The organism is Sivoneniella epilithica UHCC 1019 (genome assembly GCF_040830845.1).
Lineage (GTDB): Bacteria > Cyanobacteriota > Cyanobacteriia > Leptolyngbyales > Leptolyngbyaceae > ULC077BIN1.
Map to the genome: position 1 here is coordinate 1 of NZ_JBFPDP010000038.1, position 53,586 is coordinate 53,586.

50 protein-coding genes and 1 pseudogene are annotated in these 53,586 nt (G+C 47.8%); 28 read left to right on the plus strand and 23 right to left on the minus strand.

Annotation, left to right across the window (positions count from 1 at the left end; all coding sequences use genetic code 11):
• The first annotated feature begins 298 nt into the window (after positions 1–298).
• Together AB3R30_RS19535 and AB3R30_RS19540 are read left to right on the plus strand one after the other, a co-directional pair.
• On the plus strand, positions 299–838 hold the full coding sequence (locus tag AB3R30_RS19535; protein WP_458650894.1) for an FMN-dependent NADH-azoreductase: 540 nt from the start codon (positions 299–301) through the stop codon (positions 836–838).
• Positions 839–872: 34 nt separating this feature from the next.
• Positions 873–1,277 (plus strand): MAPEG family protein, encoded by a 405-nt coding sequence (locus AB3R30_RS19540; RefSeq protein ID WP_458650895.1) that lies wholly within the window; start codon positions 873–875, stop codon positions 1,275–1,277.
• A 30-nt stretch (positions 1,278–1,307) separates the two neighbouring features.
• On the opposite strand, the gene AB3R30_RS19545 is transcribed toward AB3R30_RS19540, so the two are convergent.
• Both AB3R30_RS19545 and AB3R30_RS19550 read right to left on the minus strand, forming a co-directional pair.
• Entirely contained in the window at positions 1,308–1,907 is a 600-nt protein-coding gene (locus tag AB3R30_RS19545; protein WP_458650896.1) for a DUF3611 family protein, read from the minus strand.
• Between the two features lie 101 nt (positions 1,908–2,008).
• Positions 2,009–3,079 carry an AI-2E family transporter gene (locus AB3R30_RS19550; RefSeq protein ID WP_458650897.1) on the minus strand — a complete coding sequence of 357 codons (1,071 nt, stop codon included), beginning with the start codon at positions 3,077–3,079 and terminating at the stop codon, positions 2,009–2,011.
• A gap of 169 nt (positions 3,080–3,248) precedes the next feature.
• On the opposite strand from AB3R30_RS19550, the gene AB3R30_RS19555 reads away from it, so the two are divergent.
• The 5 genes from AB3R30_RS19555 to AB3R30_RS19575 all read left to right on the plus strand — a co-directional run bounded on the left by AB3R30_RS19555 (position 3,249) and on the right by AB3R30_RS19575 (position 7,981).
• Positions 3,249–3,668: a DUF3110 domain-containing protein gene (locus tag AB3R30_RS19555; RefSeq protein WP_458650898.1), complete on the plus strand. Its 420-nt coding sequence runs from the start codon at positions 3,249–3,251 to the stop codon at positions 3,666–3,668.
• Between the two features lie 40 nt (positions 3,669–3,708).
• Complete coding sequence (gene murQ / locus AB3R30_RS19560; RefSeq protein ID WP_458650899.1) at positions 3,709–4,620, plus strand: N-acetylmuramic acid 6-phosphate etherase; 912 nt, start codon at positions 3,709–3,711, stop codon at positions 4,618–4,620.
• Positions 4,621–4,680: 60 nt separating this feature from the next.
• Entirely contained in the window at positions 4,681–5,235 is a 555-nt protein-coding gene (locus AB3R30_RS19565; RefSeq protein ID WP_458650900.1) for a 5-formyltetrahydrofolate cyclo-ligase, read from the plus strand.
• Positions 5,236–5,287: 52 nt separating this feature from the next.
• A complete protein-coding gene (locus AB3R30_RS19570) occupies positions 5,288–6,778 on the plus strand; it encodes a RecQ family ATP-dependent DNA helicase (RefSeq protein WP_458650901.1) in 1,491 nt (496 codons plus the stop codon).
• A gap of 873 nt (positions 6,779–7,651) precedes the next feature.
• Entirely contained in the window at positions 7,652–7,981 is a 330-nt protein-coding gene (locus AB3R30_RS19575; protein WP_458650902.1) for a hypothetical protein, read from the plus strand.
• A gap of 142 nt (positions 7,982–8,123) precedes the next feature.
• Here the strand turns inward: AB3R30_RS19575 and AB3R30_RS19580 are convergent, their stop codons facing one another.
• The 3 genes from AB3R30_RS19580 to AB3R30_RS19590 form a co-directional block, all read right to left on the minus strand.
• On the minus strand, positions 8,124–9,731 hold the full coding sequence (locus AB3R30_RS19580) for a glucose-6-phosphate isomerase (RefSeq protein ID WP_458650903.1): 1,608 nt from the start codon (positions 9,729–9,731) through the stop codon (positions 8,124–8,126).
• Between the two features lie 206 nt (positions 9,732–9,937).
• Positions 9,938–10,999 (minus strand): glucokinase, encoded by a 1,062-nt coding sequence (locus AB3R30_RS19585; RefSeq protein WP_458650904.1) that lies wholly within the window; start codon positions 10,997–10,999, stop codon positions 9,938–9,940.
• Positions 11,000–11,084: 85 nt separating this feature from the next.
• Entirely contained in the window at positions 11,085–12,107 is a 1,023-nt protein-coding gene (locus AB3R30_RS19590) for a 2-hydroxyacid dehydrogenase (RefSeq protein WP_458650905.1), read from the minus strand.
• 238 nt (positions 12,108–12,345) lie between these two features.
• Here AB3R30_RS19590 and ureE point away from each other — a divergent pair, with 238 nt between their 5' ends.
• Both ureE and AB3R30_RS19600 read left to right on the plus strand, forming a co-directional pair.
• Positions 12,346–12,798, plus strand: a complete 453-nt coding sequence (gene ureE / locus AB3R30_RS19595; protein ID WP_458650906.1) for an urease accessory protein UreE — start codon at positions 12,346–12,348, stop codon at positions 12,796–12,798.
• 10 nt (positions 12,799–12,808) lie between these two features.
• A complete protein-coding gene (locus AB3R30_RS19600; RefSeq protein ID WP_458650907.1) occupies positions 12,809–13,513 on the plus strand; it encodes an urease accessory protein UreF in 705 nt (234 codons plus the stop codon).
• 61 nt (positions 13,514–13,574) lie between these two features.
• Here AB3R30_RS19600 and AB3R30_RS19605 read toward each other — a convergent pair whose 3' ends face one another.
• The 4 genes from AB3R30_RS19605 to AB3R30_RS19620 form a co-directional block, all read right to left on the minus strand.
• Positions 13,575–14,567, minus strand: a complete 993-nt coding sequence (locus AB3R30_RS19605; protein WP_458650908.1) for an ABC transporter permease — start codon at positions 14,565–14,567, stop codon at positions 13,575–13,577.
• Positions 14,568–14,577: 10 nt separating this feature from the next.
• Positions 14,578–14,877, minus strand: a complete 300-nt coding sequence (locus tag AB3R30_RS19610) for a hypothetical protein (protein WP_458650909.1) — start codon at positions 14,875–14,877, stop codon at positions 14,578–14,580.
• A 114-nt stretch (positions 14,878–14,991) separates the two neighbouring features.
• On the minus strand, positions 14,992–16,041 hold the full coding sequence (locus AB3R30_RS19615) for an ABC transporter permease (protein ID WP_458650910.1): 1,050 nt from the start codon (positions 16,039–16,041) through the stop codon (positions 14,992–14,994).
• Positions 16,042–16,129: 88 nt separating this feature from the next.
• Positions 16,130–16,642: an adenine phosphoribosyltransferase gene (locus tag AB3R30_RS19620; RefSeq protein WP_458650911.1), complete on the minus strand. Its 513-nt coding sequence runs from the start codon at positions 16,640–16,642 to the stop codon at positions 16,130–16,132.
• Between the two features lie 284 nt (positions 16,643–16,926).
• Between AB3R30_RS19620 and AB3R30_RS19625 the strand changes: the two genes are divergently transcribed.
• Together AB3R30_RS19625 and cobQ are read left to right on the plus strand one after the other, a co-directional pair.
• Complete coding sequence (locus AB3R30_RS19625; protein ID WP_458650912.1) at positions 16,927–17,334, plus strand: Npun_F0494 family protein; 408 nt, start codon at positions 16,927–16,929, stop codon at positions 17,332–17,334.
• A gap of 106 nt (positions 17,335–17,440) precedes the next feature.
• Positions 17,441–18,916 (plus strand): cobyric acid synthase CobQ, encoded by a 1,476-nt coding sequence (cobQ, locus tag AB3R30_RS19630; protein ID WP_458650913.1) that lies wholly within the window; start codon positions 17,441–17,443, stop codon positions 18,914–18,916.
• 32 nt (positions 18,917–18,948) lie between these two features.
• Here cobQ and ndhO read toward each other — a convergent pair whose 3' ends face one another.
• Positions 18,949–19,167: an NAD(P)H-quinone oxidoreductase subunit O gene (ndhO, locus tag AB3R30_RS19635; RefSeq protein ID WP_458650914.1), complete on the minus strand. Its 219-nt coding sequence runs from the start codon at positions 19,165–19,167 to the stop codon at positions 18,949–18,951.
• 181 nt (positions 19,168–19,348) lie between these two features.
• Between ndhO and AB3R30_RS19640 the strand changes: the two genes are divergently transcribed.
• The 3 genes from AB3R30_RS19640 to AB3R30_RS19650 all read left to right on the plus strand — a co-directional run bounded on the left by AB3R30_RS19640 (position 19,349) and on the right by AB3R30_RS19650 (position 20,859).
• Positions 19,349–19,645: a BrnT family toxin gene (locus tag AB3R30_RS19640; protein ID WP_458650915.1), complete on the plus strand. Its 297-nt coding sequence runs from the start codon at positions 19,349–19,351 to the stop codon at positions 19,643–19,645.
• On the plus strand, positions 19,635–19,919 hold the full coding sequence (locus tag AB3R30_RS19645) for a hypothetical protein (RefSeq protein ID WP_458650916.1): 285 nt from the start codon (positions 19,635–19,637) through the stop codon (positions 19,917–19,919). The genes AB3R30_RS19640 and AB3R30_RS19645 overlap by 11 nt, the downstream gene beginning before the upstream one ends.
• Before the next feature lie 166 nt (positions 19,920–20,085).
• A complete protein-coding gene (locus tag AB3R30_RS19650) occupies positions 20,086–20,859 on the plus strand; it encodes a DUF429 domain-containing protein (protein WP_458650917.1) in 774 nt (257 codons plus the stop codon).
• 89 nt (positions 20,860–20,948) lie between these two features.
• Here the strand turns inward: AB3R30_RS19650 and AB3R30_RS19655 are convergent, their stop codons facing one another.
• The 3 genes from AB3R30_RS19655 to AB3R30_RS19665 all read right to left on the minus strand — a co-directional run bounded on the left by AB3R30_RS19655 (position 20,949) and on the right by AB3R30_RS19665 (position 23,480).
• Positions 20,949–22,121, minus strand: a complete 1,173-nt coding sequence (locus AB3R30_RS19655) for an alpha/beta hydrolase-fold protein (protein WP_458650918.1) — start codon at positions 22,119–22,121, stop codon at positions 20,949–20,951.
• Between the two features lie 225 nt (positions 22,122–22,346).
• Positions 22,347–22,832: an allophycocyanin subunit alpha-B gene (apcD, locus tag AB3R30_RS19660; RefSeq protein ID WP_458650919.1), complete on the minus strand. Its 486-nt coding sequence runs from the start codon at positions 22,830–22,832 to the stop codon at positions 22,347–22,349.
• 165 nt (positions 22,833–22,997) lie between these two features.
• Positions 22,998–23,480 carry a DUF2721 domain-containing protein gene (locus tag AB3R30_RS19665; protein WP_458650920.1) on the minus strand — a complete coding sequence of 161 codons (483 nt, stop codon included), beginning with the start codon at positions 23,478–23,480 and terminating at the stop codon, positions 22,998–23,000.
• 267 nt (positions 23,481–23,747) lie between these two features.
• On the opposite strand from AB3R30_RS19665, the gene rlmD reads away from it, so the two are divergent.
• Together rlmD and argJ are read left to right on the plus strand one after the other, a co-directional pair.
• A complete protein-coding gene (gene rlmD / locus AB3R30_RS19670; protein ID WP_458650921.1) occupies positions 23,748–25,154 on the plus strand; it encodes a 23S rRNA (uracil(1939)-C(5))-methyltransferase RlmD in 1,407 nt (468 codons plus the stop codon).
• 107 nt (positions 25,155–25,261) lie between these two features.
• Entirely contained in the window at positions 25,262–26,503 is a 1,242-nt protein-coding gene (gene argJ / locus AB3R30_RS19675) for a bifunctional ornithine acetyltransferase/N-acetylglutamate synthase (RefSeq protein WP_458650922.1), read from the plus strand.
• A 166-nt stretch (positions 26,504–26,669) separates the two neighbouring features.
• On the opposite strand, the gene AB3R30_RS19680 is transcribed toward argJ, so the two are convergent.
• From AB3R30_RS19680 to AB3R30_RS19690, 3 genes are all read right to left on the minus strand, one after another.
• Positions 26,670–28,865 carry a CHASE2 domain-containing protein gene (locus AB3R30_RS19680; protein WP_458650923.1) on the minus strand — a complete coding sequence of 732 codons (2,196 nt, stop codon included), beginning with the start codon at positions 28,863–28,865 and terminating at the stop codon, positions 26,670–26,672.
• Between the two features lie 133 nt (positions 28,866–28,998).
• A complete protein-coding gene (locus tag AB3R30_RS19685; RefSeq protein WP_458650924.1) occupies positions 28,999–29,175 on the minus strand; it encodes a hypothetical protein in 177 nt (58 codons plus the stop codon).
• A 24-nt stretch (positions 29,176–29,199) separates the two neighbouring features.
• On the minus strand, positions 29,200–31,002 hold the full coding sequence (locus tag AB3R30_RS19690; protein ID WP_458650925.1) for a sensor histidine kinase: 1,803 nt from the start codon (positions 31,000–31,002) through the stop codon (positions 29,200–29,202).
• Between the two features lie 278 nt (positions 31,003–31,280).
• On the opposite strand from AB3R30_RS19690, the gene AB3R30_RS19695 reads away from it, so the two are divergent.
• The 3 genes from AB3R30_RS19695 to AB3R30_RS19705 all read left to right on the plus strand — a co-directional run bounded on the left by AB3R30_RS19695 (position 31,281) and on the right by AB3R30_RS19705 (position 35,356).
• On the plus strand, positions 31,281–32,231 hold the full coding sequence (locus AB3R30_RS19695) for an ABC transporter ATP-binding protein (RefSeq protein ID WP_458650926.1): 951 nt from the start codon (positions 31,281–31,283) through the stop codon (positions 32,229–32,231).
• A gap of 190 nt (positions 32,232–32,421) precedes the next feature.
• Positions 32,422–34,026, plus strand: a complete 1,605-nt coding sequence (locus tag AB3R30_RS19700) for a hypothetical protein (protein WP_458650927.1) — start codon at positions 32,422–32,424, stop codon at positions 34,024–34,026.
• 103 nt (positions 34,027–34,129) lie between these two features.
• Positions 34,130–35,356, plus strand: coding sequence for an acetate kinase (locus tag AB3R30_RS19705; protein ID WP_458650928.1), 1,227 nt, complete (start codon positions 34,130–34,132; stop codon positions 35,354–35,356).
• Between the two features lie 196 nt (positions 35,357–35,552).
• Here the strand turns inward: AB3R30_RS19705 and AB3R30_RS19710 are convergent, their stop codons facing one another.
• Complete coding sequence (locus AB3R30_RS19710) at positions 35,553–35,726, minus strand: hypothetical protein (protein WP_458650929.1); 174 nt, start codon at positions 35,724–35,726, stop codon at positions 35,553–35,555.
• Positions 35,727–35,884: 158 nt separating this feature from the next.
• Between AB3R30_RS19710 and AB3R30_RS19715 the strand changes: the two genes are divergently transcribed.
• Positions 35,885–36,799, plus strand: a complete 915-nt coding sequence (locus AB3R30_RS19715; protein WP_458650930.1) for a hypothetical protein — start codon at positions 35,885–35,887, stop codon at positions 36,797–36,799.
• Between the two features lie 62 nt (positions 36,800–36,861).
• On the opposite strand, the gene AB3R30_RS19720 is transcribed toward AB3R30_RS19715, so the two are convergent.
• Positions 36,862–37,266 (minus strand): VOC family protein, encoded by a 405-nt coding sequence (locus AB3R30_RS19720; RefSeq protein ID WP_458650931.1) that lies wholly within the window; start codon positions 37,264–37,266, stop codon positions 36,862–36,864.
• A 93-nt stretch (positions 37,267–37,359) separates the two neighbouring features.
• On the opposite strand from AB3R30_RS19720, the gene AB3R30_RS19725 reads away from it, so the two are divergent.
• The 7 genes and pseudogenes from AB3R30_RS19725 (at position 37,360) to cheB (ending at position 47,029) form a co-directional block, all read left to right on the plus strand.
• Positions 37,360–38,532: a pyridoxal phosphate-dependent aminotransferase gene (locus AB3R30_RS19725; RefSeq protein ID WP_458650932.1), complete on the plus strand. Its 1,173-nt coding sequence runs from the start codon at positions 37,360–37,362 to the stop codon at positions 38,530–38,532.
• 397 nt (positions 38,533–38,929) lie between these two features.
• Positions 38,930–39,172 (plus strand): annotated as a pseudogene (locus AB3R30_RS19730) (transposase); the annotation flags it as partial.
• A 178-nt stretch (positions 39,173–39,350) separates the two neighbouring features.
• Positions 39,351–40,946 carry a CheR family methyltransferase gene (locus AB3R30_RS19735; RefSeq protein WP_458650933.1) on the plus strand — a complete coding sequence of 532 codons (1,596 nt, stop codon included), beginning with the start codon at positions 39,351–39,353 and terminating at the stop codon, positions 40,944–40,946.
• A 27-nt stretch (positions 40,947–40,973) separates the two neighbouring features.
• A complete protein-coding gene (locus AB3R30_RS19740) occupies positions 40,974–42,035 on the plus strand; it encodes a chemotaxis protein CheW (RefSeq protein ID WP_458650934.1) in 1,062 nt (353 codons plus the stop codon).
• Between the two features lie 105 nt (positions 42,036–42,140).
• Positions 42,141–43,547: a HAMP domain-containing methyl-accepting chemotaxis protein gene (locus tag AB3R30_RS19745; RefSeq protein WP_458650935.1), complete on the plus strand. Its 1,407-nt coding sequence runs from the start codon at positions 42,141–42,143 to the stop codon at positions 43,545–43,547.
• Between the two features lie 15 nt (positions 43,548–43,562).
• On the plus strand, positions 43,563–45,917 hold the full coding sequence (locus tag AB3R30_RS19750; protein ID WP_458650936.1) for a hybrid sensor histidine kinase/response regulator: 2,355 nt from the start codon (positions 43,563–43,565) through the stop codon (positions 45,915–45,917).
• The gene (gene cheB, locus AB3R30_RS19755) at positions 45,914–47,029 is read left to right on the plus strand and encodes a chemotaxis-specific protein-glutamate methyltransferase CheB (RefSeq protein WP_458650937.1); all 1,116 of its coding nucleotides are present in this window, start codon (positions 45,914–45,916) and stop codon (positions 47,027–47,029) included. The genes AB3R30_RS19750 and cheB overlap by 4 nt, the downstream gene beginning before the upstream one ends.
• Here cheB and AB3R30_RS19760 read toward each other — a convergent pair.
• Both AB3R30_RS19760 and AB3R30_RS19765 read right to left on the minus strand, forming a co-directional pair.
• A complete protein-coding gene (locus AB3R30_RS19760) occupies positions 47,012–47,422 on the minus strand; it encodes a response regulator (RefSeq protein WP_458650938.1) in 411 nt (136 codons plus the stop codon). The two genes, cheB and AB3R30_RS19760, sit on opposite strands and share 18 nt — an antisense overlap.
• A gap of 138 nt (positions 47,423–47,560) precedes the next feature.
• A complete protein-coding gene (locus AB3R30_RS19765) occupies positions 47,561–49,555 on the minus strand; it encodes a GAF domain-containing protein (protein ID WP_458650939.1) in 1,995 nt (664 codons plus the stop codon).
• A gap of 563 nt (positions 49,556–50,118) precedes the next feature.
• On the opposite strand from AB3R30_RS19765, the gene AB3R30_RS19770 reads away from it, so the two are divergent.
• Positions 50,119–50,277: a hypothetical protein gene (locus tag AB3R30_RS19770; RefSeq protein WP_458650940.1), complete on the plus strand. Its 159-nt coding sequence runs from the start codon at positions 50,119–50,121 to the stop codon at positions 50,275–50,277.
• Between the two features lie 136 nt (positions 50,278–50,413).
• Here AB3R30_RS19770 and AB3R30_RS19775 read toward each other — a convergent pair whose 3' ends face one another.
• From AB3R30_RS19775 to AB3R30_RS19785, 3 genes are all read right to left on the minus strand, one after another.
• On the minus strand, positions 50,414–50,800 hold the full coding sequence (locus tag AB3R30_RS19775; protein WP_458650941.1) for a response regulator: 387 nt from the start codon (positions 50,798–50,800) through the stop codon (positions 50,414–50,416).
• 179 nt (positions 50,801–50,979) lie between these two features.
• Positions 50,980–51,360, minus strand: coding sequence for a response regulator (locus AB3R30_RS19780; protein WP_458650942.1), 381 nt, complete (start codon positions 51,358–51,360; stop codon positions 50,980–50,982).
• Positions 51,361–51,560: 200 nt separating this feature from the next.
• On the minus strand, positions 51,561–53,586 hold a 2,026-nt coding region (locus AB3R30_RS19785), incomplete at its 5' end, for a PAS domain-containing sensor histidine kinase (RefSeq protein ID WP_458650943.1).

The following is a 53,586-nucleotide window of genomic DNA, read 5'->3' on the forward strand; positions in this document are numbered from 1 at the left end:
ACGGATATGGGAGGAGCCACATTCAGGACATTGCATAGCGATTTCCCTTGATTCATATCTTTATTATGCAACGCCCGATCTTTTGTTTGCTGAATTATTTCTTTTGGTAAGTTCATCTGTTTCCAAGATTGATTTTCAGGCATAACGACTGGTATTCATCAAGTTAACCCGCGCCTACCCAAACCATTCCTCGCCTGAATTTGCAGCAAGCGCACTGGGCGGGGAGCAAGCGATAGATAGTGGTGAACGATTGCACTCTCGCAAGCTTACCAAAGAGTTTGTTGAGAGATGACAGCAGGTGCATCCGGCTGATACGGTTATCTATCGAGATATCGGACGCAACCCCGTTCCCCATGTAGATGAGCCGTGGATTGCAGCAGGTTATACCCCACCAGAACAACGAACTTCTGAACTATGGGAAGCGATTCGCATAAGAGATCGCCTCGTAGATGAGTTCTTAGCGGCTGATATCTACATCATTGGTGTTCCAATGTATAATTTCGGCATTCCCAGTATGCTCAAAGCGTATATTGATCAAATTGTGCGAATCGGGCGAACCTTTGTTTTTGAACCAGAGAATGCTGCAAACCCTTATCAGCCGCTCGTATTGGGTAATAAAATGTTCGTCATCTCCGCACGAGATAGTTCTGGATATGGAGCAGGTGGACAGTATGAAACGTTGAATTATCAAACCCCTTACCTAGCAACAATTTTTGGGTTCATTGACATTATAGACATTACATTTATCGATGTTGAGAATGATGAGTCGGACGGACAAAAACTACTAGATGCGATCGCCACGGCTCGTAACCAAATTGCTCAACTAGTAATACGGTAAAATCATCAGGAACATCTAATCACTCAAAACCGCTATGAGTACTACTGAGATGACGTTCTCGCTCTGGGGTTTAGTAATTTTCATTGCATGGACGATCTCGATTGTTGCTCTGCTGCTCATCGTCAGGATTCGACATTTATCTGCAGGTGGCTCTCCTAAAGATTTTGGAATCCAAAACGATGAAAGCTTACTGTGGCGGCTTTATCGAGTGCAGGCTAACTTAGTTGAGAATCTGCCTTTGTATATTGGGGTTGTGTTTCTCCTGACGGTTCGCGGAGTATCTGGAACAGCAGTAGATTGGCTGGTGGTTGTGTATATCGGATTTCGGCTTGTGCATTCACTGATACACATCGCTGGCATCAATCCGATATTTCGGCTCTTTAGCTTAGTGATTCAGTTAGTTTGTCTAGTCGCCTTAACGGTTCTCGCTATCTTTTAGTTGAGAAACCTCTACAAAGAGAGTAGACGCTTAATCGGATGAGTTGCGATGTTGTCCCACTTGATAGAGCAGCAACAACGACACAATTACACCTACTAATCCAGCCGCGATCGCACACACCATAGCTTGAATGGCGATGATATTAGAAGGCGTGATCAAGGCTCCCGGTGCCATGACGGTTCCCGCCGATTGAGGAGCAATCACTGTCGCGCCTTGGGGTAAAGTCATCATTCTGAAAGTCAATTCTCCTACTCGTGATAATGCGATGATGACCGCGATCGCCATAATGCTGAGGTTGGCAACCAATCCTAGCCGAAGATCGTGGATGACCTGAGATTTTGCAGGTCGCAGATCCCGAATCTCTACTTTGTTGGCAAGTTGCGTGTAGCGAAAACACCAATAGATGCTGAAGAGCAAAATGATTAGACAGGCGATCGCCAGCCATAGACCCAAGGAAAACCCCATCTGTCGCTGCTTCGGGCTAAACAACACCGTTGTCACTACTACAAGGATTGGAATAAACCCCAGCAGAGCTTGTAGACAAAAGCCAATCCAGCCTAAAGATCGGAGCGATCGGGCAATCTGTTGAGGAGTTGAGTTAGCCGTTTCAAGATTAAGAAAATCAAACATAGACTGAAACCTTTTAAAGAAGTAGACAATGCCGATAAAGAAATAGCCAGTGCCGAGTAAAGAAAGCTAAGACTGCTGGGCAAGCACAGAAATTGAATTTATCAAAAGTGTTCTGATCGCGGCTCAACCTCTGGTAAATCTGCTTCTGATAGTGGGGTTGGTTCTTCCTGCACTGATCGTATCCAGGCGGCAATCATCCCGGCGATTGGGATGGATAGAAAGACTCCCAATAATCCAGCAACCCGTTCGCCAATAAACAGGGCAAGAAATAAGAGAACTGGGTTTAATTCCAGCGCTTCTCCCATCACTTTAGGATGCACAAAGTTATCTTGAACCTGTTGCAGCACCATACAAGCAATCACGACTTTCAATGCCATTTCACCGCCCTGAGAGGCAAAGACTAATAGGCTAATGACTAGCACTCCGAGGGTCGCTCCAATTCCAGGAATGGCATCTAGCACTCCAATAATCACTGCCAAAATCAGGGAATACTTAACGCCTAAAATTGAAAAGATAATAAAACTAACGCTCGCCAAAAACAACATTAACAAGAGTTGTCCGCGCAAAAAACCAAGAAAACTTTGGCGAAAAGTTTGGGCAAAGCGATCGCGCGAACCAACTGGCACTAGCTTGAGAGACAAGTGCCATAGTTTATCCCCATCAATCAGCATGTACAAACTAATGACTGCCCCAAAAATCCCCGCGAAGACGCTGGAAAACAGACCTTGCACTAAGCCCAAACCGGAAGCCAGACCTGTTTGAAGAGTGCCAATTATTTTGCTGAGGTCGAGTTGATCTAAGAAACTTCGGAATGGCAACAGACTTTTCTGATTCAAACCCTCTCTGAGGTTTGCTAACAATCCCTGCCCTTGGTTCAGCACTTCTAGCCCAACCAGCGTAGTCATCCCTAGCAATAGGGCGACTGCTCCTACAAAAACAAGGGCGATCGCCACTCCTCTCGGTAAATAGCGGGATAGCCAAACTACCGGATAGTTTAACAGTGCAGCAAAGATGCCTGCCACGGTGAATAGCGCGATCGTTCCATAGAAATAATTAATCAATAAAACGGTGACCCAACCACAGCCAAAGAGCAAAAGGTAGCGCAGCAAGGCAGAATTATTTAGGGTTTGCCACAGGCTAGACGACGGTTGAGAAGGGGGCGGCAAACGCATAATGAATTCTCCTGTTTAAATTTAGCCATGCTTAGGGTTCACAGTTAATCATACGGGTTGGAATGCCGCCTAATCGAATCGCGCAACAACCCTAACCCCTGATGGATTTTAGTGTAGGTGTAAATCTCCAGTAAAATTGGAGAGTGCTACTTTGAAAATTGCTGAAACTATGCGTGTATTTATATTGTTATTTAATGCAGGAACCAATAATGAAGGTCTTCATAGCTTACAAATGGGTGAACATAATGTTGTGTTGATGTTTGAAGAGGAAGATGATGCAACTCGCTATGCGCTATTGCTAGAAGCACAGGACTTTCCAGTTCCAACAGTAGAAGCTTTTGACCAGGAGGAAATTGAGGAATTTTGCCAGAGTTCTAGCTACCAATGCCAAATTGTCCCGAAAGGATTTGTGCCCCAATCTGACGCAGAACGGCTGCTACTTGCGCCACCTGAAACGAATGTGGACGATGCTGAGTGGCAAATCAACCGTCCTGTCGTTGAGAATCAAGATCACTTGGATGATTCGGATAGCACCATGCCAAGAGATGCTTTAGAACAGATTCGGCGGCAGTTGGAAGGATTGTTGTAAGCAGTAAAGTGTCAGCAGTAAAAAGTATTAGGACGATCGCATGAAGGATTTGCAACGCGGTTATTTGTTGACGGAGCAGGCAAACCCCAATAGTCACAATTTAGACCTGCGATCGCCATTAGAACTGGTCGATTTATTTGTTCAAGAGGATGCAAAGACCATTGCCGCGATCACCCAAGCCCGTGAAGAGTTGGCAGAAACCATTTCCCAAACGGCGGCGGCACTGCGAAAAGGGGGACGTTTGTTTTATATTGGCGCAGGCACCAGTGGGCGGCTGGGTGTATTAGATGCCGCTGAATGTCCGCCTACTTTTTGCACTCCACCAGAGCAGGTGCAGGGCATTATTGCGGGTGGCGCGGGTGCATTGGTTCGCAGTTCTGAAGATTTGGAAGACCGCCCAGATGATGGAGCAAGCGCGATCGCCCACCATCAGATTACTTCTCAAGATGTGGTCATCGGCATTACCGCAGGCGGCACCACTCCCTATGTCCACGGGGCATTACAAGCTGCTCGACAGCGAGGAGCCACCACCGTTTTTATTGCCTGTGTTCCGAAAGATCAAGTCACCGCCGAGGTTGATATTGATATTCGCCTGTTGGTGGGAGCGGAAATTCTTGCAGGTTCTACCCGCCTCAAAGCAGGCACCGTGACCAAACTTGCGTTGAATATTATTTCCACAGGCACGATGGTGCAACTCGGTAAAGTGTATGGTAATCGCATGGTAGATGTGGCGGTGACGAATACCAAACTCCACGATCGCGCCCTTCGTATCCTTTGCGACCTCACCGATCTCACCCGTGAAGATGCAGGATATTTGCTAGAACGCAGCGATCGCAATGTCAAACTCGCCCTGCTGATGCACTGGACAGGATTGGGGAAAGATGCAGGCGATCGCTTGCTCAGTAAGCATCAGGGAAATTTGAGAATTGCTATGCAGGAAATAAGTAAATAAGTTTTAAGTTTTGAGTTTTGAGTTTTGAGTGAATGACATCTAGCACCTGAAAACTGAAAAGTGAATAAGAAAGAACTCCGGCGATCGCTGCTAAAAACTCGTCAATCGTTGTCACTAGAAATCTATGAGTATCAGAGTTTGCAGATTTGTGAAAAGCTAAAAGAATCTCAATTGTTTGCCGATGCAAAACTGATCTTGGCGTACTTTAGCATTCGTCAAGAACCAGATTTAAGTTCGTTATTTACACTGCCTAAAACTTGGGGATTCCCTCGCTGTATGGATGCTGAATTGGGCTGGCATGAATGGTCATCTAATAATTCCCTGCCCTTACAAAAAGGGGCGTTTGGTATTTTAGAACCTCATGCTGATTCGCCTATGATTCAACCTGCGGCGGTGGATTTAATCTTGGTGCCTGCTGTTGCCTGCGATCGCCAGGGTTATCGTTTAGGGTACGGCGGCGGCTATTACGATCGCTTGCTCAGCACATCTCCCTGGAATCAAAAAACCACCATTGGCATTGTGTTCGATTTTGCCTATCTGTCCACCGTGCCCAACGACCCTTGGGATCAGCGCTTGCAGGCAGTTTGCACCGAGTCTGGATTATTTTCCTGTTGAGTTTTTGTGTCTTGGGGGAACTCTGAAGTTAACCCAGGGTGCCATCATAACTATGACAATTCAACCGATCAAACGCTCTAGCCAGCTAGTTAGCCAGTCAGCTAGCCAGACGACCATTCAAGCAACGCTTCAGCAAATTTGGGGTTATTCCAGCTTTCGTCCGCCCCAAGGGGAAATTGTTGAGTGTTTATTGCAAAAACGCGATGCGCTGATTATTTTGCCTACAGGCGGCGGAAAATCGGTTTGCTTTCAGCTTCCGGCATTGATGCAGCCCGGTCTAACGCTGGTCGTGTCGCCGCTGGTAGCGCTGATGGAAAACCAAGTACAAGAATTGCACCAGCGCGATCGCCGCTTTCAAAACTCCGTGGCGTTACTCCATAGTGAACTGGCGCGATCGCTCTCTAGGCAAACTCTCTGGGCATTGGAACATCAGCGGTTGCGCTTACTTTACCTGTCTCCAGAAACGTTGCTGAGTCCGCCAGTTTGGGAGCGATTGTGCCAGCCAGAGTTGAAAATTAATCGGCTAATTTTAGATGAAGCCCATTGTTTGGTGCAGTGGGGAGACACGTTTCGTCCAGCGTATTATCGCTTGGGAGCAGTCCGTTCAGCCTTGTTGCAGGCAAAACCAGCAGGCAGCCAAATTGAGATCGCTGCATTTACTGCCACGGCTGATCCGCAGACCCAGCAAACAATTCAGCGGGTGTTGCAACTCAAGCAACCGAAAGTCTTCCGCCAAAATCCTTATCGCGCCAATCTCAACTTAACGGTTCAAGTCGTGTGGACACTGCGCCAACGGCGATCGCGGCTGCTTCAGTTCATCCAGGCACACTCCAATCAGTCGGGCTTGGTCTATGTGCGATCGCGGCGGGACGGTGAAGAACTAGCGGATTGGCTGACTCAACAAGGATTTTCCACGGCGGCTTATCATGCCGGACTCTATGCAGGCGATCGTCGCCAAATAGAGCAAGATTGGATCGCCAACACGCTGCAATTTGTGATTTGTACGAGCGCGTTTGGCATGGGCATCAACAAGTCGGATGTGCGATGGATTGTGCATTTTCATGTGCCGCTGTTGCTGTCTGAATTTGTGCAGGAGGTGGGACGCGCCGGACGAGATGGCAACCCTGCCGATGCCCTCACTTTGATCAGTGAGAGAACCGGATGGCTCGATCCCCAGGACAAACAGCGCCGACAATTTTTTGAAGCCCAAACCCAAAAACACTATCGCACTGCCCAAGAACTGGTTGGCAAACTGCCGCTGCAAGGGGAAGTTGCCGCCGTCAGCAAACAGTTTCCCGGAAGCGCGATCGCCCTTTCTCTCCTGCATCAAGCGGGTTGTTTAGACTGGACAGATCCATTTCACTATGGGCTTCAACCCGAAGCGCGATCGCCAAAATTTAGCCAATCCAATACCGCCACTCAGCAGATGACGGACTATTTTCACACAAAAAACTGTCGCTGGCAGTTTCTCCTCAATGCCTTTGGCTTCATCCAAGAAGCCCAATCGTTTCGCTGTGGTCATTGCGATCGTTGTCGGCGTTAGGCTGTGATAGCCTTCGCGGGTCTGTCTCAATAGCGTCCAATTGTGTAAGGGATATTCCTATATGTTTGCTCTACTGCCTTTTCTATCAGGTACTTTACTCACTCTAATTTTCTATTCAAAGCAGAAAGATTGGCGAAATCAGACTTCAAGAAAAGATTATTAGGTACTTAGTTGGGTTCAGTATAATTTTCCTAATCATCAATATTGGACATTACTTCCGCAATTTTCTAGTTTTCGGTTTGCCAATCTCGACATATCCTTTTAAGTGGGGCAATGAAATTTATAGCCTCCCAGTATTTATTTCAAGCGTGCTCAGAAATATTAGTTTGCATATAACTCCTCCTTTTTTTGACGGCACAAATATTGATCATTTTCTTATCAAAATACATGAGTTCTTGGGGGTTAATCCAGTTGATCCAAGACTCAATATTCCGGGCGGTTACTATCCGACAGAATTCACCACTCAAAGCCTACAACTTTTCGAGGATATAGCAGGTAACTCTTTTCATTTTTGGCTTGCGCTACTTGCGATCTCACTACTTTTCAAAGATAAGAACCTGCAAAATAACAAAATATTGGTTGCTTATTGTTTAGCAACAATTTTCTCGTTTTTAACGTTTTGCCTGCTGCTTAAATGGCAGATTTGGAACAGTCGGCTTCATCTACCAATCTTTATCTTGATGTGTCCTGTTATTAGCATTGTTTTAGCACAAACTTTAAATCGAAGAATTGCTCAATGTCTTCTGACGATACTACTAATAACTGCCTTACCCTATCTTTTACTCAATGAGACAAGGCAAATTGCTACAGCAAATAACATTTTTAATACGGATCGAACCACACAATACTTTGCAGCTCGATCAAGTCTACAGAATGATTATGTTAAGTGTGGCAAACTTAATTAGCCAGAATTCTTGCCGTGAGGTTGGTTTGATTCAACGTCCCGATGCCTGGGAATATCCGCTGTTAATTGCTATTAATCACAGGAGTTCACAACCCATTCGGGTTGAGCATATTAATGTTACGAATCCTTCAAAAATCATGGCTGAAAATTCTTACTACCGCAGCTTTCAGCCTTGTATGGTGGTGTCAATTGGTTTGCCCCTAGTTCAGCAAATAAGTGTTCATAGCCAGATTTACAATGCGATTGAATGGCGAAATACAAATTCTTCAGACTCAATGCGAGTATTTCTCAAGCGTTGAAGTAGTAAGTGAATTGTCTTTTAAGTTGTAGCTCTTAAAACCTAGAATGCTTTGTAAACAAGAGGCTTAAACCCCTTGTTTATGAAATTTGAATTTTGGTTACTACTCATCACGATTCCAAAACCCAAAGTTACTTTGTACTCTAACTAGCAGAAACAGTCAGGCTAGAGGGTTTGGCGCGATCGCCTTCTAATCGAACACCGCGATCGTTTGCCTCTAGGTGCCGGAGGATTTTATAGATTGTTTCAATCTCGTCGGGTGCGCCTGCTTGAATTGCCAACTCTGTCAAAGAGATTGGCTGACCTGCATCTTTCAGGGCTGCGATCGCTCTTGTTTGCAGATCTAGCACCGAAGCCGCCGCTTTTTTACCCGCCTCTACTCCCGGCTGATGGTAGGCGTTAACGTTCACCAAGGACGCATACAAACCCACAGCGCGTTCATAAAGGGCAATCAACAGTCCCACCGTGTAGGGTGTCACTTCAGGAATCGTAATGACGATCGAGTCGCGACGATTATCGTATAGGGCGCGGCGGGTGCCTTGCAGCAACCCAGAGAGATAATCGCCCGATGTTGCCCCCGGTTCTACTTCAATTGAGTCGCCTTCTCGATCTTGCAGCACTTCAATGAAGGTGGCAAAAAAGTTGGGAACCCCTTCCCGTAGCTGTTGAACGTAAGCATGTTGGTCAGTCGAACCTTTGTTGCCATAAACGGCGATTCCCTGGTTAACAACCTTGCCATCCAGATCCGTTTCCTTGCCTAAAGACTCCATGACTAATTGCTGCAAGTACCGCGAGAACAGGAGCAAGCTGTCTTTATAGGGCAAGATCACCATATCTCTTTCGCCCTTGCCATTTCCGGCATAGTACCAGGCGAGAGCAAGCAGGGCGGCGGGGTTTTGCTTTAGGTCAGGAATCCGGGTAGCGCTATCCGCATCCTTTGCTCCCTGCAAGATGGCGCGGACATCAATGCCTTGCAAGGACGCTGCCAGCAAACCGACTGCGGAGAATTGAGAGGTGCGTCCGCCGACCCAATCAAACATGGGAAACTCGGCAACCCAGCCTTCCATGCCGCCTAATTCGTCGAGCTTGCTACCCTGCATCGTAATGGCAACGGCGTGTTTAGGAAAGTTTAGGTTTTGCAGTTCGTAGGCATGTTTGACTTCTAACATGCCGTTGCGGGTTTCGGGGGTGCCGCCCGATTTGCTGGTGACGATAACGAGGGTGCTTTTGAGGCGATCGCCCAGCTTATTCAACACCCGATCAATCCCAGCGGGATCGGTATTGTCAATGAAGTGAATTGGCATAGGAGAATCAAGCGGCGACAGCGCCTCAGCCACAAACTGAGGTCCCAAGGCAGAACCGCCAATGCCAATAGAAAGAATATCGGTGAACTTGGGGGCTTCGGGCGGAACAATTTCGCCAGAATGGACTTTTTGGACAAAGGTTTCGATCTGCTTGAGAGTGTCAATGATTTCCTGACCCAGTGACAGCGGGGCAAGATCAGGATCGCGCAGCCAATAGTGACCCACCATGCGGTTTTCGTCGGGGTTGGCGATCGCGCCGCCTTCCAACGCCGCCATATCTTGAAAAGCTTTCTCAAATTTGGGTTTGAGCGTCTCTACGAGCGAGTCGGTAAATCGCATCCGGCTAATATCCAGATATAGCCCTAACCCTTCGTGGTAATAGAGCCAGTCTTCGTAACGTTTCCAGAGTGCTTGAGTGTCCATCTCTTTACTTACACTTGCAACCATAATGACGCTACCAAATTGTTTCAACGTGTTTGACAAATCAGCCCACTGTTCTACTTTTCTGACCCGCGATCGCAGGAATATAGTATGACAGGGTTTAATCCACGATCCTTAACAGACTTTACCAGGGTAATCTAAGCGATGCGCTAAGTCCATTTTGCGAACTTCCTGGGATTATTGTTATGTTCTGCGATACATCTTGGATTCAGTCAGTGTCGCAGTTGAGCCGCACAAAGCGCCGAACCCAGTAAACCCACACGGGGATTTAGCACCACATGGATTGGAATTTGGGCGATCGCTTTACTCACCCGCCCTTTGTCATCAAATGCGTCTAAAAAATCGCCCTGCTGCATCAACGGTAAGTTTTTAGCCGCAATGCCACCCGCAATATAGAGTCCTCCATAGGGCAATATTTTCAGAGCAAGATTACCGGCTTCGGCTCCATAGGCGCGCACAAATAAATTCATGGTTTCCTCACACAAATAGTCTCGGTTATTTTGAGCATGATAAGAAATTGCTGAGGGTAGATCGATGGTTTTTTCTGCTTTACCTAACTCCTGTTGCCAAGTTTGAAAGATTGCAGCCATTTCTGGCGAATCTTTGGCAATGCTCCGGCTCTGCATAAACAAATAGATCGATTCAATGCCCATGCCAGAGACCACCCGCTCAACCGACACGCGCCCCAAATCATACCGCTCTTTGAGAAAACGCAAAAGCTGATATTCCAGTTCGGATCGGGGGGCAAAGTCCGTGTGTCCGCCTTCGGTGGCAAATACGCGATCGCCGCCTTGATGCGGGATAACATAGCCTTGCCCCAGACCAGTTCCGGCTCCAATGATGGCGATCGCCCCAGTGGGATCGGGTGACCCCGCTCGCAGCGTACAGATATCGTCTGGCGGCAATGCCAGCACCCCATAACCAATCGCGGCAAAATCGTTGATTAGCGTCACTTGAGGAATGTGCAAACTCCGCTGCAAATCTTCTGCCTGTAATACCCAGCCTAAATTGGTCAGCTTTGATGTGTGCTGCACAACCGGTCCAGCAATGCCAAAACAAGCACATTCCGGCAGCCGCAACTCACCCAGAGCCTCATTTGCATGGCTGATAAACAACCGCACCATGGGGACTAGATCAGGAAAGTCGCGGCTGGGATAAGTTTGTTCGTAGAGTGTTTTTAAGGAATGCAACCTTGCGGAATCTGTTTGATCAGCTTGCACTAAACGCAAAATCGTTTTTGTACCGCCAACATCTCCAGCCAGCAAGATTGTCATAATTACTATCCACGTTGCTCAGTTTACGTTTTCAATTTTGCGTTGCTTTAGGCGGAGCGTCATCTCCTTTTGAAAAATGGCAACCTTATGAGGCGATCGCAGGCGCTTTTTCCAGCGGCTTAATTTCATTCGACAGGGGCTTTCCTTGGGCAAACTCGGTAATGCTTGCCAGGGTCGTTTGAGAAATGGTGCCGATCGCTTCTTGGGTGAAAAACGCTTGGTGCCCGGTCATAATCACATTTGGGAATGATAATAGTCGCTCGATCACGTCATCTTGCATAATCTCCGAGGATAGATCTTCAAAAAATAGCTCGGATTCTTGTTCATACACATCTAAACCCAATGCGCCAATTTGTTTAGATCGCAACCCCGCAATCACCGCTTCCGTATCTACTAATCCGCCCCGGCTCGTGTTGATGACCATCACACCGGGCTTCATTTGGGCGATCGCGGCTTGATTGATCAGATAATGATTGTCGGAGGTGAGGGGACAGTGAAGCGAAATCACATCCGACTGGCTAAACAATTCTGGCAGGGTGACATACTTGCCGCCCAAGTCGCTTTCAAACTGGGGATTGGGATACAAATCATAGCCCAGCAGCTTACAGCCGAAACCATGCGTCATAATTTTGGCGAAAATTTGACCAATTTTTCCGGTGCCAATAATGCCAATCGTGCGATCGTGCAAATCTACGCCCATCAAGCCATCTAGGGCAAAGTTGTTGTCACGGGTGCGGTTGTAAGCGCGATGAATTTTGCGATTCAAGCATTGCAACAGCGCTACAGCATGTTCTGCCACAGAATAGGGCGAGTAGACTGTTACCCGCACGACTTGGATGCCCAGTTCTGCTGCGACATTTAGATCCACATTGTTAAACCCAGTGCAGCGCAAGGCAATCAACCGGGTGCCGCCTGCTGCCAAAATTTTTAAGGTATCGGCACTAGCATCATCATTCACAAAAATACAGACTGCTGCATATCCATTTGCCAGGGCAGCAGACGCGGGGTTCAATGGGGTTTCGTAAAAAACAAGTTCGTGGTCATCGTGGTTGGCATCTGTGAGAAATTGGCGATCGTAAAATTTGGTGCTAAAAACGGCAACTTTCATAGCATGACCCTTTAAGCGAAGAAAGCACTGTTTCAAAATTTACCTTACCAGTGCATTTTTTGCAGTGCTGCCTGACTCATTGACAGGCAAGATTTTGAATTGCACTATAACGCGATGTGCAACTAAGAACCCTCACCCCTAGCCCTCTCCCGCAGGGTGGGGAGTGTTTGCGTTGTTTCAGGAAAGTTGCACATCGCGTACTATAGGGCTAAACGAAGACCTTGACCTTAGATAAACGATGCGATCGCCTGTAACCTCCCCTTTCACGCAACGGTTAACCATTGAGCCAGATGGATCAGTTTTTCTAACATTGCCTCTCACGGCAGAAGACCGCACGCGATCGCGCCATCATTTTGAAACCGCTGATGGGCAATTGGTTTATCTGCAACTCCCCAGAGGCACCGTGCTACAGGATGGCGATTGGTTGCAAGCGGAGGATGGAGTGATCGTTCGGGTGATTGCCAAACCTGAACCCGTGCTAACGGTTACTGCCAAAAAACCGCTTTATCTGTTGCAGGCGGCTTACCATCTGGGCAATCGCCATGTTTCCCTCGAAATCGCTCCTACCTACCTTCGCCTTTCTCCCGATCCCGTTCTGCGCGATCTCTTGCTTCATCGCGGTTTACAGATTACTGAAGAAATCCAACCCTTCCAGCCCGAAAACGGAGCCTATGGACACCATCAGCACTAATGAATGACGAATGGCGAATGATGAATCTCTGACGCTAATGAATAATGAATCCCTTCTCTATCTTTTGCAGCTTGCTAGTCCAGCGCTTCCTGTAGGAGCGTATAGTTACTCTGAAGGGCTGGAGGCGTTGGTCGAGTTGGGCAAGCTGACCAGCCAGGAGACGCTAGCCGAGTGGTTGACTCAAGAGTTGCGCTGGGGGGCAGTACGCTTAGAAGCTGCGGTAATGATCCGGAGCTATGAAGCGATAAATAACCAAGATTTTGAGGCGGTGAATCGGTGGAATAGGTGGTTGACGGCAGCCAGGGAAACGGAGGAGTTGAGACAGCAAAGTTTACAAATGGGGCGATCGCTGCTAAAGCTCCTTTTAGATCTGCATCCTGAATTAGCCAGTATTTACGAACTGTTACAAAAAGAGGACTGTAACTTTGCGATCGCTTATGCGATCGCGGCGGCACACTACCAGCTTGACTCACACGCTGCTCTGCTGGCTTACCTGTATAGCTGGACTGCCAATTTAGTGAGTGCTGGAGTCAAGCTAATTCCCTTAGGGCAAACAGCGGGACAACGCCTATTGTTGACGATGCAGCCTGCCCTAAAATATGCTGTCGAAGAAATTTCAATGCTACAAGCCGATGACCTGTGTAGCTGTAGTTGGGGGCTGTCTTTAGCCAGCATGGGGCATGAACGGCAATATAGTCGCTTGTTTCGGAGTTAAATTTTGTAGTTAAATTAGGGTGATTTTTGAGGCGATAGCGTCATCAGTCTTGCTCAAGTCATCAGTCTTGCTCAAACAGTTGACCCAAGGCAGCGGGAGGAGTACTGTGAATCGCTTGCCCAGCCACACGAGCAATTTGTGGCGGAAACCGCTTGAGCAGGCGCTCTAACCACTCACTGGAAGTCAAAACTAGGAAAAAAATCATCAGCACAAACGGTGCTACTGTCAAAACCTGAGTGGGGACATTGGGAATCGCACTTTGTGCCACACTTGCCAGGGATTGTAAACTGCCAAACAGGTAACAACTGAGGGCGACCCGTAAGGGATTCCAGCCGCCAAAAATCACGATCGCTAGGGCAATCCAGCCATATCCCGCTGTGTGGCGATGGCTCCAGCCTGCCTTAAAGTCCAAGGAAAAAGCGGCTCCAGCAATTCCCATTAGCGCCCCCCCCAAGAGAGTATAAAAATAGCGCATCAGGATCACATTGGTGCCACGAGCAAAGGCGGCGGCAGGTTGTTCACCGATCGCCCGTAGTATCAACCCAGAGCGGGTGCGATAGAAATATATCACCGTTAACCCAATCAATAAGTAGCTGGCATACACGAGCAAATCATGCTGAAAAAACAGCGCGCCAATGACTGGAATATCTTGTAAAATCGGGACTTTAAAGCTGGGAACAGTCGGTCCAGGAATCCGAACAAAGGCGTTGCCCAGAAACGACGATAAATCTGCACCCAAAAGCGCTAAGACAAACCCGATCGCAACTTGCGATTGCTTCAGGGTCAACGCGCCAAATGCGACGATTAGCGCAATCAGCGCCCCGACGATCGCCGCGCCTGTGAATCCAAGCAGTAAGCTGGGCGTATTTCCCAATCCTTCAGCGGTTTTGGCGATCGCAAAGCCCGTCATCGCACCCAATAAAATTGTGCCCTCTGCCGATAGATTAATCACCCCTGCCCGTTCTGCTATCGTTTCACCAATGCAGGCAAACACTAACGGAGTAGAAGTGGCGATCGCCACTGACAGAATCGGAATCACCTGCGCCATATCCATAGAAAACCTTCTACCGGATTAAAAATTCTACCTTAGGCAACAGCGGATCTTGCACCATGCCAACCCCTGTAAAGCCCCAGCGCTTCAACACGCCTTCTAGCTGGGTTCCTGAAGTGGTTTCCACGGCAAAGCGATCAGCTAGCTCCCTCGCGTGGGTATTGAGATAGCTCAGAGCATCCGCATGTTCTTGAAACAGCAGTAAAAAGCCGGGATCTGCCGGAGTGCGATCGCCCTCATTCCGATTGGGACGAGCCACGAGATATTGCCCATCGGCTCTAGAACGAACTAAATAATAAGTTTGGGAAATCATAAAAGAAAATGTTGAGGGGGAGAAAATGTCGAGTGCCGAATGTCGAGTGCCGAATGTCTAAAGGAGAGTTTTGGACTCGTAATTCGTAATTCGTAATTCGTAATTCGTAATTCGTCACTCGTCTGCTCCTAGCTTGATGCGTGGATCAACGACCTTGAGCAGCAAGTCCGCCAGCAGATTACCGGCGATTAGCATGGCGGCACCGATCATTAAACTTGCCATGACTAGGTAAATGTCTTGTGCTAGGAGCGCTTGATAGATCAATCGCCCTAAACCGGGCCAATTGAAGAAGTATTCAGTGATAAAAGATCCGCTGAGGAGGGCGGCAAATTCAAATCCTAGCAGGGTGATCAACGGGTTAATGGCGTTTCGCAGCGCGTGAATATAAATCACTCGGTTTTCTGGTAGCCCTTTTGCACGAGCCGTTTGAATATAATCTTGCCGCAAAACATCTAGGAGTTGCCCTCGCATAATCCGCTGGAGTCCGGCAAAGCTCGTGATGCTGAGTGCCAAGGTTGGCAACACCATATGCCACGCAATATCGCGGATTTTGCCCAATAGGGTCAGGTCATTAAAATCAATGCTGGTCATGTCTCCCACGGGAAACAGGGGGGTGGTATTTTGGGCAAAAATCAGCAGTAATAAGGCGGCAATAAAGCTAGGAAAGCCCTGCCCAATGTAGCTGATGACTCGAAAGATGCGATCGACCAGACGATTTTGGTTGACCGCACCAATGATGCCCATGGGAACCGCGATCGCCCAAGTTACTATCAGGGACGCGATCGCCAATAGCAGCGTTGCCGCCACCCGTTCCCACAGCAGCGATGACACCGAACGGTTATAGACAAAACTGGTGCCAAAGTTTCCCTGCGACACGACCTGCCACAGCCACCGCAGATATTGATCCCACCAGGATTTATCTAAGCCAAACTGCCGTTTCAGTTGTTCAATTCGCTCTGGTGAAATTTTTGGGTTTTCCTTCAGCGTACTGAGGTAATCTCCAGGTGCAAGCTGAATTAACGCAAAGCAGAGCAGGGATGCCAACAGCAGCGTGACCAAACCTTGCAAAACGCGCTTCACAATATAGGCAAACGTGTCGCTGGTGAAAAAAGACAACACTGCATCAAAGCCCGATGTCATTCGTTCTGGAGCCGATGTACTCATGATTCTAATGGTTACCGTGAAGCACTTTCTGCAAGAAATTGGTTTCAGTCTAGCGGTTATTTATCGCTAGTGAATAACTAGCGATTCGCTAATATTGCACCAACGCAATGACGGGCACGTTGGGCAGATGTTGCCGTCCGTTCAAATCTTTCAGTTCAATCACAAAAGCACAACCAACCAAGGTTCCTCCGGCTTGCTGAATCAGTTTTGCCGCCGCTCCTGCTGTACCTCCGGTCGCAATTAAATCATCTACCATCAACACTTTAGACCCCGCCGGATAGGCATCTTGATGGATCTCTAGCTTGTCGGTGCCATATTCCAAATCGTATTCAATGGTATGCACGGCAGCCGGGAGCTTTCCCAGTTTGCGAATGGGAACAAACCCCACGCCCATTTTGCAAGCGAGAGCCGTACCAAAAATGAAGCCCCGCGATTCCATGCCAGCCACATAGTCAGGAGCTAAGTCAGCACAATGGTCTGCTAGGGTTGCGATCGCATATTGCAATCCCTCTGCATTCCCCAGTAGGGTTGTGATGTCTTTGAAGGAAATGCCGGGTTTAGGAAAATCTGGAACTTCCCGAATCAGCGCTTTAATATCCATAGGATGATCTGTAGAAAATGAGCGTGTAGAAAAAGACACTACTTAAGTATCTGTTGGTTTATACCAGATCTTGCACCCTAGTGCTGTGTAATATCACTTTGGTTTAGTGAGGTGACACCCAAGACTGTTGGTTAATGACATACTGCGATCGCCCTGGTACAGTAGCAACCTTCCAATTTTGATCGTTCCCAGATGCCTATCCCAGCGAAATTGCCTAAGATAGGAGAGAACTTTTCAAGATTTTTATTTGAACTTGCTTTTAAGCTCTGAGTGTTTCCTTCATAATGACCGCAACTAAACCCCGACAATCCATTCAATATTCTGATAAAACAGTGCTGAGGGCAGACCGGGCGATGCGATGCGCTCCATTTCGGCTCAGGCTATTTGCAACAATGATCCAGCAGAGTGTGTCATTGGGCGCGATCGCCCATACCACAGGCGTTCAGAATCAATATACAGTCAGCCCTTTATCAGAATTACGAGTAGAATCGGAATTACTCTGGCTGATTCAAGTTGGGTTGCTGCGGCGAGAGGTGGATGGGCAGGGCTTAACCGATAGTTTCAGGGTGACTCCGTTAGGACGATCATTAGTCGATAAATGGCAGCAGCATACTGGAGTAAAGCGGTATTCGCCCAGCATCAGCGATCGCTTATATAATGCAGTGTTGCGCTGGTTTCGGCTGCCCATCTAAGTGATCCGATTCACTTTTTATTAAGAACAACACTGGCGAATTGTGCAGAATATTGACGGTCTGCCTGTCTGCCCAAACCCTTATTCAACTGCGTGGAGGTTTGTGAATGAAAGCCATGATGGTAGTGGGAACAACTTCCCATGCAGGTAAATCCTTAATCACTACTGCAATCTGTCGAATTTTGAGTCGCCGGGGCTGGCGGGTTGCGCCTTTTAAAGGGCAAAACATGGCGCTGAATGCCTATGTTACAAATACAGGGGGCGAAATCGGACATGCTCAAGCCGTCCAAGCCTGGGCAGCCGGAATCTTGCCGACGGTCGAAATGAACCCGATTTTGCTGAAACCCCAGGGAGACATGACTTCCCAAGTGATTATTAAAGGCAAAGCAGCAGGTCGGGTTGGGGCGAGTGAGTACTATGAGCAGTTTTTTGAACCCGGTTGGCAGGCGATCGAAGACTCTTTGAATCGACTAGCCGAAGATTATGACATGCTGGTGTGCGAGGGTGCAGGTAGCCCAGCGGAAATCAACCTGAAGCATCGCGATTTAACCAATATGCGGGTGGCAAAGCGGCTAGATGCCCCCACTATGCTAGTAGTAGACATCGATCGCGGTGGTGCGTTTGCCCATGTGGTTGGTACTTTAGAACTCTTAGATGCCGACGAACGGGCATTGATTCGGGGCGTGGTGATCAATAAATTTCGGGGACAGCGTTCGATTTTGCAACCCGGCATCGATTGGCTGCAAGAGCGCACGGGCATTCCGGTTGTGGGTGTGATTCCCTGGCTCGATCAAGCCTTTCCCGCTGAAGATTCCTTGAGCTTAATGGATACGCGATCGCCCAACCCAACGAGCGAAATCAACATTGCCGTACTGCGCCTACCCCGCATTTCCAACTTCACCGATTTTGATCCCTTAGAAGCAGAACCCAGCGTTTCCATCAAATATATTTCTCCTAAACCGCCCTTGGGACATCCCGATGCTCTGATCATTCCTGGCTCAAAAACCACCATTCCTGACTTGATCGTGCTGCACAAAACAGGCATGGTAGAGGAGATCCAAAACTATGTAGCCGCCGGAGGAACCGTTCTAGGGATCTGTGGCGGCTATCAAATGTTGGGTAAAATTTTGGCAGATCCAGAAGGCATCGAAGGGCAGGAAGGGCGCTATAAGGGCATCGGCTTGTTGCCGCTTAAAACCGTGATTGCCGGACAAAAAATCGCACGTCAGCGCACAGTTACCTCCAACTATCCCCAAGAAGGATTGCCGATCACGGGCTATGAAATTCATCAAGGGCGATCTCGCCTGATGGAAGAAGCCATGGGGGTTGATGCTCTGTTTGATGATGCTAACTTGGGCGTGGTGGATGAAAGTCGCTCCGTTTGGGGCACTTACCTACACGGGATTTTTGATAATGGACCATGGCGACGGGCTTGGTTAAACCGCCTCCGCCAGCAGCGCGGCTTAAAATCGCTACCCACTGGGGTTGCCAACTATCGTGAGCAGCGTGAGGCAATGTTAGACAGCCTCGCCGATGCGGTAGAACCTCACCTCACCCTCACCCCCTTTTTACCTAACAAGTAAGAACCTGAAAAGTAAGATTAGTGGGGCGATCGCTAATCTTTGAATTCCTCCAGTTGCTCCAGCCGCAGCCAAATGTTGGGTGTGGGCGTAATGCCAAATTTCACTAAGGCATAGTCGCCACTGAGATCAACCACTTCGCCTTTGCTCGTAAACAGATAGGACGGCAAGCGCGGATCGCTGGCTTGGGCTTCCAGGCTGTTTTCTAGCTTGTCTTTGATAGCACGAACAAAGTCACCGCGTTTGATAGGCATAGGGTCACAACTACAATCAAGATCTTTCGATATTCTAAAGCGTGAAGTGCGTCAGGAAGCAGAAGTTAGCGGTCAGAATGATAGATGTTTATAAGTAACTGTGTCAATAGGTGAGCCGAATCAATATATGGACGAGAAAACGTATTGACAACGTAAATACACTTTACCTACACTACAGGACATGGATGTGTATTTCGTACTCAATGGCGTTACCTTCGTCTGGAATGATGAGAAGGCTAAGATTAACCCAAACAACCATGATGGTATTACGTTTCAGCAAGCGACAGAAGCTTTTTTCGATCCGCTTCTTGTGGTGGTTGATGCCAGTCGCAATGATGAGGCGCGAGATGCTGTCATTGGCTTAGATAGACGGTGGAATCTCTTGTACGTCGTCTACATTGAGCGTGAAAACGACATCATTCGGATTATCTCGGCTCGTAAAGCGACCCGCAAGGAACGTGAATACTATGAAAGTTGAGACATTAAAAAAACGGCTAGATAAAAATCGTCCCATGATAACAATCACCATTCGGATTCCCGAAGACGTGATTGAAGATTTAAAGCGAGTTGCACCGTTGCTTGGGTTTTCTGGGTATCAATCCTTAGCGCGTGCCTACATTGGACAAGGGCTTCGTGCTGACTTGGAGCGGTTAGAGGGAGATACCGTTTCTGCGTTGATTGCCAGTCTGAAGCGTCTGGGTGTAAGTGATGAAGTGATTCAAGAGGCACTTAGTGAAGTTGCTGAGTGTTAGTCTAAGTTTTTGATTGCAGGCACTAGCTCAATACTCAGTTGGGCTGGGCAGAACGGCGGAGATCGCTGGGGGTTCGAGGTTATTTACTGCCGCACAACTTCACCAATCGGCTGACTCTATTCAGGCATGGACTAATCTGACACAAACTTAATCTGGCTTAATTTTCATGAGATTTATCGGCGTTGATTTGGGCTGGAGTTCGGGTGCAAGTGGGTTGTGTTGTTTAGAGTGGCGATCGGGTAAGTTGGTGTTGCTGGATTTGCAGCGGATGTTGGCGATCGCGGATATTCTTGCCTGGATCGATAGCTGGCTTCCTCCTGATCAACCGGGAATGGTAGCGGTGGATGCGCCAACCCTGATTTCTAACGCGACTGGAATGCGCCTGTGCGATCGCCTCGCCCACAAATATTTTGGCAAGTATCATGCAGGCTGCTATCCGGCAAATCTGGGTTCCACCTTTGCTCAACGCACTTTGACATTTGGCTTAAGCCTAGAAGAACGCGGCTTTCACCATGCCCCCACGATTCAACCCAAAAAACTAGGACGCTGGCAAATTGAAGCTTTTCCCCATCCCGCGATCGTTCATCTGTTCAACTTACCGCGCATCTTGAAGTACAAAAAAGGAACTTTAGCAGAACGCCGTCCCGAACTTGCCCGATTGCGTCACTACATTCACGAGTTTTTACCCTTGCACGATCCTCCGTTGGACGTGAGCCTCGGTACGATTCCAGAAATTCCGCTCAAAGGGGCTGAACTAAAAGCCGTGGAAGACCAGCTAGACAGCCTGATTTGCGCCTACATCGCCGCTCACTGGTGGCATTGGGGCATTGAGCGAAATTTAGTACTGGGCGATTCCCACAGGGATCGTTTCACGAATCGCACCACAGGTTATATCGTCGTACCCATGCCGGATAAGAAAGTTTTGAGTTTTGAATGTTGAGTTTTGAATTGAATCATTAACTCAAAACTAAGAACTCAAAACTCAAAACTACTCCTCACTCCACCATACTCCTCACTCCACCATACTCCTCACTCCACCAACGGTACAGGCGGCATATCAGCGTTCTGATCGACGCCGCCTAAATTTGCGAGATCAACGGTGCCTGTGGTCAAAAAGCGGAAAGTTTCTTGATAGAGGCTTTGCCAGAAGCGGTTACTCATGCCTTGACTGATTTCGGTAGGGTCAACGAGCGGATGGGGCACCAAGTCTTTTGCTGGATAAATGTAAAGGTGGTTGCCGTTGGAACTACCGCCAATTTGGTCAAATAAGGTTTTGTTGGTGTTGATGTCGGCGGCATCTTCGTTTTCGGTTAGCACCATAAAAACGGGAGTTTTTTGTAGAGAATTCACAGAATTTTGGCTAAGAACAACGCTGCTACCAAAGCGATCGGCGGCAGTCAGGCACCCGACTGGAAAGCGTAGATTGGGGTCCCAACCCGATTCACTGATGTCGAGTGGACCCGCTAGGTTAATGTATCGGCGGCGTTCTTCCCCATAGATGTGGATTAAAGGCGCATAGGCAACCACTTGTTTGATGAGATCGGGGCGGGCAGCGGCAAGCCCTAAAGCAACCGATCCGCCAACGGATAGCCCAACGGCGTGAACATCACCAGGCATGGCATCTAAGTCTGCTAGGCGCGCTTTGGCATCGGTGAGGTAGTTGAGATGGGAAGAGAGAAAGTAGCGATCGAAATTGGGATCATTTGGGGTTTCAACGGCTTTCACAATATCCAGCAGGCGGGGTTCGATCGCCACAAGTCGCGCAATTAAAGCAAGGCGCTGCATATAGCTAGGACGAGTGAAACTATCTGGATTCTCTGCAACATTGCCTAAATAGTGACTTAAAACCGGGTCTGCTTGAATCTTGGCTTTTAGCGGCGCGGCAATTTCCGGTTTGAGATCCACCTGTGCCCAATTTTTAGCCGGATTGATCAAGACATGCCCTGCAATAGAGGGCTGATAAACATTAAAGCCATTACGAAATAGGTAGTCTGCCAGTCGCCAGAGTTGGTGTGGTTTGGCACTGAATCCATGAAACATCATCACCGTGCCACGAATGGGCTGACCCGGTTGATGAAACAAACAGTACGGGTAAGCCCCATCCCGTCGTTCAGAATTGCGATCGACGCTAGAAACGTAGGACGCGATCGCGGCTTTAGTTTGATTAATCTGCTCAGCAGTGGGAGAAGTAAAAGTATTCATGCAAATTCTGTTGCGGGGGCTAAGGGTTCAAAAATCACTTGCGTCATTGCAAACAACCATTCACCAGTCCTAGATTCCGCAAGCTGAGACGAAAAACTAGCAAAAAACTTCCCACAGAAGACCTTACTGATAGCCGGATCTATCGAGTGTTGCCTACCGTGGGAAATAAATTTGAAAGTTAAATTCAGCCAGACACGATTCAACTTCGTAAAAACACCGCCAAGCCTAAGACATCGCCTGAACAATATAGTCGAAGTAGGGCGAAGCCTCTGCTGCATCTTCATCGCTTAGCAGTTCTAGAGAAGCTGCCTTCAAACAACGAATCGCTTCCGCCATGCCCGGAACCGGAACTCCCAAAGCGTTATACATCTCGCGTGCGCCAACAATGCCAATCGATTCGATTGGATCTTTGTCACCCGCAAGAACGCCATAGGTAACCAATCGCAGATACCAACCATAGTCTCGAAGACAAAGCGCCCGCTGCTTATCGCCGTAGGCGTTACCACCTGGAGCAATAAAGTCAGGGCGCTTTCTCCAAAGCTGCTTGCTGGCTTCTTGAACAATCTTTTTCTCATTTACAGACAGCGTTTCGACAATGCGAGTACGCTGTTCGCCCGTTTGAAAGTACTCTTTCACGGCTTGGAGTTCGCCAAAAGTTGGGTAGCGAAGCTCATCATCGGCTTGAAGAATGACTTGGCTAACTACGCTCATAATTATCGTGGTTTCTTAGGGGTATGGTTTATAGTTTAACGAGTCTTGGGGTCGCAAATAAAGACAATTATTGTTTCGCAGCAAGGTTCGCCACACTTTCAAGAGAGTACCGCGCTAGACATATGAGAAATGAAAAAGTTTTGTAAAGCTTAAGGTTCTTCCCACTCAGCTTTCTTCCCATATAGAGAGACGGCGGAGTTCGTAGCAAATCGCCTGATGGGAAATGCGAACTTCTAGGGCACAGAAAAATACGCCGGTTACTAAAATGCCAGCCCCAATTAGAAAAAGCGCAAGTACGGCGATCGCTAGCCAGTTAGAATTCAGCAAGACAGTGAGAGCGATCGCAAACATGCATAACAACAGCGTCAAGATTGACCCATAAATACTTAACGAGGCTTTTTGCAGCAGCATGTGACGACGGACAAAAATAGGAACTTGTTGATCCAGTAGGTTTAAGCGTTCTTTCCAATAATTATCCCCACTACTTTTTTGAAGCAAATCTAACCGATCTTGGTCAATTTTTCTCATGCGATCGCCCACCGATGTATACCGGGTCAGGATGCCATTTTGCGCCAGCGTACAGACCGACATCAGCACCGCCGGCGCAATAATCAGTTGAATGGTGCGCGCAACGGATTCGGCATTCATTTCAAGTATCATGACGTTTATAAAGTAGAGAGTAGAGTACGAAAACAGAGTGCGGAGTGCGAAATAAGAATCTGTGCTAGTTGATATTGCTCTAATCAAATGACAGTTTAGTCTCCAGGCTTGAGATAATCTAGTAGGCGATCGCCTAAATCAATCGCCTAAATCAACAGATACAAACTTTTTCTTGCTGTAAATTGTCGGTTGATATTAAGTGGAGGCTGTTAGGATAGTCGTTTGCGATCGCGCACTTACACAGAACACTTCGCCATGACATACTCTCCCGATCTTGTTGATTCCATGCCATTAGAAGACCCACGCTGGCAACAGGGCGAACTGGTTGAGGTGGTCATTTCCGATCTCAGCGACAGTGGCGATGGCGTGGGGCGGGTCAATCAGCGGGTGGTGTTTGTGCCCGATACCGTGACAGGCGATCGCGCGATCGTGCGCTTAGTGCGGGTCAAGCCCCAATATGCTAATGGCAAACTACATGAATTGCTAGAACCTTCGCCCCATCGGATTCGTCCAGGTTGCATCGTGGCAGATAAATGCGGTGGCTGTCTGTGGCAGCACGTTGACTATGCCTATCAAACCGAGGCAAAGCGCAATCAAATATTGCAAGCATTAGAGCGTATCGGCGGATTTAGCCAGCCGCGAATTGATCCGATGATTCAAGTGGCAGGTGCGTTGGGTTATCGCAATAAGGCAACCTATCCCATGCGGCGATCGCCCACAGGTCAGGTACAAGCGGGCTACTACCAAAAAGGCAGCCATTTGCTAATTAACCTCAACCAGTGTCCCATTCAAGATCAGCGGCTCAATCCTTTGCTTGCCGAAGTGAAGCAAGATATTCAAACGCGCGGCTGGAGCATTTACGACGAAGCGAAACATCAAGGCAAGGTGCGCCATTTGAGTTTCCGCATTGGTCGCCACACCGGAGAAATGTTGCTGACGCTGGTGGTGAAAGAGGGCAAACTGGAAGGAATGAAAGAGCAAGCCGCAGAGTGGATGGAGCGGTATCCGAGCTTAGTAGGCGTGGGTTTAAACATTAACCCCAATCGCAGCAACGTGATTTTTGGTAAGGAATCCTATCCGATCGCTGGACAGCACCACATACACGAAATTTTTGCTGGCATGACCTTTCAAATTTTGCCCGATACCTTTTTTCAGGTAAACACCGAAAATGCGGAAGCGCTGATGGAGTCAATTTTGGCTGAACTCAACCTGCAAGGAACCGAGGTTGTGCTGGATGCTTACTGCGGTGTGGGAACGCTCACCTTACCGTTGGCGAAACAGGCAAAGCAAGCGATCGGTCTGGAAGTGCAGCCCGAAGCGATTGAACAAGCGGCGATGAATGCTGCCTTAAATGAACTGCATAATGTCACCTTTCAGCTAGGCACGGTTGAGAAACTGTTGCCCACTTTGAAAGTGCAACCCGATGTGGTGATCCTTGATCCGCCCCGCAAAGGCTGCGATCGCTCGGTGATTGAAGCACTATCGCAAATTCAGCCTCATCGCATTGTCTACGTCAGTTGTAACCCTGCCACCCTTGCCCGCGACTTGAAGTTGCTATGCGAAGCCGGAGCCTATACTCTCACCCGTGTGCAACCCGCCGACTTCTTCCCCCAAACCGCCCATGTGGAATGTGCCGCCTTCCTCACCAGAACGGATTCTTAGCGAAAGTCGCTAGTTTTTAGACTCAACCAAACCGTACTGCGGATGTCAGTTGCCTAACTCCGACCCTGATATAATCGCCCAAAGTATGGTGATTTTGGGAGAGTGACATGGCAGAGTGGCAAGTGATTTCAGGCGGCGTGACGGCACCAAAAGGGTATCGGGCAGCAGGAATTACCGCAGGATTGAAACCGTCTGGATTGCCAGATTTGGCGCTAATCGTGTCGGATGTGGAAGCGATCGCGGCGGGAGTATTTACCCTCAGCGTCGTTCGAGCCGCTTGTATAGACTACTGCCGGGACAAACTGCGCGCCAGACCCAACGCCCGTGCCATTCTTTGTAACGCAGGACAGGCGAATGCTGCTACTGGATCACTAGGGATTGTCGATGCCATAGAGTCTGCTCAATCGCTTAGCCAACAGTTGGGAGTTTCATCCGACACCGTTTTGCTAGCATCCACCGGCGTGATTGGGCAGCGAATCAAGCTAGATATTCTAAAGTCTGCCTTACCCAAGTTAGTAGAGTCTCTTTCTGAAACCGGATCAGATGCCGCTGCGAAGGCAATTTGTACGACTGATTTAGTCCCAAAAACGATCGCCCTAGAAACCACTTTTGGAGACAGACCCGTGCGGATCGGCGGCATCTGCAAAGGTTCCGGCATGATTCACCCCAATATGGCAACCATGCTGGGCTTCATCACTTGCGATGCGGCGGTTTCTCCTCACTTATGGCAGCAAATGTTAAGCCGCGCCGTAGATAAAAGCTTCAATCAGATTACAGTAGATGGCGATACCAGCACCAATGACACCGTGTTGGCACTGGCAAACGGAGAGTCTCGCACCCCCGCGATTACCGAGCCAGGAGTTGAAGCAGATAAGCTAGAAGCGATGCTGACGGAGGTGTGCATTTATTTGGCAAAGGCGATCGCCCGTGACGGTGAAGGCGCAACCTGCCTGATTGAAGTGCAAGTTTCTGGTGCGGTAGACGATGCCTCTGCCCGGACGATCGCTCGGACGATCGCGGGATCATCCCTCACCAAAGCGGCTATTTTTGGGCGCGATCCCAACTGGGGCAGAATTGCCGGAGCCGCCGGACGAGCCGATGTCCCCTTTAATCAAGATGACTTACAAATTAAACTAGGCGATTTCTTGATGATGGATCGAGGACAACCTCAGCTTTTCGATCGCATCGCTGCCAACGCCTATCTTAAACAAGCCGCCGCCGGAGCCTATTTGCAAGAAGATACCGTCTTAATTTCTCTCAGCGTCGGAGATGGATCGGGGGTTGGCACCGCTTGGGGCTGTGACCTTAGCTACGATTACGTCAAAATTAATGCGGAGTACACGACTTGAGCGAGTGGCGAGTGATGAATGGCGAATGACGAATAGCGAATGACGAATGATGAATGGCGAATGGCGGAGGTTGAACTCAAAACTCAAAACTCAAAACTCAAAACTCAAAACTCAAAACTCAAAACTCAAAACTCAAAACTTCGCACTTCGCACTTCGTCTTTTCCTTTAGCCCACTTCCATCGGAAGTAGAGAAAACTCGTAGCGTCCTTTGCCTGCTTGCTTTGCTCGATACATGGCGTTGTCTGCTTCTTTTAATAAGGTTTCCAGATCAGATGCCTGCTGAGGATAGAGGCTGATGCCAACACTGCTGGTAATGGAGATGAGGTGCCCGTCTAGTTCAAACGGTTTAGCGAGAGTAGTGAGTAGTTTGGTTGCGACTCTCGCTGCATCTTGGGCGCTGGGAATTCCAGGCAGAATCACGGTAAATTCATCGCCGCCCAGCCGAGCCACGGTGTCACTACCCCGTAAACAGCCTATGAGACGACGAGCTACAGCTTTGAGCAACAAGTCGCCAATATTGTGCCCTTTGGTGTCGTTAATTTGTTTGAAACCATCTAAATCTAAAAAGAGTAAGGCAACCAGTTGGTCTTGTTCCTTTGCCCACGCGATCGCCTGTTCCAAGCGTTCGTGAAAGAGCTTGCGATTGGGTAAGCCGGTGAGGGAATCGTGATTGGCAACATGATTCAGTTGGGTTGCAGCGCTCTGGAGTTCTGCGTTGGATTGCACCAGTTCAGCGGTCGTGCGTTTCAGATCATCCTCTATACGTTTGCGCTCGGTAATATCTCGAATGATACCGACTAGAAAACGATTCCCGGCTGCATCTTTATGGAGCGATCGCTTCGTTTCAATCTGATGGGTAAAACCATTGCGATCGGTAAAAGCTTCTTCGTTGTGAGCGTCTCGTTCCGTGCGAAAAACCATACCATCTTGCTGCCGAAAAACATCCGCTTCTGCCTGCGGAAAAACATCGTAGTCTGACTGTTCAATTAATTCCGCCAAGGGATAGCCCAAAAACCTTGAAAACGCTTCATTCAGAACCACCCATCGATAATGTCGGTCTTTCACAAAAATTGGATCAGGAATCGTGTTGATGATGGTGTTGAGAAATTCTTTAGAGCGACGCAGTTCCTCTTGCACACGGGCGATATGGGAAATGATGACGATCGCAGAGACAGTCATGGTGACTAAAGGTGGCACCACTGGAATCCACCAGCCTATCAGCAGGGAACCATAGGCAATCAGCACCAACCCGATTCCCGCGATCGCAATCCCTATCATGGACAGTCGCGGCGATCTCAGTTGCCAGCTAATGACGGCTCCCGCTCCTGCCCAAAGGAGAATCCACAGCCATTCCAGCGGGTCAGTCCAGCTATGAATCAACGTCCGTCCGTCTTTTGCTGCGCTCAAAATTTGGCTAATGAAGTGAGCATGAAATTCTACCCCTGCAATCGCTCGCGGTGCCCTAAGCAACTGGCTGCTATAGGATGTGAATACAAAATCGTTGACGCTAACGGCGGTGTAGCCGATTAATACAATGCGATCGCGAAATATTTCTGGCGATACCTTTTCGGCTAACACGTCCGTAATTGAGACTTGCCGAAAACTGTTAACAGGTCCACGAGGATTGAGCAAAATCTGATAGCCCCCATCATCCGACAAAATATAAGCACCCTCATTAGCCGTATATCGCCGAAAAATGGCGTTACCCAGTTGCAGATTGCCCGAACGGTCAGTAGCAGATTCTGGCTTAATCCCTTGCATTCGCAAATATTTAAGTGCTAATGCTAATGCAAAACTTTGTCGCGCTGGATGGTTATCTTCTGGTTTCCAATACAGTAGCCCTCGTCGCACTTTGTCATCTTGGTCATGCACCAAATTGTTAAAGCCAACTTGATTGAGCCGCTCTAAGACAGGCGGGGCAGGCACTTCTGGATTGTCTTGATCGGCAATGTAGGTAATTCCAATTAGATTGGGATTTTGTTGATAGGCTTGCATCAGGGCTTGGTGTCCAGGTTCAACAGGCAAATCGCGATAAATATCTAAGCCGATCGCACGAGAACGAGCCATTCGCAAAATTTCTAGTAGCTTAGCCAACTCAGCATCGGGAATCGGATATTTGCCAATTTGACGTAAATCTGAGTCATCAACGGTCACAATTACAATGCGATCGTCCCTAGGCTCAGAGGGGCGCAGATGAATCATTTGATCGTAGGTTGCAAGTTCCCATCCTTGCAGCAACCCTGCAAAGCGGACTGCAAGCACACAGCTAGTTACGCCTAATGCCGTCAGTATGACTCTGTGTCGTCTTTGGGTAACTTTGTAGAGACGTTGCAAAAAGTCTCGATGCTTATCAAACGCCATGGTGTGTTCCAGTCTACAAAGAACCTTATAGTTTCAGCCTACTCAGCCTACAAAAACTTTGGAGATGCCATATTGATGAGATTGTCAATGTAACAGCTATTAGGATGCCCTATATGGGGATAACCGTAACCTATCAGCCTGAATGATTCATCAACTCATCATGATGCACTCGCGATCGCCCATGACAATTCAATGGTTCTACATTCTGCTTGACTTGCCACATCGGTACTATGTCGCCCACTATTAGCGTTTTAGGCTCCGCGATCGCCTTTCTCAGCACTACGCTCCTGCATTGCAAGCCATCCGACACTATAGTTACTTGTAAGAATAGCCCTTAGTTCAGTTGCCTTCTTATGACGGTTGATTGATTTAATTCAGTTTTTTGAGGAGTGAGGGGAATTTGAATGGTGAACTCAGTTCCTTGATCAGAAGATGAACAGTCCAAGCGACCCCCATGTTTTTCTACAATGATTTGGTAGCTGATGGATAGTCCTAATCCAGTTCCTTTCCCAATCGGCTTGGTTGTGAAAAAGGGATCAAATAACCGCGATCTCACTGACTCTGGCATCCCAATACCATTATCGATGATCCGAATTGCTACATAAGTATCGTCGAGTAGTTCGGTATGAATCGAAATGCAAGGGCTAGACAGTAAAAGTTGAGAGTTAGAATTTATTTTAGATGCCAAATTTCTAGCTCCGATTTCTTCTCCTAACGCATCGATCGCATTGCTTAAAACATTCATAAACACCTGGTTGAGTTGTCCTGCATAACACTCCACTAAGGGTAAAATTCCATAATTTTTAATCACTTTAATTGACGGATAATCGGCTGTTCCTTTGAGGCGATGTTGCAGAATTAGCAATGTACTATCGATGCCTTCGTGAATATTAACTGCCTTCATTTCAGATTGATCATGACGTGAAAAATTTCGCAAAGACAGCACGATCTGTCGAATTCGATCAGCCCCAATCTTCATGGAAGATAAAATCTTGGGCAAGTCTTCTTGAAGAAAATCAAATTCAATTTCCTCAATGCGATCGCGAATCTCTTGAATAGGATTGGGGTAATAGGTTTGATAAAGTTGAACTAATCCAATCAGGTCGCGGTTATAAGTATTAATGTGGTCTAAATTACCAAAAATAAAATTGACAGGATTATTGATTTCATGGGCAACTCCTGCAACAAGCTGACCCAAACTGGACATTTTTTCTGTTTGAATCAGTTGGCTTTGAGTCTGCTGTAGCTCTTGTAGAGTTTCTTCCAACTGTTGCGATCGCTGTCTTAGATCTGCCTCAGACTGTTGCAGTGCCTCTTGCGACAATTTCTGTTCCGTCACATCAAGCACTAGCGATAAAGTCGATTCAATCTGTCCTGCCTGATTAAATTGGGCTGAGTTATACCACGCACAATGGACAATGCTTTCTGTCTTTGTGTAATTACGATTTTGGCAAACATTTCGAGGAGTACTGCCATCAATTAAACGGGCGATCATTTCACCCACGATCGCTACATCTTCCTCATAAATAAACTTTAGGTCATTTGGCAATAATCCAATTATTTCCGGTGCCTCCCAGCCAAATAATTCTTCTGCCCGTTTTGACCATCCCTGAATGCGAAAATCTTGATCCCATTCCACCAGTGCCAACGGTGAATTTTCAACATGAAATTTCAAACGCTGGTGAATTTTTTCTAACTCTTTTTCTGCCTCCTGCCGTTCCAAAATTTCACGTTCTAGTCGTTGATTTGTGTTTATCATTTGTTCTGGACTGGGCAACTGTAAAATTTTAGGAATCAGCGACACTAAAACGATCGCCGTACCCACAGAAATAGCAGCCGTGAGTGATTTAATCACGCTAGAAAGCCAATAGGTGGGATGCCATATTGTCCAAATGCTGAGCAGATGCCCTGTGCCACACGCAACAATAAATCCGCCAAATAAGCAAACTACCCAATCAAAAGGAATGTCTTCCCGCTTGCGAACAATATAGAGCAACACAATTGGAATCGAATAGTATGCTAAAGCAATCAGCCCATCTGAAATTACATTTAGCCAAACGAGTTCAGGTTTCCAAAGGTAGCAGTGCCCGTGGGGTACAAAAGACTCTGACAAAAGATTATGAAATACCGTGAGCATTGCGTTTTTCCTTATTGGGAAATGTCAACTCGTAGTGTGCCCCTTGAGACCAAAGGAGTTGACATACTGTGAAATCTTCTCGTAGACGTTTGCCCCTTTCAGAATGTGTTACGCCGTTTTGAGTTTTGAATACACAATTCACTCACCATTCGCCATTTGTGACTCACTATTTGTGACTCGCTATTTTCCCTTTATTTTCTCTGTTTCAATTTCCGAAATGATAATGGCAAATCTTGTAGGGACAGGCTAGGCTATCGTTAACTTTTCAACCTTTTAATATGGTGAAAGACCTGGCAATTTCTACCCATGGGCTGACCAAGCAGTTCGATCGCTACCGGGCGGTTCACGAACTGGATCTAAACGTCGAAGTGGGCGAGGTGTATGGACTCATTGGTCCCAACGGAGCAGGCAAAACCACCTTAATTCGTCTACTTGCTGCCGCTGAAGATCCCACAACAGGAGAAATTTTTATCAACGGAGAACGCCTGCTGCGCGATCAAAGCAATGCTCAACTTAAACGGCACATTGGCTACTTGCCCGATGACTATCCACTTTATGATGACCTGACCGTTTGGGATTATCTCGATTATTTTGCCCGTCTCTATCAGTTACGAGAGCCGCGCCGCACTCAACGATTGCGAGAGGTATTGGATTTAGTGCAGCTAAGTCATAAGCGCAGTAGCCAAATTTCTACGCTGTCTCGCGGCATGAAGCAGCGGCTGAGTTTGGCACGGACGATTATTCACGAACCGCTGTTGCTGTTGTTGGATGAACCTGTTTCTGGACTTGACCCGATCGCTCGGATGCAATTTCGCGAAATTGTTAAAACCTTGCAAGAAGCAGGCATGACGATTTTAATTTCCTCTCATGTACTCAGCGATTTAGCCGAACTGTGTACATCTGTTGGCATTATGGAACTGGGCTATTTGGTGGAAAGTACCTCTCTGCAAAATCTCTATAGCCGTCTCAGTCGTCAGCAAATTATCTTGGCGACCTTGGGTGATCTGGATGTACTCAGGGCAGAACTTCACCAGCATTCTCATGTGGAAAATATTGAGATATTGCCAGGAAGCCAACGTCTGCGGGTGGAGTTTTCAGGCAATGCTGAGGCGGGAGTCACGTTATTGCGATCGCTGATTGCCGCCGGAATTCCACTCTCCGAATTTCACCCAACCCAAGACGATCTCGAAACCATTTTCCTTAAACTAGGACATCAACAAGCTTCGTAAATATATGGGTGTGTTTCGCTATGCACTCGTGGTTTTCATTCACCATTTGTCATATCAGTTTGAAATTGAAACGCAACAGATACTTTTCTAAAAATGGAAATACTGTTTTGTCTCAAAACTCAAAACTCAAAACTCAAAACTGTATCATTCACTCTCCGCCATTCATCATTTCCCCTTTGGAGCCTCAATTATGCTTCCTAACCTGCTGCTATCTTTCTCAGATTGGAATCCGCAGTTTTTTCGAGAAGTCAAAGGTCGCCTCAAAAATCGCAACCTGACCCTGACCGTTTTGTCCTCTTTTTTGGCTCAGTTTACCCTGCTGTTTTATTTTTGGACAGCCCTCCCTACCCCAAAACTAACTGTCTCCAGCCGCTATTGCGTGGGTAAAGAAACCTACGGTTGGAATGATTGCGTGTTAGATGCTCAGGGCAATGTGTTAATTAACTGGCAGATTTGGTGGACAGATCTATTTCAAGCTGTCACCTGGGTTTTGCCGTTTATTTTGCTGATCGCAGGCGTGTATTTGCTCATCAGCGATTTGGCAAAAGAGGAGCAACGCGGCACACTGAATTTCATCCGTCTCAGTCCTCAAACTAGCCAAACAATTTTATTGGGTAAGCTGCTAGGAGTGCCGCTACTCGCTTATCTAGGTGTATTGCTGGCAGTGCCGCTGCATCTATGGGCAGCAGTTCACAGTGGAGTTGATACCGCAGAGTTGCTGAGTCTATATCTGATTGTTCCAGCAATTAGTTGTGTGTTTTACCTAGGAGCCATTTTCTATGCTTTTTTGGGTGCTGCCCACGGCTGGCTGGGTGCTGCGATCGTGTGTGGACTATACACAATTTTTTATCAAGTTTGGCAAAGTTCGCGATATTCTTCAGAACAATATTTTATTGGTTCTGAATTCTGGTATTACCTTCCGATCGCCAGCAATCTAGGGCTATTAACTCTCTTTGTTTTAGGTATTTGCACAATCACAACGTTTTGGTTTTGGCAAACAATTAATCGGCGATTTTGCAATCCGAACCTCACATTAATTAGCAAACGCCAAAGCTACGCCATGACCGCTTGTGTTGAGTTGTTCATTTTAGGCTTTGTTTTTCGTGATATTGGCGAAAAGGAATACTATCGACCTCTCTACGATCTGGTTGCGTTGATTGTGATCAATTCATTCTGGTTTTTGGTGCTAATTGCGGCACTCACTCCCCACCGCCAAACCTTATTAGATTGGGCACGCTATCAAACACGCACCTCTGGCAGAAAGCTGAAGCTGACGAAAGCGATTGTGCGAGATTGGATAGTCGGCGAGAAAAGTCCAGCGATCGCAGCGATCGCCCTCAATCTACTGCTAGCGATCGCCATTCTCACGCCGTGGATTTCAACCTGGGGACAGCCGACTCAACAACTGCAAGGCTGGGCATCCTTGCTGCTAAACGCGACCTTTATGCTGATCTGTGCGGCGATCGCTCAACTAATTTTGTTTAGCCCATCCAAAAAGCGATCAGTCTTCGCTCTAGCCATCATTGCGGCACTCATTGCCCTGCCACCCCTGATCATGCTAGCGATCGGAGCTCGCCCTGACCACGGTAGTCTTTCCTGGATGTTGTCTGGTTTTGCCTTCGCTAGTATTGAATCTGCTTCCAAAATGACAATTTTGTGGGGTTTATTGGGGCAAATGCTGGTGCTAACCGGACTCACTGCTCGCCTAACTCATCAACTGCGCCGCGCTGGAGAGTCAGAAATGAAAGCGTTGATGTCAGAAAAACCTCATATCAATGTCACCTCAAATTTTTGAAATTGGCGGATTGAGGCACAACTCATCTTCAGAAATAGCCTGCAATACAGCGAATTACAGAGGAATACACTAGGCTTTGGAGGGTGTTGAAACTTTATGCGTTATGAAAATATTGGTGCTGAATGCTGGCTCTAGCAGCCAGAAAAGTTGCCTCTATGAGTTTCCGGGTGGATTGGTAGACCAGCCGCCAGAACCTCTGTGGAAAGGGGCGATCGACTGGACGGTGGAGCCAGGGAAAGCAGCAATTAAGGTAAAAGCAAATGGAAAAGTGCTAGAAGAACTCGTATCTTCTACCTCTAAAGCTGAGGTAACAACTCAGCTATTGCAAACCTTGTGGCAGGGCGAAACGCAGGTACTCAAGGCACCCAGTGAAATTAATGTGGTTGGGCATCGGGTGGTGCATGGTGGGACAGAATACCGCGAAAGTGTGCGGATCACGCAGGAGGTGAAAGCGGCGATCGCCCGTCTTGCAAACTTTGCACCGATCCACAATCCCGTTAATCTAGAAGGAATTGAAACCATCGAGCAGATTTTGGGAACCGAAGTGCCGCAGGTTGCCGTATTTGATACTGCCTTTCATGCCCATTTGCCACCCGATGTCTATGTCTATCCGGGTCCCTATAACTGGCTTGAAGCCGGAATTCGTCGCTATGGGTTTCATGGCACCAGTCATAAATATTGCTCTGAACGAGCGGCTCAACTACTGAAGCGCGATTTGCCAGATCTAAGGCTGATTACCTGTCATTTGGGCAACGGTTGCTCTTTGGCTGCAATTCGCAATGGCTACAGCGTAGATACGACTATGGGTTTTACGCCGCTGGACGGCTTGATGATGGGCAGTCGTTCCGGTTCGCTTGACCCCGGCATTTTGATTTATCTAATGCGAAATCAGGGCTACACTGCCGATGAACTGGATACTATGCTCAACAAAGAGTCGGGTCTGAAGGGGATTTCTGGAGTGGGTGCAGATATGCGTCAGATTCTTGCTGAAATTGAGAAAGGCAACGATCGCGCCAAGTTAGCTTTTGATATGTATATCCATCATCTTAAGTCGGCGATCGGGTCGATGTTGGCAGACTTGGATCGACTTGATGCGATCGTCTTTACGGCAGGCGTAGGCGAGAATGTGCCCTTAGTGCGAGAGCTTGCCTGTCAAACCTTCGATTTTTTGGGCGTAAAGATTGATCTTGAAAAAAATAATAGCCGTCCTATTGATGTTGATATCGCTACATCAGACTCGACAGTCAAGGTGCTGGTAATTCATACTCAAGAAGAGTGGGCGATCGCGCAGGACTGTTGGCAGCTAGTGGGGGACGGCTCAACTCGCTAATCTTAAGGGAAAAAGCGGCATTGTTGAATTGGGGGATGAAATTTGTAGGGGCAATCCCTTGTGGTTGCCCTCTATCCTCGGCAGGGTAGGCACAAGACCTACCCCTACAATCAGAAATCATACTTGCATTAGGGCAGGCACAAGACCTACCCCTACAATCAGAAATCATACTTGCATTCAGCAACGCCGAAAAAGCTTAAGTTAAAAAACGCATTGCATCATTAAAGCGATTAACTAAGGAATTTGCAGGAATTTTAATCAAATCGATCGCATGGTATCGCGGTGAAATATCAATCCCAGCGGCGGCTTTCAAAAGGTACAACACATAAATGGAAAGCGCGATCGCGCAAGCTTGTTGAAAACGGTTCATCGCTATCCGGTTTAAATAGAACTGGTTAAGGCTTCAAGGAAATCAAAGCGAATTCCTTAAATTTGGTATTTGTTCAGAATGAGACTGCATGATGGTAAAACGATAGTATGTCATCACCTATTGGGGCATAAAAATCATCATGAGTGAGGAGCCGCAGAATGCTAGTGTGGTTTATGCATGGAGCTTCAGTTCGGCGATCTGGCTATGCCGATCCACTACGCGATCGTTTGATTGCAGATTTTTCAGATCGCGGATTGACTTTGCCTGAGTTTTATTCCAGCTACTGGGGTGAAGAATTGGGTAGCACGAATGAAATTTGGGATTATGTTCAGCAAGACTTAGAAAACTTTAAATGGGATTATCCCCAAGTTGATATCGATGATGTCTTTCACTATCGTCAACGTCGAGAACAACTGATTACAGGATTCTTTCAAGATATTTTCAAATATCTTAGCAGCCAGCAAGGACGCGAAATCCGCCGTACCGTTGCCATGCAGTTTCTCAACTTCCTAACCGACAATCCCTATGACGAAGATCTACACCTAGTGGCACATTCTCTCAGTAGCGTCATTTTATGGGATTTGCTGTTTTCAGACTATGGCACATCTGATCCGGCTTATTATTTTCGCAGCGTGATTAACGGTCTAGTAGATTCGCCCAATAAACGCAAAGTAAAGCTACGCAGTATTACAACGTTGGGTTGTCCATTGTTGATCTTTAAGCAAATGATGAACATGGATGAGCAGCGGCTAAAAACTTTTGCTGGCGGCTATTCCGGTACGGCTTTACGATGGATCAACGTGATTCATGCATCCGATATCTTTGCCTATCCCCTGCGCGCCAGCCTCGATTTAGATGATACGGAGTTGTTTTTTCGCGATCGCTATTTAGGAGAACGTAATTTCATTAAAAAAAGTATTGGAGATGTAGCAATGGCACTAGGACTCATTGCTGATCACACTAGCTATTGGCGCAGTGCGCGGGTCAGCAAACTAATAATGGCAAACCTAATTGGCGATTATGACGGGCTTTCCGGCAATAGCCCAATCTTAGAATTTGGTGAGTTTGACTAATTGAGACTGATTTGTAGAAAGCAAAAAGTCACAATGCTACTTTTCCTACTGATCTATTTGATCTAGCGATCAATGGCTTGATGCAGAATCAATCTATTGCCATCGGGATCGTATGCATAAATTTCTTTGCCATGGGAGGCAGTAAGAATTTCACCAGAGAGAGGATAGCCCAATTCTGTTAGATAGGCGATCGCGGCTTCTAGATCGCTCACTTCTAGGCAAAGGCTGATGGAAGTTTTGAGTTTTGTTCGCGTAGCGTCTCCGCAGGAGATATTTTGAGTTTTGAGTTTTGAGTTTGTTTTGGGTCGGTAGATGCCTAGTTTTACTCCGGGCAGTTGGAATTCTGCATAGATGTTGGGCGTATAAACAGTGGGTTCTTGCGTTAAAAGCGCTTGGTAAAAATTAACCAGGCGATCGAAGTTGGGCGCAGCGATCGCAACTAGCGCAGAAGTGTAATTTAAAGGCATCGTCTGGATTCGCTGACAAAATATTAAAAACCATGCTTTAGACAAAGATAGCTGAGGTATCCTGATTAAATCAAAGCAGCAGTGGTAAACGGGATGCAAATGAGACTAGCGGCACGGGTTGGGCAGGTGAACCCTTCACTCACCTTGGCGATCGACTCGAAGGCAAAAGCGATGAAAGCTGAGGGTGCTGATGTCTGCAACTTCAGCGTAGGGGAGCCAGATTTTCCGACTCCAGCCCACATTCGCCAAGCAGCAACAGACGCGCTAGAAGCTGGCAAAACTCGCTATGGAGCCGTAGCAGGTGAGATGAAACTGCGGCAGGCGATCGCCCAAAAGCTGCAAACCGAGAACGGACTGTGCTACGGCGCTGAAAACGTCATTGTGACCAACGGCGGCAAGCATTCGCTCTATAACCTAATGATGGCAACGATTCAGCCAGGAGACGAAGTGATCATTCCCGCTCCCTACTGGCTCAGCTATCCCGAAATGGTGACTCTAGCGGGTGGCACTCCTGTGATTGTCCAAACCGATGAAACCACAGGCTTTAAAATCACTCCAGAGCAGCTACAGCAAGCAATTACCCCGAATACGCGCCTGTTTGTCTTGAATTCACCTTCCAATCCCACGGGGATGGTTTACTCACCGGATGAAGTTCGCGCTTTGGCAAAAGTTGTCCTCGAACATGATCTGTATGTCGTTTCCGATGAGATTTACGAAAAGCTGCTTTACGATGGAGCCGAACACCTGAGCATTGGAGCCGTCAGCCCAGAAGCGTTTGAACGCACGATTATCAGCAGTGGTTTTGCCAAAGCTTATGCTATGACGGGCTGGCGAATTGGCTTTTTAGCGGCTCCTGTTGAACTGATTCGGGCTTGCAGTTTAGTTCAAGGACACAGCACTTCCAATGTCTGCACGTTTGCCCAGTATGGGGCGATCGCAGCCCTCGAAGGCTCTCAAGACTTCATCCAAGATATGCTGAAAGCGTTTTCCCAACGCCGAAAATTAATGCTGAGCTACCTCAACGAGATGCCGGGTATCACCTGCGTGGAACCCAATGGCGCATTTTACCTGCTGCCCAATATCAAACGTACGGGCATGAAGTCGATCGAATTTTGTGAAACATTGCTAGAAGAGCAACAAGCCGTCATGGTTCCTGGCGTTGCCTTTGGTAGCGATGGCTATGTCCGCATTTCCTACGCCACAGACACAGACACCATCAAAAAAGGCATGGAGCGCCTGGATAAATTTGTTCGCTCTAGGCTGTAAATTAATCGGCAGTAGTGCCTTTTCATAAAGGGCAGAGATAATTAGGAGTAGGTATCATAGCTTAGTTATTCGTTTTGCATCTGCGAATCTCAGTCCTCCACCATGAAGCCTTATCTCCTCTGCCCTACCTGTGGCTCAGACGATATCATGAAAAACGTTAGGGGACTCTCTACCGACTCGTATCGATCAGACGCGCGCATTTACACCGACCACTAGGAAGCTGACGCGAGTGTGCTACCGAGCAAACGGCATTTTGCACTCGATAAGGAGTCTGGTTTAACTAGCTATATTGAAGAGATAGCGATCGCGCATCACTCAAAAGCTGTCTAGCTAAGCCGTTAGATTGGTATAAGCTAATGTGCATTTAAGTTGCAATATAGCCGAGTGCATTTTGCCCCAATTGGAACCCGGTGATGGCATTATGATTGACAATGTCAGTTTTCATCATGCTCAATTGATCAAGGAACTCGTGGCAGAGGCAGGTTGTGAACTGTGGTATTTACCACCTTACTCACCAGACCTCAATAAGATCGAGCGATGGTGGTTTGTCCTCAAGAATTGGATGAGACTGCGTTGGGATGAGTTTGATAGCTTTCGTGAGTGTGTCGATGCTGCATTCAATCAGCGTCCTAACATGTATATAGAGAGATATACCTCCGACTTTTTCAAAAAGTCGAGGATTGGTTACTCAAAAATGATGTAAAGGTAGTTAAACAAACAATACGATTTATCATGCCATCTTCGTCGAAACTTTGAAATGGGAAAACTGAGTAGAACTCGTTAGGATGCGTTAGCGCAGCGTAATACATCCTAAGTTAATGATGAATCCCATGATCAGCGATCGCCTCACCCTACTTACATCTAACTCTCAAGCAAATCACGACCTGAGTTTTTTACAGATTATTGACCTAATTGCTGACACCCTAGGAATACACATCCAGCCACAACATCAGGATGGCTTTAAGAAAAGTATTTTGACACGAATCAAAGGATTAGGATTACCTTCGTTTAACGATTACTACATTTATTTGATCACCCAAAGACAACTACTTTCTGATGTAACAGAATGGCAATGGTTAGTCTCCTTGCTGAGTGTTACTGAAAGTTATTTCTTTCGAGATCAGGGGCAGTTTTGGCTGTTGAGAAATCAGATTCTCCCAGAGATGATCGAGCACAAACGGCAGCTTAGCTTGACTCACAACGACGTTAAGGGACAATTATATAGACCAACATTACGGTTTTGGAGCGCTGGTTGTTCGACAGGGGAAGAAGCTTACTCGCTTGCCATTTTATTAAAGGAGCTGATCCCTGATCATCAAGCGTGGGATATTTTAATTTTGGGGACGGACATCAACCAATCCGCGATCGCCCTAGCGCGACAGGGCATTTACAGCGATTGGTCTTTTCGGACAACTGATCCGATGATCAAAAATCACTACTTTCGATCGCACCGTAAAGGTTGGGAAATTGATCCAAGTATTCGACAAATGGTCACTTTTCAACCCGGAAATTTGGTGCAAGATTCCTATCCCAGTTATGATTCCAGGATTTATAATCTGGATTTAATTTTTTGCCGCAATGTGTTTATTTATTTCGATTTTCCTGCGATCGGTCTGGTTCTGGAAAAGTTCTACCGCTCACTTGCACCGGATGGATTTCTCTTCACAGGTCACACAGAATTGCACGGACAAAAAACTGAACCCTTTCAACTTAAAAGCTTTCCGCAATCTGTAGTTTATCAAAGATTGGCAACGGATTTTGGAGCGAATGAAACGGATAAACCTGAAAGGAAACCACTTAACTCATCCGTTCTCCATCCGTTGCCAATTGACTCTCCTTGCATGAAATCACCCTCCCCCCTCCCTTCACTGGACGAGGATCTGGGGGTGAAAGAAGCCACTCAGCAAACTCTCCTAGATAAAGTTCAGCGATCGCTCACTCAAAAAGCCTACGTCGATGCGAGTCAAATAGCGAAACAACTGGTTTCCCTTGCTCCTCAGCACTTCCAGGCGTATTGTTTGATGGCAGAAGCTTACGCGAATTTGGGTGAATATTCCCATGCTACTCAAGCCTGTCAGCAAGCACTTCAGATCAATCCGCTGGCAATTGAACCCTATTACCTGTTAGCTCAGATTGCAGAGGAACAAAGTGATATTAACAGTGCAAAATTTTCCTTAAAACGCATTATTTATTTGGTTCCCAAATCTGTTTCCGCCTATCTGGAATTGGGTTCCATCTATGAGCGAGAAGGAAATGCAAAACAGGCTCAAAAAACCTGGCGATCGCTCTTGGAAGTTTTGCAAAGTTTACCCCAGGAGCAAGCAGTCACTTCCAGCAATCCCCAAACCATTGCCGAATTAAAATCACACCTTCTGAAGCATTTAGGAATGATTGCTAAGAACTCCGATTTCTGAAACTCAACCCACAAATCCAAAATCGCTATGAACGAGCAATCTTACTTAATGTTCAGCCTCAACCACTCACGCTGTGGCATTCCGGCTACAGCCGTGCAAGAACTCTTCTTTCTGCCAGAGGTGACTGCGATTTCGGAAGTTTCCACGGCAATGTTGGGTGTGCTTAACCTGCGGGGAGAACTCCTGCCCGTGTTGGATCTATATCACCGCTTAGGACAACCACGCCCTCCCTTTCAACTGACTGACAGCGTGATTGTGTTGGAATGGCAGAGTCAGCGAGTCGGCATTATCGTCAGTCAGGTGGAGAGTGTGCAAGCGATCGCCCCTAATCAGATCACTGCCAATCTGTATAGTCAATCACAAGCGAGTTTGCAGAATGGATTGGTGATTGGTGTTGCCAACCTTGAAGATGGGATTGCCACACTGCTTAATCCTGAATCGCTCGTGCACTATGGCATGGTTCGTACGGTTCTCAATTCAAATGCGGATGCTCCAAACGGATCGGTGAATGGTGCGCTGAAACGTCCCACTGATGCAGGATTTGAGCAAGGCTTGTATGACCATTTCGATGCACAAGCGCGGCAGGTTTTACAGAAGCGAACCGCCGCGTTGCAGTGTCCGATCGATGACCAGGACTCGGCTGGGTTACTGCCGCTGGCGGTTGTGGGCTTGGGGGGCGAATACTTCGGGCTTGGTTTGGAAACGGTGCATGAGTTTACCGAGATTCACAAAATCACCCCAATTCCCTGTTGTCCGCCGCACATTGTGGGCAATATTAATTTACGCGGTGAAATTGTCACCTTGATCAATATCAGTGACGTGATTGATTTGCCCATGAATACGGTGCGATCGCAGCCAAAAGCGGTTGTCGTGCGTCTGGAGCAACGAGTCGCGGGCATTGCCGTCGATCACATTTTTGATGTGACCTATATTCATCCATCTCAAATGACCCCTGCTCCAATTACCATGCATTCTGACAAGGACGACTATCTCCAGGGGATTGCTCCTTACCAAGACCGGATGATGAGCATTATCAATCTCTCTAAACTTTTGACTTCAGAAGTTTTGATTGTCAATGAAGAGGCTTAACACCAGTTGAGCGTTACAGAAGATTGCAGTTTTAAGATTGCAGTTTTATTAAATGTGCATTCTAAGCTCGATCGAGTAAATGTTCACTCCACAAGAGGTAGCAAGATGAAAGATAAACGCAAGTGGAAACTGAGATATTGGATCATCGCTGGATATGCCGTTCCATTGCTGGCATTGCTGGCTTCTACGATCGCAACTATCCTCAACATCAATATCGTCAATCAGAGATCGGAAGACTTGCATCTCTCTGAGCAAATAGATTCTGCCGTGAATTATCTTGCCGTTAGTATGCAAGGCCACGATAAGGCACTTGAGGCGTATTTGTTGGTTAAAAATCAGAAATCCCTGGATAGCTACCGGAAAGCGCAGAATCAAGCCAAGGAACTATTAGCCAAGTTGATGACAATCGTCAAGGATGAGCGCGATCGTCAAATTTTGCTCAAGATCGAGTCCATGTTGAATGACCTAAGTACCACTCAATTGAACATGATTGAGCTAGTGGATCAGGGAAAGGTGGAAGCAGCCGTGAAAACCTGGAGTGATAGTGGAAATCGCCAGAAAGCGGACGATATTACTGCTTTGATTGAAGAACTGCAACTTCGAGAAGATCAGGCGGTTGCAACTGCCACCCGGCAACAGCAGGATGCCCTCAATACGCTCAAGCTGATGGTGATGCTGGTCAGTGGTTTATCTCTCCTGTTGTCTACCCTAACTGCGTTTTGGGTGATTAGCCGGACATCACGACGAATGAACGCATCAGCCAGCGCGATCGCCGTCTCTACCACCGAAATTGCCACCACGATCGAGCAACAAGAACGGGCTTCTCTCCAACAGGCGACATCCGTCAACCAAACCACGACCACAATGGACGAATTGGATGCCTCCTCACGCCAGTCTGCCGAACAAGCAGAAGCCGCCGCAACAGGTGCACAACAGGTGTTGCTGCTGGTAGACGGGCGCACTCAAGATGGTCAGACTAGTCGATCTAGCTTGCGAGAAAAAGTAGGCGACATTGCCGAGCAAATTCTCCACCTAAGCCAACAGACCAGCCAAATCGGGATGATTTCTAACCTCGTCGGTGACCTGGCAAATCAAACCAATATGCTGGCACTGAATGCCGCTGTCGAAGCAGTCCGAGCTGGCGAACATGGCAAAGGCTTTGCCGTCGTTGCCGCCGAAATTCGCAAACTGGCAGATGAAAGTAAGAAATCGGCAGCAAAAATTAATGCCCTGGTCGTAGACATTCAAAGCTCGACCAACTCTACCGTCATGGTAACGGATGAAGGCACGAAGACGGTGGAAAAGATTGTCGATGCCATCAAAACGATCGCCCTCAACGGTCAGCAAATTTCTCTGACTTCCAAGCAGCAGGCGATCGCCGTGCAACAGGTGGTAGAAGCAATGAACTCGCTCAATATTGCTGCCAGAGAAACCGCCTCTGGCATCAGCCAAATCAGAGTTGGCACCCAACGGCTCAATGATGCCGCTCAAGAACTAAAAGCCGTTGTCTAAGAAGGATTTAACACCATGATGATCGACGACGACGAGCTCAGATCTATCTTTAAAGCAGCCAGCGAAGAACATCTGCAAAACCTGGATGATGGGTTGCTCCATTTAGAAACCCACCCCGATGATTTGTCTGTTTTAGAAGCCTTAATGCGGGAAGCACACTCCCTCAAAGGCGATGCCAATATGCTGGGAGTCAAAGACGTGGGTACTCTGGCACATCAGATTGAGCATGTTTTGACTCAACTGAAGCGACAACAAATCCCTGTCTCCCCATTGGGCAATGCTTCGACTGAGACACCGTATGAACGTCTTGCCCATGCGATCGCCGCCATCCGCAAACTGGTTCACACCGCTGTCACCGGAGAACCTGCCGGAGTTGATACGTTTTATGCCCTGGCAGAATTGATGGGAGCGGGGAAGGGGGGAGCGGGTGTTGAAGATAGAGAAAATGGGGAAGATGAGGGGGTAGAGAGAGTAGACGGAAACACGGAGACACTGGAACACAGGGACACAGAGAGCTTAATTCAATATACTCTGACAGAAAAGCAAGCAACAAAATTCAACACTCAAAATTCTTTTCTCCCACCCCCACCTCAGCACTCAGCACTCAGCACTCAGCACTCCTCTAACTACCGCATCGAAACCATTCGCGTTGACACACGCCACCTGGATATATTGATGACGCAGGCAGGAGAGTTAATCGTAACCAAAATTCGGATTGCTCATCGGTTGAGCGAGATTGAGGCGATCGCCAACCTGTGGGAAGAATGGAACCGGGATCTGTTCACAAATCGGTTTGCGTTCAGTCAAGCTCAACAGGGCAACGGCGCACTCCAACGGTTAGAAACCTGCCATCATCGCACCGAGTTACGTTTGGAGCAGTTGGGGCAGTTGGTGAAAACGCTGCGAAGTTCCCTCTCGGAAGACACGACTCGTCTAGAACAACTGAGTGGCGATCTAGAAAAAGGAATTCGCACCTTGCGACTACTGCCGTTTTCGACGATCTTTAACATCTTCCCCCGCATGGTGCGTGACCTAGCACGGCAGCAAGGGAAATCGGTGGAGTTGATCCTGGAGGGCAGAGATACCCTTGCCGATAAACGCCTGTTAGAGGAAATGAAAGATCCGCTGATGCACATGCTGCGAAATGCGATCGATCATGGCATTGAGCCACCCCAAGAACGAGAGCGGCTAGGCAAATTGGCAACAGCAACCATCCGGCTCCGGGCTTACCAAACTCCCACCAATATTGTCCTGGAAATCAGTGATGATGGTCGCGGGCTGGATCTGAACAGAATCAAACAAACGGCGCTCAAACGAGGCATCTGCCGCGAGGATGAGTTGGCAGCAATGGCTCCTAGCCAGATTCAGGCGTTGATCTTGGCACCGGGATTCTCGACGGCTCCCCTGGTAACGGAAGTATCGGGACGCGGTGTGGGACTGGATGTGGTGCAAACCAATGTCGAGAAATTGAAAGGCACGATCGAGATAGAATCGGCTCCGGGACAGGGATGTACGCTGCGGGTCAATCTCGGCATCACTCTGGCAACCGCCCATGTTTTGATCGTACAGGTGAATGAAATGCTCTACGCCATCCCAGTTGAGTTTGTGCGGACTGCCTGTCTGGTTAAGCCAGAAGAAATTTTTCCCTTAGAAGGACACGACACGATCGTTCGCGAGAACCAACCGATTTCGATCGTGCAACTAGCTGATCTGCTAGAACTGCCGCTGATGGCATCTGGATTGACGCAACAGACATCACTTTCCTGCATCATTCTTGAGGTGGGGCAAGAACAACTGGGAGTGATTGTCGATGCTTTAGTGGATGAACAGGATGTGGTGATCAAACCCCAAAGTCAATTGCTTAAAAGAGTCCGCAATGTCTCTGGGGCAACGATTTTAGGCACAGGCGATGTGTGCATGGTGCTGAATCCCCAAGACTTGGTGAAATCAGCCCGATCGCGATCGCATTCAATGTCTCCCGCCCAAACCCGCCAGTCCACATCTACGAAACAGACCATTTTGTTAGTTGAAGATTCGATTGCCACCCGCACTCAGGAAAAACGGGTTTTGGAAACCGCAGGCTATCAAGTGATTACTGCTATTGATGGATTGGATGGCTTGAACAAACTGCGATCGCACATAGTGGATGCTGTCGTCACTGATATTCAAATGCCAAATCTAGATGGATTGGGCTTAACTGCCAAAATTCGGCAATACCAGGAATATACCGACCTGCCGATTGTTCTGGTCACATCCCTTGCCAGCGATGAGGATAAACGCCGGGGTGCAGAAGCCGGAGCCAATGCCTACATCACCAAAGGCAGCTTTAATCAAGAAGCCTTACTGTCAACCCTAAAACGGTTAGTATGAAAAGCTCTGCTCCCATCCGGGTCTTCCTGGTGGAGGATTCGCCCGTCGCCTTAACCATCCTCAAACGAATTTTAGCGAGTTCTCCGGAAGTCGATGTGGTGGGAACTGCCTCCAATGGCGTAGCAGCATTAGAGCAAATTTCAACTGTACAGCCCCAAGTGATCTGTACCGACCTGCACATGCCCAAAATGGATGGCTTGGAACTGACCCGCATCATCATGGCAGCCTATCCCCGTCCCATTCTGGTGATCAGCACCTCCGTCGATACCCAAGAAGATTCTCGCAATGTGTTTCAATTACTGCAAGCAGGCGCTGTGGATGTCTTCCCCAAACCCAGCATCAATTCCCTTTCAGACTATGAACAGGTCAAGCACGAATTAATCAACCGGATCAAAGTTCTAGCAGGGGTGACGGTCTTTACCCGCCACGCTTCCAGAACTGAGCCGGTTGCACTCAGAACGCCGCCTACCAGCCCCAAGAGTAAGCCCGAAGCCTTCAGCCTAAAACCTGCCAGCAACTCGCCATTCTCAATTCTCAATTCTCAATTCTCAATTCCCAAAGTCGTGGCGATCGGAGCCTCCACAGGCGGTCCCCAGGCATTGCATGCAATCCTGAAACAATTGCCCGCAACCTTTCCCATCCCGATTTTGTGTGTCCAACATATTAGCGAAGGCTTTCTGCAAGGACTGGTGGATTGGCTGGCAACAGAATGCTCCCTGCGCGTGAAGATCGCCCAACCGGGAGAACTTCCCAAACCCGGCACTGTCTACTTCGCCCCCGAACGACAACATCTGCAACTCGACACTCAAAGACGGTTCATTACTGTCAGCACACCTCCCGTTTCCGGTCATCGTCCTTCTGCCACAGTTCTGTTTCAAGCTGTTGCCGCCTGCTATCCGCGATCGACTATTGGCATCTTGCTCACCGGCATGGGGCGGGATGGTGCAGATGGGTTGCAGGCGATCGCCCAAGCTGGAAGCACCACCATTGCGCAAGATGAGCAAACTTGCGTTGTGTTTGGCATGCCCAAAGAAGCGATCGCCCTGGGAGCCGCCCAACACATTTTGGCGATTAATGAAATTGCTCCCATGCTTTTAAATCGAGTCTTTTGATTTAAACGACGAAGTGCCAATAAATTTTCGTACCGTTTCTCGCAATTGTTCAGCATCGAAAGGTTTGGTCAAATATTCCGTTGCCCCCGCCAGATGCCCTTTTACTCGATCGAATGGGCTATCTTGAGAAGTCACCATAATGACGGGTAAATGCTGAAACTGAAGCAAGCTTCGCACCGTGCGGCAAAACTCTAAACCATTCACCTCTGGCATCTGCACATCCAATAGCAGCACTGAAATCGATTCATGATAAATGATTGACAGGGCATCAACTGCATTAGCGGCTGTCATGACCTGATATTCTGGCTCCAATGCCCGTTTAATCAGTTGATGAATGACTGGGCTGTCGTCGAGCGCAAGAACGATCGGTAAACTTGTTGTACCAGCGGGCATAGTTTTTGGATAGATGAATGAATCACTAGTGGCGTTTGCTTTCAGCATTCCCAAAATCCGACCTTAGTGAGGATATTTGATAATTTTTTACAGGCTTATTGTGCTTATTTAAATCTTCGACTTCTTAGGACTTAGCGTTTAGGTGTTTTTAACCAGAGGCTCAACGGGAATTTGAATCCAGAACTCGCTGCCTTTTCCTAGTTCTGATGAGCATCTTAGAATACCACCATGTTTTTCAACCACAATTTGATAGCTAATGGACAGTCCTAGTCCAGTTCCTTTCCCAATTGGTTTTGTCGTAAAAAATGGGTTGAATAGTTTTTGCCGAGTTGTTTCTGTCATGCCAGAGCCGTTATCCTGAATCCGAATTACGACGCTATCAGTTGGCGATGGTTGGGATAAATCTAACTCACTATTTTTTGATCTATTAATCAGTTCCGTGTGAATGGTAATGGTGGGATTGGAGGTTTCATCTAAAGCATCGATCGCGTTACCCAAAATATTCATAAATACCTGGTTCAATTGACCTGCATAACAATCGACAGGTCGTAAATTTCCATAGTTCTTAGTCACTCGAATCTCAAATTTGGCACTAGTCAGTTTCAGGCGACTCTTCAAAATCAACAACGTGTTGTCAATCCCTTCGTGGATATTCACAGGTTTCATTTCGGCTTCATCCAGGCGAGAAAAGTTCCGCAGAGACAACACAATTTGGCGAATTCGTTCCCCGCCCATCCGCATTGACGACAACAGACTAGGTAGATCCTCCGATAGGAAATCCAGGTCGATCGCCGCCACTTTTTCCTGAATCGCAGCAGTTGGATTGGCGTAGGTTGACTGGTAAAGATTCAACAGTTCCAACAGATCCCCGACATAATCAGTCGCATAGGCGATATTGCCGTTGATAAAGTTAACCGGATTGTTGATTTCATGGGCAACTCCAGCAACCAATTGCCCCAGGCTCGACATTTTCTCCTGCTGCACCAGTTGCATTTGGGTTTGCTGCAACTGGCTCAGCGCAGTTCCCAGATGGTTTGCTTGAGCTTGGGCAGCAAAAGCGGTGGCTCGCGTTTGGGCAAGCAGTTCTGCCTGGTCGAGGGCGATCGCCACCTGATCAGTAACCGCTTTAAGTAACCGGACTTCGCTCTCAGTCCATTGGCGAGAACCGTGACAGTGATGACAAATAAGGGCACCCAGTTGACCAGAATGGGTTTTGAGTGGGAGCAACAGCACTGAGGTGGCTTGCAGTCGGTGCAAAAGTGCTCGATCCTGCGGGGTAAGAACAGTCGAGGTGGCAGAAATATCCTCAACTCGCAGCATTTCTAGATTGAGGATGGCTTGCGTCAGAATAGAGCTAGGTTCGACCGGAAGTTCACCCAAGGCGCTGGGGATCTCTGAGTTGGTTGCTTCGTGCGTGACGGTGAATCTGAACTGATCTCCGTGCGGTAGGCACCACACAAAGTCACAGCGATCGACTTGCAACAGGGTATGAATTTCATTGACAGCAGTTTGTAAAATCGTGTCCAGATCCAGAGAATTACGAATTTGATTTGCCAGATTAAACAGAATTGAATCTTGTTGACCCAGCAATTCCTGGGCAATCAATTGCTGTTTCAATTGTTTAATTTCAGGGATAATTTGACGCAGCTTCGTGGTGTTGCGCTTTAGCTCCAGTTGCGCCATGACTTGGTAACAAAGGGTCTGCAATCCCTGCCGTTGTTTCTGGCTCAGATCACGCGGTTCGGAGTCCATGACGCAGAGTGTACCTAGAACGCAACCACCCGCCGTGACCAAGGGGACTCCGGCATAAAACCGGATATGGGGAGAGTGCGTGACGAACGGATAGGTGGCAAAGTGAAGATCATCCAGGGTATCTGGAATCACAAAGACATCTGACTGGCGAATGGTGTGGTTACAAAACGCAAGATCTCGTCGAATCTCCGTCAGAGTGATCCCAACTTTAGATTTAACCCATTGATGATCGGCTCCCATAAAACTCACGAGTGCCATTGAGGTCTGGCATAGATCAGCCGCTAATGCTGTCAAGTCATCCAATGCCCGATCGGGGGCAGGCTCCAAATCTTGAAACTGATACACTGCTTTGAGTCGTGCCAGTTCATTGGTGCAGGACATCGTTGTGCAAGAGAGAAGAGAATCAAGTAGTAATTCAGGCATTTTTATAGTTTCTTTAATTGAGGTACATAGTTTCTCTGATTGAGGTACGATCGCCAATTTGACGATGGAATAAGTGTATTAATTAGCGCTTCTACCGCGATCGTGCCACCGATTTGTTCCACTAACTGCTTGAGCAATGTCAGTTCTAAGCTAGTGCCGGTACGCTTCCCGGAGCATGGTTGGGAATGCGGTAGAACTTATCAAAGATGCGAGTTTGTGCTTTCACGACAATCTCAACTCCAATACCATGACTTTGAGAAGGAGGCAAGAGTGAAGAGAATTTTGAATTAATTCTGACTCCTGATTTCGGACTTCGGACTCCTCAATGCTGACTGATACTGTAATAATTCCCCCTGCTGACCTGTATTTGCAGATGCTATTGACAAGTTCTGTAACAATGCGGCTGAGACTGAACAGGTCAATCGTGAGCGAGGGTAAATCATCAAAAGAATGTTGTGATCAAACAAATCCACTAACGAGCGAGCGCGTCAAGATAGACTTTGAGAATTTTGCTTCCAGCAATGATGGGACACCTACAGAAGTTTCTTGCTTTAGTGTCGGCATTTCTTGCCAGCAATGGCGACAAAACCAATGGACTTGATGCTGGCGAATATGACGCAACAGTTGATGAGAGCAGCAGGGGCAGTCAGCCATATCAATTCAATCGCCTCACAAATTAAAGATTTAGCAAGCAGAGTTTCGATTTGTTGGGACACATGTTTTGCATCGTTTCAAAGTAGATCGAAGTTTTGAAGAAATTTTGAAGACGCTAAGAAGAGTGCAGACAAGCAACAATTTTGATCCATTGAACTAGATCTATTCCTCGATCGCCCAGCGGAGGAATTCAGCCACTTGTCTGACCATTACAAAGGGATCAAAGGGTTTGGCGATCGCGCCTCTAACACCCATCATGGGAAAGGCATCCGGGTCGATGAGATCCGTTCTGGCGCTGAGTAACACCACAGGGATAGCCCGAATGGTAGGGTTGTCGCTGAGTGCTCGGAGAAACATAATTCCACTCATTTCCGGCATCATCATATCCAGCACGATCGCGTCCGGTTTTTCTGTCAGTGCTTTTTCCAATCCTTCCTGCCCTGAACTGGCACTCAACACCTGCCACCCAGCGACCTCCTCAAAGCAACCCTGCACCACCTCGCGAACGGCATCTTCGTCGTCAATCACTAAAACACGCCGGGTGGACATCTTAACCACTTCCATTTGATTGCAATAATTCTAGCGATTGGCGACAACTCGCACGATAGCCAATGCTGAGTTTTGCGAGATCGCTAGAGAACTGGAGCCTTGAGTTAAGCCGATTTGAATAGCTTTGCTCATCCTCACCCTACAGAAAAGATTTGAAGAACTTTTGAAGTTGTAAAACTTTACATTTCCCAGCCGAACGCCGCTGCCACCTGATCGACCAACGCCATTGGGTCAAACGGCTTCAAAATCACCCCGGTGATGGCTAATTCGGCAAACTTAGCTCGGTCTTCTGGTTGCACTCGCGCCGTTAACAAAATCACCGGAATTAATTGAGTTGCGGGGTCTGCCTGCAACCGTTGCAGCACTTCAAACCCATCCATTCCTGGCATTGAGACATCCAGTAAAATCCCGTCTGGCAGGCGCGATCGCGCCAGGTCAACTCCCTCACCCCCCGATGCTGCTCTCAGAACTTCCCATCCGCCCACGTCCTCCAGGCATCCCTGAATCACATCCTGAATGGGCTCTTCGTCATCAACCACCAGCACTCGTTTTGCCACCATATGATGTAAATGCCTTTTACAAAGTATTTAGGATTGCGATAAAAACCCATTGAGTTTAAACATTATGCCCAACAGTAAATTCACCCTAAGCAGAGTGATGAATGATTTCCATCTCACGCGGTAACGATTGACCTGAGTACCCGCCGCCGATTGAGCAAATTCTGGGAATTCTCATCTATGATGGTGCAAGAGGGCTGAAATCAGTCTTCATTCGCCAGGGGCAGGGTGAAGTAAAAAGTACTACCCTTGCCCAAAACACTCTCTGCCCAGATGCGTCCCTCATGCTGCTCAATGATTTTGCGGCAGATGGCTAATCCTAAGCCAGTCCCGCCTTTTTCCCGCGAATCCGACGCATCTACCTGCTGAAATCGCTCAAAAATAACTTCGAGTTTCTCGGTGGGAATGCCGCGCCCTTCGTCTTGGAGGGTAAAGAGAGCGTGAGAATTGAGAATTGGGAATTGGGAATTTCCTTCATTCTTCATTTCTACCGACAGCCAAATCTTGCTACCTGGATTAGAGAACTTAATCGCGTTGCTGAGCAAATTTGTCAGAGTTTGGATGATGGAGTCGGGGGCAGCCCAAACTTGAATGGGCAGGGAAGTGACTAGCAGCTGAATTTGATTTTGTTCGGCACCGGGTCGCATGGTGTCAACGGATTGCTGCATCAGCACAGTGGCATCACAGGCTTGCATAGTGAGCTTTATTCTGCCGGATTCGAGGCGTTGCAGGTCGAGAATATCGTTAACCAGCCGCACCAGGCGATCGCTCTGTTGGGCAGCAACTTGCACCATGCGTTTGCCCTTCTCAGGTTTTTGGTCGTAAACACCCGCTGCCAGCAATCCTAATGAGCCTCGGATGGCAGTCAGGGGGGTTCGCAGTTCGTGACTAACAATAGAGATAAATTCGGTTTTCATCCGATCAATTGCCCGCCATTCGGTGACATCTTCGGCTGTGCCAACGTAACCGAGAAATTCACTATTTGCGCCAAAGGTAGGGGTATATTGAACTCGCACGTAGCGCATGGAACCATCTTTGTGAAAATGACGGAGATCTTCAAAGACACCGCCTTTTGGTTCCTGTGTGGAAGTTTGCATCTGATTGAGAAAGGATTCGAGGTCATCAGGATGAATAAATCCCATCCATTCATTGCCCAACGATTCCTCAAGGGCATGACCCGCAATTTCTTGAGCACGGGAGTTCATGTAGGTGAGTTGTGCTTCAGCATCCATCATGAAGATGCCAATGGGAGAACACTCGCAGAGAGAACGAAACTTGGTTTCACTTGCTTGCAAAGCGGCTTCGGTGCGTTTGCGATCGCTCACATCTCGCAATATGGCAGTAAAAATCATTTCTTCCCCAATCTCCAGCCTGGAAATCGAGGCTTCTGCCGGAAATTCAGTACCATCTTGACGGCGACCAAAAATCTCGCTGCGCTCCCCCATCTGGCGGGCATTGCTGTTGGCTTGAGCAAAATTGCCAATATGTTGATAGTGCAGTGCGGTAAAGCGTTGCGGGAGCAGCCACTCCAGGGATTGCCCCAGGATTTCCGTCGCTGTATAGCCAAATATCTTCTCGGCTCCCTGATTAAATAATGTGATGCGCTGGCTAGAATCAACTGAAATAATGGCATCGTTGGCAATCTCTAGAATGCCTGCAAACCGAGCTTGAGACACTTGCAAGTCGGCTGTGCGGTCGGCGACCCGCTGTTCTAGTTCCACAGTGAGTTGCCTAATTTCTGCTTCTGCCCGTTTGCGATCAGTAATATCCCGCGTTATGGCTAGAACCTGCGTGGTTAGTTCGCCTGGAGCATCTAAGGGAACGGCATGAGACTCTAGCCAACAGCGAGTTCCCTGGAGTCCAATGATTTCAAACTCTAACGTGCCTGGTTTTCCCTCAGCGACTTGTTGGGTGAACTCTAGAAATGCCTGTTGGTGAGCAGGTTCGATTAATGGGCAGATATTCTGACCCTGCACCTGTGCTAGATTGTCTGCCTCAATCATGGCAAGACCAGCAGGATTCATATTTTCTAGCACCCCCTCTGCTGTAATGATTTTGACACATTCAGGTTCGGCATTAAAGATAGCGCGGAGTTGCTGCTCACTCTCCCGCAACTGGCGTGTGCGTTCTTGCACCCGTTGTTCCATCTCATCATAAGACCGTTGTAGGGCAGACTCCACCCGCTGGCGTTGTAATTCAGCAGCGGCTCTGGCAGCAAAAATGGTGATC

Excerpts from the sequence above, each read along its gene's own strand:
- AB3R30_RS19540 (WP_458650895.1), top strand. The coding sequence starts at position 873 with ATGAGTACTACTGAGATGACGTTCTCGCTCTGGGGTTTAGTAATTTTC.
- AB3R30_RS19545 (WP_458650896.1), bottom strand. The coding sequence starts at position 1,907 with ATGTTTGATTTTCTTAATCTTGAAACGGCTAACTCAACTCCTCAACAG.
- AB3R30_RS19550 (WP_458650897.1), bottom strand. The coding sequence starts at position 3,079 with ATGCGTTTGCCGCCCCCTTCTCAACCGTCGTCTAGCCTGTGGCAAACC.
- AB3R30_RS19555 (WP_458650898.1), top strand. The coding sequence starts at position 3,249 with ATGCGTGTATTTATATTGTTATTTAATGCAGGAACCAATAATGAAGGT.
- murQ (WP_458650899.1), top strand. The coding sequence starts at position 3,709 with ATGAAGGATTTGCAACGCGGTTATTTGTTGACGGAGCAGGCAAACCCC.
- AB3R30_RS19570 (WP_458650901.1), top strand. The coding sequence starts at position 5,288 with ATGACAATTCAACCGATCAAACGCTCTAGCCAGCTAGTTAGCCAGTCA.
- AB3R30_RS19575 (WP_458650902.1), top strand. The coding sequence starts at position 7,652 with ATGATTATGTTAAGTGTGGCAAACTTAATTAGCCAGAATTCTTGCCGT.
- AB3R30_RS19580 (WP_458650903.1), bottom strand. The coding sequence starts at position 9,731 with ATGGTTGCAAGTGTAAGTAAAGAGATGGACACTCAAGCACTCTGGAAA.
- AB3R30_RS19585 (WP_458650904.1), bottom strand. The coding sequence starts at position 10,999 with ATGACAATCTTGCTGGCTGGAGATGTTGGCGGTACAAAAACGATTTTG.
- AB3R30_RS19590 (WP_458650905.1), bottom strand. The coding sequence starts at position 12,107 with ATGAAAGTTGCCGTTTTTAGCACCAAATTTTACGATCGCCAATTTCTC.
- ureE (WP_458650906.1), top strand. The coding sequence starts at position 12,346 with ATGCGATCGCCTGTAACCTCCCCTTTCACGCAACGGTTAACCATTGAG.
- AB3R30_RS19600 (WP_458650907.1), top strand. The coding sequence starts at position 12,809 with ATGGCGAATGATGAATCTCTGACGCTAATGAATAATGAATCCCTTCTC.
- AB3R30_RS19605 (WP_458650908.1), bottom strand. The coding sequence starts at position 14,567 with ATGGATATGGCGCAGGTGATTCCGATTCTGTCAGTGGCGATCGCCACT.
- AB3R30_RS19610 (WP_458650909.1), bottom strand. The coding sequence starts at position 14,877 with ATGATTTCCCAAACTTATTATTTAGTTCGTTCTAGAGCCGATGGGCAA.
- AB3R30_RS19615 (WP_458650910.1), bottom strand. The coding sequence starts at position 16,041 with ATGAGTACATCGGCTCCAGAACGAATGACATCGGGCTTTGATGCAGTG.
- AB3R30_RS19620 (WP_458650911.1), bottom strand. The coding sequence starts at position 16,642 with ATGGATATTAAAGCGCTGATTCGGGAAGTTCCAGATTTTCCTAAACCC.
- AB3R30_RS19625 (WP_458650912.1), top strand. The coding sequence starts at position 16,927 with ATGACCGCAACTAAACCCCGACAATCCATTCAATATTCTGATAAAACA.
- cobQ (WP_458650913.1), top strand. The coding sequence starts at position 17,441 with ATGAAAGCCATGATGGTAGTGGGAACAACTTCCCATGCAGGTAAATCC.
- ndhO (WP_458650914.1), bottom strand. The coding sequence starts at position 19,167 with ATGCCTATCAAACGCGGTGACTTTGTTCGTGCTATCAAAGACAAGCTA.
- AB3R30_RS19640 (WP_458650915.1), top strand. The coding sequence starts at position 19,349 with ATGGATGTGTATTTCGTACTCAATGGCGTTACCTTCGTCTGGAATGAT.
- AB3R30_RS19645 (WP_458650916.1), top strand. The coding sequence starts at position 19,635 with ATGAAAGTTGAGACATTAAAAAAACGGCTAGATAAAAATCGTCCCATG.
- AB3R30_RS19650 (WP_458650917.1), top strand. The coding sequence starts at position 20,086 with ATGAGATTTATCGGCGTTGATTTGGGCTGGAGTTCGGGTGCAAGTGGG.
- AB3R30_RS19655 (WP_458650918.1), bottom strand. The coding sequence starts at position 22,121 with ATGAATACTTTTACTTCTCCCACTGCTGAGCAGATTAATCAAACTAAA.
- apcD (WP_458650919.1), bottom strand. The coding sequence starts at position 22,832 with ATGAGCGTAGTTAGCCAAGTCATTCTTCAAGCCGATGATGAGCTTCGC.
- AB3R30_RS19665 (WP_458650920.1), bottom strand. The coding sequence starts at position 23,480 with ATGAATGCCGAATCCGTTGCGCGCACCATTCAACTGATTATTGCGCCG.
- rlmD (WP_458650921.1), top strand. The coding sequence starts at position 23,748 with ATGACATACTCTCCCGATCTTGTTGATTCCATGCCATTAGAAGACCCA.
- argJ (WP_458650922.1), top strand. The coding sequence starts at position 25,262 with ATGGCAGAGTGGCAAGTGATTTCAGGCGGCGTGACGGCACCAAAAGGG.
- AB3R30_RS19680 (WP_458650923.1), bottom strand. The coding sequence starts at position 28,865 with ATGGCGTTTGATAAGCATCGAGACTTTTTGCAACGTCTCTACAAAGTT.
- AB3R30_RS19690 (WP_458650925.1), bottom strand. The coding sequence starts at position 31,002 with ATGCTCACGGTATTTCATAATCTTTTGTCAGAGTCTTTTGTACCCCAC.
- AB3R30_RS19695 (WP_458650926.1), top strand. The coding sequence starts at position 31,281 with ATGGTGAAAGACCTGGCAATTTCTACCCATGGGCTGACCAAGCAGTTC.
- AB3R30_RS19700 (WP_458650927.1), top strand. The coding sequence starts at position 32,422 with ATGCTTCCTAACCTGCTGCTATCTTTCTCAGATTGGAATCCGCAGTTT.
- AB3R30_RS19705 (WP_458650928.1), top strand. The coding sequence starts at position 34,130 with ATGAAAATATTGGTGCTGAATGCTGGCTCTAGCAGCCAGAAAAGTTGC.
- AB3R30_RS19710 (WP_458650929.1), bottom strand. The coding sequence starts at position 35,726 with ATGAACCGTTTTCAACAAGCTTGCGCGATCGCGCTTTCCATTTATGTG.
- AB3R30_RS19715 (WP_458650930.1), top strand. The coding sequence starts at position 35,885 with ATGCTAGTGTGGTTTATGCATGGAGCTTCAGTTCGGCGATCTGGCTAT.
- AB3R30_RS19720 (WP_458650931.1), bottom strand. The coding sequence starts at position 37,266 with ATGCCTTTAAATTACACTTCTGCGCTAGTTGCGATCGCTGCGCCCAAC.
- AB3R30_RS19725 (WP_458650932.1), top strand. The coding sequence starts at position 37,360 with ATGCAAATGAGACTAGCGGCACGGGTTGGGCAGGTGAACCCTTCACTC.
- AB3R30_RS19735 (WP_458650933.1), top strand. The coding sequence starts at position 39,351 with ATGATGAATCCCATGATCAGCGATCGCCTCACCCTACTTACATCTAAC.
- AB3R30_RS19740 (WP_458650934.1), top strand. The coding sequence starts at position 40,974 with ATGAACGAGCAATCTTACTTAATGTTCAGCCTCAACCACTCACGCTGT.
- AB3R30_RS19745 (WP_458650935.1), top strand. The coding sequence starts at position 42,141 with ATGAAAGATAAACGCAAGTGGAAACTGAGATATTGGATCATCGCTGGA.
- AB3R30_RS19750 (WP_458650936.1), top strand. The coding sequence starts at position 43,563 with ATGATGATCGACGACGACGAGCTCAGATCTATCTTTAAAGCAGCCAGC.
- cheB (WP_458650937.1), top strand. The coding sequence starts at position 45,914 with ATGAAAAGCTCTGCTCCCATCCGGGTCTTCCTGGTGGAGGATTCGCCC.
- AB3R30_RS19760 (WP_458650938.1), bottom strand. The coding sequence starts at position 47,422 with ATGCCCGCTGGTACAACAAGTTTACCGATCGTTCTTGCGCTCGACGAC.
- AB3R30_RS19765 (WP_458650939.1), bottom strand. The coding sequence starts at position 49,555 with ATGTCCTGCACCAATGAACTGGCACGACTCAAAGCAGTGTATCAGTTT.
- AB3R30_RS19770 (WP_458650940.1), top strand. The coding sequence starts at position 50,119 with ATGATGGGACACCTACAGAAGTTTCTTGCTTTAGTGTCGGCATTTCTT.
- AB3R30_RS19775 (WP_458650941.1), bottom strand. The coding sequence starts at position 50,800 with ATGTCCACCCGGCGTGTTTTAGTGATTGACGACGAAGATGCCGTTCGC.
- AB3R30_RS19780 (WP_458650942.1), bottom strand. The coding sequence starts at position 51,360 with ATGGTGGCAAAACGAGTGCTGGTGGTTGATGACGAAGAGCCCATTCAG.